We start from the raw sequence: 57,671 nt of genomic DNA, 5'->3' as shown, positions 1-57,671 counted from the left end.
TTGATGTGTCAGATTTGTCGATAGAAATAGAACAGGATAAATAACATGTTCTATCAATCTATAACATGTCTAATCTTGTTATTATTTAGTGTTTTTTGTAATGCAATCATTATTTCACCGACTGTATTTGAATTGAACACAGATAGAAATACAACATCACAGATCATAGTGACAAATAATTCAACAGAAAAAATGCCGCTAGAAGTAAGTATTCATCAGCTAGTATTTAAGAAAAATGGTCAATATGAAACCAAAGCATTAAATAGCGACGCACTTTTGGTTTTTCCACCAGCAGCAATGTTAGCACCGAACTCAAAGCAAGTATTTCGTATTCAATGGCTTGATCCTTCTGTACAAAAAACATCCTCTAGCTACTTTATACGCTTTACGCAAGCTCATTTAACGGGTGCTAATGGACAAAGTAGAGCTTTGCCTATGCAGCAGAGCGGAGTCAAAATTAAAGTGCATTATAACGCGCTGCTTCATGTGTACTCCAACAGCCAACAACCAGACGTCACCTTGGAAGTTTCTGATGCCGGACAATTGGTTATTCGTAATACTGGCGAACGCTTTACCTACTCTCGACTACTGTATTTTGAGCCGTTAACAGCGACAGAAAATTACTCGCTCCAACAACAAGTCGGTGACCAATTTTTGCCACCATTTTCTACCTTCACCCTGCGTTCACGGAAAGCAATCCCAGTAGGAAAATATCATGGAAGAGAGCAATGAGCGTCGGAGCAGTGCTGTTTGGCTCCTATTCATTTTATTAACGATTTTATGTATCGCTCAAATCAACATCAGTTGGGCACGCGAGGTTGTGCTTAATCCAACAGGTCGAGATATCGAGCTATCCTCTCTTTTAAAAATCAGTGACAGCGTCTTGGGTCAGGCACAAGTCACCATTACCGCTGATGACGAGATTCGCTTACCGAAAGACAGTACCATCGCCCTACTTTCGTCATCTGTCGCCGAGTCAGCCTTAGAGAAATTACGAGACGCCCATTCAGAGACCTTATCTCAAGAAGACTTTCGACGTGCCGGGCTTGGGCTTACCTTTGATTTATCCACCCTAGAATGCATCATTTCAGTTCCTAACGAATTGAGCGTCACGCGACAAATATCGTTAGCTGAAGACAATGAACATTTTAATTATTCTGAACCCAGCTTTTTCAGTGGTTATGTTAATGTCACCGCATCGGCGAATGAAACTCAGACCATAGCAGAGCAAAATGACCGACAAAGTATTTACAGTACAAGATTTGAATCGGGCTTAAACGCAGGTTCTGCAAACCTTGAATACGAAGCCACCTTTGAAAATGGCTCGTCTCAAGACTCAGATTATTACCGCCAAGGCACGCGCTTAAACTATGATTTTCCTTCACAAGGAACGCGCCTTGTATTGGGTGATATGTTTAACTCTGGCAAGAGCTTTCAAGATGGTACCGACATCCTCGGAATCGGCATCACACGTGACTTTACTTTAATTCCTACTCGAAACGTGCGCCCTAAAGCCAATCAGTCTTTTACATTGCAACGCACCTCGAATGTCGACGTTGTTATCGATGGCATTGTCGTTCAGAGGCTGACACTGGGCGCAGGCAGCTATAACTTGAGTGATATCCCTCTCGCACAAGGTACTAACGATGTCGAATTGGTGATCACCGACTCTTCTGGGCAAACCGAAAGAATTCAATTTTCTGTCGCAACGGGGAATGACCTTCTTAACAGCGGAGAGTTTGAGTACAGTTTAATGGCGGGCGTGCCGTCAGAGGTCAATAACAACGAGCTCGATTATCAAACCGATCAAAAATTGATACATGGTTATCTTGATGTTGGTGTATTGCCATGGCTTACGCTAGGCGTAAACGGTCAAAAACGTGAAGACCTGTACCAATATGGTGGGACGGCTTTAATTGCAAGCTCACTAGGTGTCACCGAATTGTCCGCCTCTCAAAGCCATCATCCCACTCTCGATTCTGGGCAAGCATTTCGCATCGCTTTCGATGCAGAATTTGATGATGACAACCCTTGGCAACCACAATTAAGTGTTTTCTATGAATACCAATCGGAAAACTTCGCGGGCGTAGAAAGCTACGACACTATCGACTCTCCTCTCAACCAAACCACTCACTATGCCTCGGCGTTTGGTGCGTTTTATATTAATGACGATTTACGTGCAGCCATGACGGTCAATTACCGCTCTGGCACTGAAGATACTGCGAATTATTGGTCAGTTAGCCCTAGCCTGTCCGGTTCGTTCTTCTCGACACCTGCGACATGGAGCGCAAGGGTCAACTATCAGAACAACGACGTCGGTTCAGATGAATGGAATACGTCTCTCACGTTAAGCTGGCCATTAAGCGATTCCACACGATTAGTCAGCCGCTACAACAGTGAGGTCGATCAAGCAGCACTAGACCTCACTTATCAAAATAATGTAGGTAATACTGGGGGCATGTCAGGCTATGCTTCTGTTGTTACCAGCCGAGACAGCGACGCTGACATTGACCTTGGCGTTAACTATTCTGCCAACCGCTTTCAAGTTATCGCTGACCACGCTACGCGTATGGAGAGTTTGAACGAAGATATAAGAAACCACAGTACGCGTGTAGAAGTCAGTAGTGCGATTGCCTTTGCTGGTTCCTCAATAACAGTTGGACGCCCAGTCCGTGAAGCGTTTGCAGTGGTGTCTAAGCACCCAAGCTTGGAAGAAAACAATGTTGATATCGATCCAACTCTAGACGGTGAAAACGCCCGCGTATATAGCCATAGCGCATCCAATGTATTGATACCGGACTTGGTTGCCTACAACCCTCAATTGATCAGTTATGACGTAGAGAACCTACCGCCCGGTTACGATTTAGGTGACGGGGCATTTTGGCTGAATCCTGGCTACAAACGCGGTTACCAACTCAAGATTGGCTCAGATTCTGTGTTAACCGTAATGGGAACATTACTCGATCGACATACTGGCAGCCCTATCCCACTCATTGCTGGCGTGGCGACTTATTTGGGTAGCGAAACCCAACAGCCCATCGAATTCTTTACTAATCGAAATGGCTTGTTTGCAATCTCCGGCTTACGCCCCGGTCAATACCAACTCACACTCGACACAAAAGAAAAACAGACTGTGGTGATCACTTTAGATGAACGCAGCAATGTTTTAATCAGATTAGGAGAGCTTTATGTGGATTAAACCTTTTATCACTCTAATATTGCTTGCTCCCCCAGCATTAGCGGGTTCTCTTTGCTCAATGAGTAACTTAAGTGTCGAACCTGCTTCTACGCAGGCACGCTATGATGTGTTTGCCTCTGGTGCATACACACTCATTTCGACATATCGACTGCGCGCGAATATTGAAGGCGAACAATGCCAAATTCCGGTCAAGTTAGAGATTGATGATGGTGACTCTTTTTTAAAAGGAGAAGCCAATGCCCAGCTAATTTTCGAATGGCAAGGCGGGAACGGTTACCAAAAAGGTAATCAATGGCATGTCGTCTTAACAGAGAATAACGCTGATATCACCTTTCAAATACGTTATCCGGCTCAACAATGGCTCGCCTCAGGTATTTATCAAGGCAAGCTCGAAGCAACAGTATTAACCGAACAACTGCTCAATAACGAATATGTTTTACCAGCTGTGACAAATATCGCAGTCACTGTTTTGCCGATGGCCAAAATACAGTTTTATGGTTTGACTCAACAGCATTACGAATTGGATATGGGGATACTCCAATCCAATAAAGTAGTTACATCCGCGCCCAAACTTTGGATTCAAAGTAACGCCGGATATAACTTGGTTTTTGAATCAACAAACCGAGGTGCGCTCCGACACAAATCTGCGGACACCCAATGGGACATTAGCTACGATATGTATCTGGATTCTAAGCAAATTAACCTAGATCAGGCGAGTGCTAGAGTCAGCGAAAATACGCCATCTAAGGGACACGCCAAAAACATGAAATTTATCATCGGCGATACGCTAAATAAACCGGGAGGTACCTACAACGATGTGCTCCAGATCTCAATTGAACCTAAGCTTTCGCAACAACCTTAGGCAGTCGCAAAGTTGAAACAGAGAAAAGTGGCGAGCACTATACCCCTAGACTAAGGTGATTACATTATCAATATTATTAGTACAAAACTATTATATAGGGGCTAGTTATGAATATGGGGACGCGTAGGAATGAATTAGAATCTAACATCCTTCTTATTGGTGAAAACTGTATTCAAAACCAGTTTATTCGCCGAGAGTTGGAAAAGAACCCCCAAAACAAACTTACCCGTAAAAGCATCCATTGCTTAGACGACGAAATTAACTTGTCCAGCTACAACGTTGTTCTGATTTCTAACTATTTATTGGAAGAAAGACCACTGTCTGACTACATCTCACTCAAAACAAAAAACACCGACTTAGTGGTTTATGACGTACCGAAAACGGGCTCTGATCTTCGGCTTTTTTCTTGTCTCAATCTCAAAGGCGTACTTTATGAAGATTCGCCAATAGAGCATTTAACTCGCTGTATCGATGCCGTCTTAAGTGGCGAATTATGGTTACCTCGAAAACTGATGGCAAAAATGCTGATTCATTTCAGACCTTATGCCATCAGCTCTCAAGAAATCAGCAACACATTAACGAAAAGAGAAAAACAAATCCTCGATCGTATTGTTCAGGGACAATCAAATTTAGAAATTGCTGACGCCCTGTTTGTTGCGGAGAGCACGGTAAAAACCCATGTTTACAAGCTTTACAAAAAACTCAACGTTAGCTGTCGCAAGGAAGCCATTCAAAAATTCAGCCGCCCTCTTAGGCAAGAAACTCAAGAACATTAGCCATCGCTGACTCTAGCTTTGTTTCTCAACGCTCCTTTTGGTTAGGTGTACAAGTGTCTGAATTTGTGCACAATAGACCTGCATTGGTTGTTAATAAATAGTAAATTAGCAACACTTCTCTATCGGCATTCTCTTGATGCGGCACTTTTTCTGCATCGGTGCTGAGAGATTCGAACAGTACGTTCAAGGACCCCGCTTGGGGCGTTTAAGGAAAGAACATAACAAAGAGTAGTCACATGAGCGCATTTCAAAAACTCGTCGAACATTCAAAAAAAGTCTCTAACTTTGGTCACTTAGCCTCCATCGTAGGGTGGGACCAAGCTGCCGTTATGCCATCAGGCGGTGCGGAAGCCCGTTCTAATGCAATGGCAGAACTTAATGTCCACATTCACTCTCTTATGACTCAACCTCATTTAGGTGATCTATTTGCACAAGCAGAAGAAGAGTCATTATCAACGCAAGATCAAGCCGTACTGCGTGAAATGAAACGCGATTGGCAGCAAGCGAATCTACTGCCTGAATCTTTAGTACAAGCGCAATCTCTCGCAGGTTCTAAGTGTGAACATGCGTGGCGTAGCCAACGTGGGAATGATGACTGGACTGGTTTCGAAAAAAACTGGGCAGAAGTCGTTAAACTGTCTCAAGAAGAAGCTCAAATTCGTGCAGAAGCTGCTGGCACATCACCTTACGATGCCATGCTGGAACTGTACGAACCAGGCACAACGTCCGCGTCTCTAGACGTGTTGTTCACGGACGTAAAAACATGGTTACCATCAATGATTGATGAAGCCATCGAGAAGCAAAAAGCCAACAACATCCTGCTTCCGAACGGTCATTACCCGGCTGAAAAACAAAAAGCATTGGGGCTGGAAGTCATGAAGCTGCTTCAATTTGACTTCGAACATGGTCGTCTTGATGAAAGTGTTCACCCATTCTGTGGTGGCGTTCCTACTGACGTTCGTATTACCACTCGCTATGACGAAAAAGAGTTCGTGCAATCATTGATGGGCATCGTACATGAAACAGGTCACGCGCGTTACGAGCAAGGTCTGCCAAAATCATTAGCAGGCACTACGGCTGGTGAAGCTCGTTCAATGGGCATCCACGAATCTCAATCTCTGTTCTTCGAGATGCAAGTGGGTCGCAGCCAAGCCTTTGTTGAACACCTTGCTCGTCTGGCTTCTAACCATTTCGAAGGTCCTGAGTTTGCTCAAGACAACTTGTCGAAAATCTACACTCACGTGGAGAAAGGTTTCATCCGTGTCGATGCTGATGAACTGACTTATCCTGCTCACGTTATCTTGCGTTACGAAATTGAACGCGATCTCATGAATGGAGTTATTAAGCACACTGACGTTCCAGAACTGTGGAATGAGAAGATGAAGGCTTACTTAGGTCTGTCAACAGAAGGTAACTTCAAGAATGGCTGTATGCAAGACATCCACTGGACGGACGGTGCCTTTGGTTACTTCCCTTCCTACACGCTCGGTGCAATGTATGCTGCTCAATTCATGGCTGCAATGAAGCAAACGGTTGATGTAGATGGAGCGATTCGCTCTGGAGATCTATCCCCAATCTTCACTTGGCTATCTGATAACATCTGGAGTAAAGGTAGCTTGTTGTCTACTGACGACTTGGTAAGCCAAGCTACAGGCGATGTATTAAACGCGAAACACTTTAAAGCACACTTAGAAAGCCGTTATCTTGGTAAGTAAGATTTGCTTTTGAAAAACCAAAAAGGCTGGTGAAATACCAGCCTTTTTATTAGTTTTAAATTTATCCCCAAATAACCTCGAGATGCTTGGTTCAACGAGAATGACTTGGGTATAAAACACAGTTAAATCGATCATTGAGCCTGTTGACGCTTCACTGTGCTTTTCAAGTTTTGCATGAAATTTCTAAAGTGCGGCATAAAGTCAATAAACAACGGATGTTTACGATCTTTCATCATCACGGGTCCCAGCAGGCGAAGCGCTACACCAACACGAGTCGCATCAGTTGGCTCTAATCCACTGCCCTGATTAAGCTTCTCAACAATGTTTAGCATGTCTTCACGATCTTGAACTTCAAAACTCAAGCTTCTTGCTTCACACCCTTCTTCAACATTTACTTCTTCAATGGTGATGCGGTAGCAGTTGTCTTTTCTCATCTCATTTCTCCAATCAAAATTCATCAGCTTGTTAAAAAGCGTTCAATCTTTGGTTTGATGGTCACGGATGTTATGGTCATCAACACCATTGCTAAGGATTCTGTTATTCAATTCTAGCTCTTGAAGTTGCTTTCAATTAAGTTGATAATGTCAACTATAGTTATTTAGTTGATAATGTCAACCACTTTCACTTGGAGTGTTACATGTCGAATCCAAAATCGCTGGATAATCTATTCCAACTCGTACACGCTTTGAAGCGTCAACTGCACGAGCAAATAGAGCAACTAGAACTCCCTATCGCACCTATGCATGTGCGCGTTATAAAAATCATCAGCAAGCAGTCACCTTGCACAGCAATGGATGTAGTGAACTTCTTAAATAGAGATAAAGCGCAGGTTACACGCTTAATTAAGACATTGATTGAAGAAGGCTTTATTGAGAAAACACCAAACCCAGACGATAAGCGCAGCCAATGTTTATTAACCACCGAGAAAGGCAATGATGTGTTAGCGAAGATCAAAACGGTCGACGCCAAGATCTTTCAAAAGATGACGCTAGATGTGTCGGACGACGACCTTGCCGCATTTCAGATTACTGCAGGTAAGTTAGCTGATAATTTAGCGAAAAAAGACAGCAAGTAAACTCACGTAGCCTCCAAACTTTTATGAGTATTAGCGGTTATTTTCCATGATCGTGATTGAATAAGAGAGCAACGCGTGCTGCTCTCTCCAATTAAGCTCTTATCCGGCTACGAATTTCTAATGTTTCTTGGTAAACATCTTCAAGGTGATACGGCTCAATTGCTTCATTAGAAATAAGCCACTCACCCAAGATCGAATCATCTTCCGTTTTTACGGCAATACAAGTGCCATCAACAAACATAATGTTGAGCCCATAGTCGTAGATAACAACTTCTGAAGAAGGGACAAACGCTTTATCAGCCAAATTTTCTTTTACTGCTTTACGGCTGCGTAATCGAATGACGTCGATACACTCGATCACTTTAGCTTCTTCGCAAAACCTCACGCCTTCAAGCTGTGTCAGCTTTACCTCTTGTGGATTCAGCTCATCGACAAACCTTGCTACTGGCAAATGAAAGTCATGACCTTGGGGGCTTGTGTGCCATTCGTTTGTCAGCTCAACAAAACCAGTAGGCATCTGAAAAAACAATGGAGATAAGCTTGTCACCGGATCTGATTCAAGGCACGTATTATCAAAACTTGTCATTAACTTGCATTCTAATCCTACAATGCGCTTTAGTGCGTGTATCGAAGCATCATCCATTTGATAGTCGAGTATTTCCATTACTTACCTCCTTACTTCATTGCTGACAGTTTTAATAACATAAACATCATCAAGAAGATGAACAAGCGACTTCTTCGATAACTTGATAGCTCAATTGCCCCTCTATCGTTTTACTTTCCATCAATGCGATGGAGTAAATTGGTATTGTTAGCGGTGAAATAAGGACCTCATCCAAAGGGGCTTGTTTTTCGACATGTCGAGCTAATGTAATGTGAGGGACGTACGTGCGTGACTCTGTCACAAACCCATGGTGCTCTAGAGTTTCTATTAATGCATTTTGTCGTTCTGCTATGGCGGGATTGTTCTTGATGCCTAGCCAAGCTAACTGTCTACCACTTTGATGGAACGTGCCGAGATGATCGACGACAATCTGATCGCAAGAAGGCGTGACTGTGTGGAGAATCTTTGTGAGTTGCTGAGTTTCCTCGTTGGTCGATTCACCAATAAACGCCAAAGTAATATGGAAGTTGTCTTTTCGGGTATAACGCCCTTCAATTCCCTTTTGCTTCAGCTTATCTTGAATCAGTTTGAGCTTTGACTTACTTGCATCGTCAAACGTCATTGCAAAAAACAATCTCATCATAAACGTCCTTAAAGCCAGAATATCCATATTGTGGCAAACAAGCCTATGGAAATGAATCAACAGATAAAAGAAAGCCCAGAACAAACGTCTGGGCTTGGTGTTCACATTGCGGGTGCAAGTTGAGGTTTATACAAACAGCATTCACCATCAGGGCGTGTCTTAAAACGACGGTGCAACCACATATATTGACTCGGGCATGCCATGATCGATTGTTCTACGATCTTGTTTACAAACACTGCCGCTTGGTCTGGGGCATTTTTCGGAAAACCTTCAACAGGAGCACGAAGGGTCAATGTATAATGACCATCGCTACCACGAACCATGGTAAATGGTACTATTGCGCAGTCTGTTGAATCGACGAGCAAGCTTGTTCCTGTCGTAGTGCATGCACGCTTTACTGCAAACAAAGGTGCAAACGTCGAGCGACGCGTACCATAGTCATGATCCGGTGCGTACCAAACGCGATGACCAGTATTGAGTGCTTCGAGCATGCCCTTAACATTTTTACGATCGATCAATGTACGATTCGAACGAGAGCGTCCCTTGTATTGAAAGTAGTCAAAACAGGGGTTGTTGTTTGGTCGGTAAACACCAGAACCAGATTTTTTGATGCCAAACGCACGAGCACCTAATTCTAGGTTCATTGAGTGAACCGCTAGCATTAATACGCCCTTCCCTTGTTTCTCAAGCGCTTCGATGTGCTCCATACCTTCAATTGTCACGTGTTTGTTCACGCGTTTATCCGACCAGAACCATGCCATCGCGGTTTCGAATAAGGCAATACCTGCGTTGTCGATGTTATCTTTTAAAATCGCATCACGCTCTTGTTCACTCATCGCTGGAAAACATAGTTCTAAATTACGTTTGATCGTGACTTGTCGCTTTTTCATTAATCGCATAGCAAGACGACCAATTCCGCTTCCTAGCGCGAGTTGAACACGAAATGGGAGGAGACTAAAAAGGTACATGATGCCGATAATGATCAATGTGCCCCAGTAGCGAGGAGCCAGAAATTCTGCCTTGAATTTTGGTGCAGTATGCTTATTCATGAATGTGTCATCAGACGAGTTCGCCTATAAAGTTCTAAAAACAATGATAGAGATTAAAATCATTGGCTGTGCTTATTACAAAAACTAAAGCGCGCGGATTCTAGGGCTCTTTAACACAACACACAATAAGAACTTTCCGATATTGCGGTCAGACCTATCAACTTGAACATAAAGGTCGTGATTTTCGTCGAATGGACACAAAAAAGCCGCCTTTCGTGGTTACAAAAGGCGACGAGTTAAGACTAGAGTTTTAAAACTTCGCTATCTAATACATTCTCTTTTACTAATTCAGACAGAATAGCTTTTGTTTTCTCTCTAAACAGATCTCTAAGTAGCCTTACCGTTGGCGTTATAGACTGTCGGCTTGGGCAAATTAACCATAGCTCCGTCGGCGTCGGTTTATATTCACTCATGACATTCATTACCTTGCCATCCAGTAAGTCCTGCGACATGTCTAAACAAGATTTAATGGCTAATCCTTTGCCTGAAACACACCAACGTCGAACTAAGTCTCCGTCATTCGAAGCTCGGTTTCCTTTAAGTTTCACTTTGTATTCAGCACTGCCATCAGAGAAACCCCAGACATCTTGCAACGTATCGCGCAACTGATAAAGCAACCCATTGTGCTCAGCTAAATCTTGCGGATGCTTCGGTGTTCCTGCGAGATTGAGATACTCGGGTGTAGCGCACAATAATCGAGGTACGTTACAGATTTTAAAACCATACATACTGGAATCGGTGGGCGCACCATAACGCAACGCCATATCAACCGAATCACGGTAAAAATCTATGTTGCTGTCACTGATGTTGCTTCGCAATGTGACTTTTGGGTAGCTATCCATGAATTCATCCAACCATGGCGTAACCAAATTGCGCCCTAAATCAGAAGAGAGCGCAATACGCACCTCTCCATCAATGATATCGAGATCCTCACGCATGTTCTGCTTTGCATGTTCTAACATCTCTAGCGCTTTTTCACATTGAGGAAGGTAACGTTCGCCGGCGCTGGACAAACGTAAATGGCGTGTAGTACGAACAAATAGCTCCGCACCTAAAGAAGCTTCAACCCTTTTCACTGCTGCACTGGCCGTTGCTGTTCTCATATCGAGGGCTGTAGCAGCCCCAGTGATACTCCGAAACTCAGCGACTTTGAGCACGACTTGCAGATCTTCAAGCAACATATTATCTAATCCTATTTGATAATTTTCTGTTGATTATAATGCTTTAGAAAAGATAAGCATGTTTGAAAAGTCACTTTTACTTAAGTCAGTTAACCTACTTGATCTACATTGCCCCTTCTGCCAAATAGAATTCTGATATACCCAAGTAACCTCGATATGCTAGGTTCAGCGAGACTGACTTGGTTTGTAGACGCGGCGGCGATTTAAAGGTTTAGTGGGTCTAAATCAAGAATCGGCAACAAAGTATACAAGCCAAGGCAGCTCGCCCTTTGGGAGCGTGTCATTGACCCGATTGCTGCGTCAAACAACTTGGAAAGAGCTGGCTATTACACTGCGTTGTTTTCCTTACTCTCGAATCAATGACAACGCTCTGAATCCTGCATCTTGAAGTTACTTGGGTATAGTCGTTTGTTTTTAAACACAAGCAGGTGTATAAACAGCGTGTAACCTTTCTATTGGAATAACCATGAACCTCGATACCTTGTTGGCTTTCGGCGGAATTGTTTTCTTTCTAGCGATAATTCCAGGTCCCAATGCCTTGTTGATACTGTTTACTGCACTGACGCAGAGCCGCCGCTTTGCCATTGCTAACATCCTTGGTGTGGCACTTGGCTTTATGATTCATGCGTTTGTATCCGCAAAAGGGTTGAGCTTGCTGCTTTCTCAATCGGCATTGGCGTTCAACATTCTTAAATGGATGGGCGTTGCGTATTTGGTTTGGTTGGGGATCAACAACCTAAAAAGCGGTCTTAAACTGGCTGACCAGAAGTTAAAGCTCGATCGTAAAGTTGAAGAACAAACTCTTAAACAAGCCTTTGTGAAAGGATTACTCACTAACCTTCTTAACCCGAAGATCGTGCTATTTTATCTGTCGATTTTCCCACAGTTTGTACAACCAGAACACATTCTTGAGCAGAGTATGATTCTAGGAGCACTACAAGCAGGTATCGTGGCAAGTTGGTATTTATTCGTAATTTTCTTCGCAACGAAATTGAAAGTGCTGCTTACTTCTTCGAAAACCAGCAAGTGGTTGAACTACGTTAGCGGTGCATTATTTATCTCTTTCGGCGTAGGATTAGCAAATACTCGGTTTTAGACACAACGAGTTTTTCTAAACGAACAAAAACACGCTCTTTGGCGTGTTTTCTATTTTATACCGTTTTAACTTACACCTAAGCCCCCTCGAAGTGCTTATTTAAAGAGCACGACTTGGTTCAACAGCGTACATTCGGTATCTTTTTATGTTAGCCAAATACCGCAGCCAACAATAAGATCACAACAAACAGTGCTGCGACTAAACCTAATAAATACGATAGTTTTCCGGTGCCACCTTTTGGTGCTTGATTACAACATCCCATCATTTTCTCCATCTTCTACAACTTGTTGGTCGTATCCAATCTAGACCTTCCCCCAAGGTGAGAGTCAAACATTGGCAAAAATCCGCTAAATTTCCATATTTTCGGTAATAAATAATTCGCTATAAACACATTTATTAATATGCATTTTTTAACTCAATTATGTGTTTTTTGACCAGAGCAAACGTTTAAATTGATTACGATTAAGCCACCGAGATTTCGGTTCATTTTTGGGTAAATACATACCATTTTTGGCTATATACCCATAGATTCTTACAGCCCTACAATACGCCGGTCTTACTTGTAGCACGCGGGTTCGCATCCAGAACTCGTGGCTCAATCATTAAAGGTATCGAATGAGCAATATCGCCAAATCCGCCGTCAAACTCAGTGTCTTTTCTGTCATCATGATTACGGTTACGTCCGTCGACAGTATTAGGAACATTCCGGGTGCCGCCTTATTTGGTAGTCACGCCATCTCTTTCTTTCTATTGGCTGGTCTTTGCTTCTTCGTTCCAACCGCATTAGTTTGTGCAGAATTGAGTACCACTTATCCGCAACAAGGCGGTGTGTATTTATGGGGTAAAGAGACGTTAGGTCCAAACTTTGGTTTTGCGACCGTGTGGTATCAGTATGCCGAGAACATTGTGTACTACCCACCGCTCATTTCATTCATCGTCGCGACTGGTGCGTACCCTTTCTTCCCTGAACTGGCACAAAACAACATCTTTATGTTGATCATGATTAACGTGATTTTCTGGGCTCTGACCTTGGTCAACATCTTTGGTTTGCGTTTGTCTTCGCTCATCACCAATGTGTTTGGCACTTTGGGGCTTATCTTCCCTATCCTACTGATCATCGGCTTGGGCGGCTACTGGGCTTATACCAACCCTAGTGAATCGCATATCTCCCTTCGTCATGCGTCTGACTGGCTACCGGATTTCTCGCAAGATGGTATTGGTGCAGGCTTTACGGCAGTTGTGCTTTCTCTAACAGGACTTGAGATAACCACGTCTTACGCAAGTGAAGTCGACAATCCGCAAAAGACTTACCCTAAGGCGCTGATTGCTTCAACTGTGTTGATTTTAGTCTCTTTGACTGCATGCTCACTTTCCATCTCTTCCGTAGTATCCAGCGATCATTCCAGCTTGAGCGAGGGCGTAATTCTGGCATTCAAAGCGTTCTTTGATGATTTGAACATGTCATTCATGCTGCCAGTTATCGCACTTGCCATTGTGTTTGGCAGCTTAGCGAGCCTAAACAACTGGATCATTGCACCAACCAAGAGCCTGCACGTCGCCGCAAAAGACCACTTCATGCCACTGACGCTATCAAAAGAAAATAAGAACCAAGCGCCGGTTCCACTTCTTTTGCTACAAGGTGCGATTGTGAGTGTGCTTTCTTTGGTGTTTATCTTGGTACCAAACGTGAACCAAGGCATGTGGCTATTGAATATTCTAATGACTCAGCTCTACATGGTGATGTACATCTGTATCTTCGTAAGCTTCTTGGTATCACGCCGTAAACATGCAGATATTGAACGTCCATTCCGCGTGCCTGGCGGCAAGTTCGGTATGATGTTAGTCGCAACACTTGGCTTGGTCAGTTGCTTAGTAACTATCTTCGTTTCATTCGATGTACCAGCAGGCATTAGCGCTCAAACTGGTGCTTACGCTTTGATTCTTGGCTTTATCGCCTTCAGCTTGCCAGCAATTGCAGCGGTGATGTACCGCAACCGTAAGCGTCGCCAACAAGGTCAATTGATTGAAGCGATGGCGAATTAATCTGATCAATGTTTCTTTAGATAGCAAAAAAGTGTTTCTTCAGATAACAAAAAGCCGCGAATGATTCGCGGCTTTTTATTGATAAACTTTTGGATTAGTGACCGACCGTCTTAGACAGCAAGTTCACAATCATTACGCCAGTAAGAATGAAACCAATACCGACGATAGCTGCAAGATCGAGCTTTTGTCCGTATAGGAAGTAGCCAACTGCAGCAACAAGAACAATCCCTGCCCCACTCCAAATTGCGTACACAAGACCAACAGGCATACTTTTCACAGTGACAGACAATAGGAAGAAAGCGATGCCATAACCGATAATAACCACGGTACTTGGCATCAACTTGGTAAATTGTTCAGTTTTAGGGATAGAAGAAGTTGCAATCACCTCACACACGATAGCAATAGACAACGCAACCAATGGAGGCATAGAAACAAGCATTTTGAACATAAGGCAATCAACGCTCAATTAACCTGAACTCGATGACATATCGAATCTCTGAGCGGCGCATTATAATCAAAATCCGTCAGCGCGCTATAAAAAGTGATGCAACTCACATTTACGCGGGTGTAATAATCACACTCAAAAGTCAGAATCTTCCAAATTGATGACGCAACCAGGTGCATCTTTTCGTGCTGTGATCAAAGCGTCTGGGTCTGCATAAACGATATTATTCAGTCCAAGCTTTTGCATATCATCAATATGGTACATCCACGCAGCATCGTCGATATCACACCCTGCTTTGTGTAATTTCTCGCGTTTATTCATATGACCAAACATGGTGATCTTAGGGTTAACATCAACCAAGGCAAAAAACGCGTCCTCATGTTGACGCCATAAGCTGAGCGACTGTTGCCATTGCTCAAGCTCTTTCTGATCAAAGCCATCGACATCCCATTCATCTTGCATGGCACCGCCAAACCAAAGTACATCAGAGCCTTTCATCACTAAGGTGCTCGGTGCTGCGGTTAATACATAATTCGCACAGGCAGACGCACATGTACCATTGACGATCAAATGGACTTGGTTGGTATAAACCCAGCGTCCAAGTTCCATAGCAGGACGATATTCACCAGAGTCACTGTCAATCATCATGGCAACCACACCATTTGGTTGAACATTTGCTAACTCGATAGCCTCTGTTACTTTCTCTGCTGTAATCTCACCGTTAAAGTAAAGAGTTCGTCCTTCCATATAAATCTCATTAGACAAACTGCATCCCGCTAATCCCGCGAGTGTGAGTGCGCTAAGCCACCTTTGCATATCCCTCTCCATGATCTTTGTTCCAAAACAGAAAGCCAACTTCAGATTAGTATTGGACAAGATGAATATAAGCGAGGGAGAAACTGGCACATTTTTGACCAACGTCAAAATATGCACACAGACACGCATGAAAAACTAAAAATACGCTAGCTAAAAAAGGAGATTAAGGGCTTTTGACGGTACCTTCTAACGAACTTGAGTGAGCGTAACACTCGGAACTTTGTGCCCGCTCATCGAAATACCACTATTAAATCTGCTCTAAATGGTTTGGAAAGCCTGCAAGGGAATGAATTTGAAATGATCGCACTAATAACCGCCATCAACACTATCGACGACATTGGCTTCATTACCAACATTGGCTTGACCGCCACTTAAGTGATGTTGTTGAGCAAGCTCAAAGTAAATATGCATATCGATAGGTTCTGGTGTATTCAACAACATTTTACCGACTTCGCGTTGGAAGTGCCCATAATTACCGAGCTCTTGCGTTAAGCCCAACTGCTCGTAACTCGCGAGACTAGTAAACATCCCATACGCATATTGATAGCGCGTCATATCTCGATGTTTCTCATGACCTAGCTCTAATAGCGCCTTATCAACTTCATCTGGTGAGTAGCTGTTCTTATCCCCAAACTCTCTAAGTAAAACATTAGGAACTTGATGTGCGATGCTCTGAATGGTCTCTTTTCTCTTAAAAATACCGAACATGATATCCTCCGCTGACGATGATTATCCAAACTGTGTACATAAGCACGAGTTGGTGAACCCTTTCGTGTTTTTAGTATTAGGGTTCAAAAATTATACTAACTCGATCTCATAATTGCCTTCAAACTCTACGCTCTGTGTTTCACAAAAATGTATTCAGAAATCTTGCAGCAATCACAGTTGGTAGTTTGTGTTTTCTTATCGACATGACCTGACAGCACTGAGCTAAATTTCATCAGCTGTCATGGAATATAGCGTGTCTTATTATTCGCCACTAGATGTATAAAGATGAGTTATCGATTTCTTGTCGTCGCTCAGATGTATACCCAAGTAACCTCGAGATGCTAGGTTTCGCGAGAATGACTTGGTTTGTAGATGCGGCAGCGATTTAAAGGTCTAGTGGGTCTAAATCAAGAATCGGCAACGAGTCACTTGGGTTTACAACGCAAGCTTCTGCTGAGATTGAGCCATATGAAAAGAAATCCCGTTCAAAGTCACATTTCATGTCGACATCCGCAAGCAATTACGTTAGCTTTAGAAGTATAGACGTCTAAAAAGTTAAGCTTAGGGAGAGAAAGCCGTGCCAATTAGAATTCCAGATCAATTACCCGCTAGTGATGTATTAAGGACAGAAAACATCTTTGTGATGAGCGAGAGTCGAGCGGCGAGTCAGGAAATCCGTCCATTGCGAGTGCTTATTCTCAATTTGATGCCAAAAAAGATTGAGACCGAAACGCAGTTTCTTCGCCTACTTTCCAATAGCCCTTTGCAAGTTAATGTTGAGCTACTTCGAATCGACAATCGTCCAAGCAAGAATACACCGACTGAACACCTTGATACCTTCTACCGCCAGTTTGAGATGGTAAAAGGTAAAAACTTCGATGGTCTTATCATCACGGGAGCGCCGCTAGGCTTGGTTCAGTTCGAGGACGTCATCTATTGGGACCACTTGAAAACCATTATGGAGTGGGCAAAAGACCACGTCACTTCGACTCTTTACGTGTGTTGGGCAGCGCAAGCTGGTTTGAAGCTTCTCTACAACTTGCCAAAGAAAACACGTAAAGAAAAACTGTCTGGTGTATATCACCATAACATTCACCACCAGTACCATCCTCTTTTACGAGGCTTCGATGATACATTTTTAGCGCCGCACTCTCGCTATGCAGATTTTTCACCGGAGTTTTTAGAAGAGCACACTGATCTTGATATTCTCGCGACATCTGATGTTGCTGGCGTTTATCTGGCAACAACCAAAGACAAACGTAATGTCTTTGTGACCGGTCATCCTGAATACGATTCCCATACTCTTCATAACGAGTACATTCGCGATCTGGGTGAAGGCATGGAACCTGCAATTCCAATCAATTACTACCCAAATAACAATCCAGATAATCCGCCATGCGCGAGTTGGCGTAGTCATGGTCACTTACTATTCTCTAACTGGCTTAACTACTGCGTTTACCAACAAACGCCTTACGATCTGGACCACTTCAGTGAAGATGCATTTACGAAAGACGATTAAGTCGCTGAATTAGAATGTGAACTAAGCCGCCAACTGGCGGCTTTTTTGTATCAGTTTGCTAACCTGATCGCATAGTAATTTTTCCTCATTAGGCTTTTGCACTGTAATTCATATCATGCTCTGTGGAACAGGGACGCAGGAAAAATAAATGAAAATCGTAAAGCTTGGTGCAGCAGTTCTCGTCATACAGATGGGATTGATGGGATGTGTGACCGTAAATGAAGACGGTAAAAGCCCTGTCGTTAAAGCAGATCCTGTCGCTATGGCTGAATCACGTATCGCTTTAGGTCTAGGTTACCTTGAAAGCGGAAGTATGATTCGTGCTCACGATAACCTTCAACAAGCTTTAACCCATGCACCTAGCTATTACCGTGCACAACTCTCGATGGCGCATTATTACGAAACTGTCGGAGAAGATGTCAAAGCGGAACAAATGTACAAACGCTCATTACGCCAAAACGCGAAGAACGGAAACGTACTCAATAACTACGGCACATTCCTTTGTAAACAAGGGGAGTACAAACAAGCCGACAAAATGTTTAATCGTGCAATTGAGCAGCCTTATTACTACCTTATCCCTGCAAGTTATGAGAACGCCGGTTTTTGTGCGCTTAAATCAGACGATGTAGAAAAGGCGAAATACTATTTCACTCGCGCAATCGATCATGACCCTCACCGTCCTAAGTCTATTCTTCAACTGGCTAAACTTGAAATCGATAGTGGCAACTACACCGATGCGCGAATTCGCTTAATGCGCTTTAACCAAATGTACGGTGTTAAAAAGCCTTCCCTTCGCCTCATGGTAGAACTCGAACGTGCAGCAGGAAACGAAGCGTTAGAAAAGAAATATCAGTACCAATTGGACAGAATGTCTTGATGGGTAGTGAACTCTATACTTCGCCCTGAGTCATTCATCCACCCGCCTCTCAGAATAACGATCTCCCTTTCATTCAGCAGCTTCTGTATCACACAGAAGCTCGTTGATTTTCCAACATAAACGAGTGTGATCGTCCCCACATTGCGATGATTCCCATTTGCGGTATGCAACCAGTTATTTATACATTCAAGCCTCAGTAAAAGGAATTTATATACAAGGTCAATGTTTATATCCAAGCGACCTCAAGATCCTTGGCTCAACGCGAATGACTTATGTATACAATTAACACAGATGTAAGGGAAACCATGTTTAAGTATAAAAACACAGCAGTATTGGCAGCTCTCCCTATTTTACTGTTACAGGGTTGTGGCGGTGGTGGAGACGGCACGACAACTGCCAGCAGCGCGGCTTGGACAGCAGGCGATTTTTCTCAATCAGCAAGTAGCTATGCCAATCAATGTAATAACGTAAGGACGGGGATTGATCCATACACAGGCAAAGCGTACCCGGACCAAGCTGGCTCAAGCATGTACGAAAAAATGTTCTTACGCGCTTTCAGCCACGAGACCTATCTATGGTATGACGAAATTCCAGATAATAATCCAAGCAACTATGCGTCTGTTTCCGATTACTTTAAGTCGCTAGTAACGCCAGCAAGAACCGCAACGGGTCAAAAGAAAGACCGTTTTCACTACATTCGTTCTTATGATGCTTTCATGAAATCTCAACAATCTGGTTTAGTGTCTGGGTTTGGCTTTAATTGGAAGTTCATTCAAGGGACAGAGCCACGAGATATTCGAATTGCCTACACCGAAGACAACTCTCCTGCCGCTCTAAAAGGTGTCGAGCGCGGCGACAAACTGATTAAGATTGATCACGTCGACGTGGTTAATTCACCACTTCAAACCGACGTTGATTACATCAACAACACCCTATTCTCTCCAAATAACAATCAAGACTACACCTTTACGTTTCTTGATAAGAACGGTGCTGTGAAAGTTGTCACCATCAAAGCGCAAGATGTAGCAACGTCTCCGGTTAAAAACGTTAAAGTATTCAACTACGGAGATAAAACGGTTGGCTATATGCAGTTCAACGCATTCGAAGCAACAGCTCAACAACCATTAATAAATGCGTTTAATCGCCTGTCTTCGTCGAATGTCGACGAAGTCGTGATGGATTTACGTTACAACGGCGGCGGTTTGATTTGGCAGTCGGCACAAGTCGGTTACATGCTATCGGGGGCGAATCAGAATCAAGTCTTTGGGCAATTGGTTTACAACGACAAAATCACAAAGTCAGGTCAAGGCGGTAAAGTTTACAATTTCGTTGATAAAGAAATTAACTGGGCGACAGGCAGATTAACAAGCAAATCTTTGCCGACATTAAGCGCCAAACGTGTTTATGTCCTAACCACCGACAACACAGCGTCTTCCAGCGAGCTTCTGATCAACGCACTTCGTGGTATCGATGTCGACGTAATTCAAATCGGAACAACGACCACTGGTAAACCTTACGGGTTTTCGCCTGAAGCAAACTGTGGCAGCGTTTACTACACTATTCAGTTTAAATCGATCAACGCAAAAGGCTTTGGTGATTTTGCAGATGGCTTCATCCCTACGGCAAAAAATCTTGTATCGTCTAATATTGGTATAGATGACAAAGTGGAAGGCTGTGTTGTGGCAGATGACATGAATGCACCGTTAGGCGATATCTCTGAAGGTATGCTTTCTGCTGCTCTCAACTATATGGCGACAGGTAACTGCCCTGCTGCGCCTTCAGTGGCTCCTGCTCCTAGAGCAATGCCAATGCTAGGTGGTACTCCACTTAATCAAGGGATTGATCCACTTCGACAAGAGGCTATTCATGTCAACATTAACTAAAACAATGACCTTGCTTACCGGAGCGGGTATGAGTGTGATGCTATTGGGTTGCTCATCATCAAGTAACAACGATGATATGGTGAACGCATTGAGCATCAAGACTTCTGGTGACACAGTATCGGAGATTCAGCGCGCAATAACTACGATTCAAGGCAATCAAGTTCCACCCAAGATCGCGTCAAATACGTTTGAAACCAACTCTCATCTTTTGATCGTATCTGGACAATTAATGGATGAGCAAGGTGTGTCATTGAACGGAGCTGAAACCGAGTTGCCTGATCAATATACGTTGCAACTACGAGGTGAAGATTGCGGAGTGTATTACGAGAAGAGCGATAAGTTTATTCCTCTGACCAACATACAGTGTCGACCAAATCCGATTCAGGACTAAGTAAAAAGCACGCTGTTACCTCATGTACGTACCAGCGTGCTTTTTTCGTTCTAAGCCTTCAAATACGTTGAAGCACTTCCCACTGTTTCGCTTATAAGAAATGGAAAGTCACGTTACCCGTGATACTACTTACGGTGTCACTGTCACCATTGATATCAACACCAAAAGCTTGATAGCTCGCCCCAACAGAGATGTTATCTAACAAGAAGTACTCTGCGCCGACACCATACATGTAAGACACACCATCGTCTTTATCTAGGTTGCTTAAGTTGCCATTGTATTCAACGTTAAAGGCGTTGATGCCACCTTTCGCGTAAACGTGCAGAGGACCAAAGTCGATACTTGGTTTTGCCGCAAGATAGAAGGATGAGAGATCCACATCACCACGGCTACCCGCTAAATTTAAATCTACCTTGCCATGGTTGAAGTAACCCACTTCGAGACCAATGAGCGGCAAGATGCCAGTACCCACATGTACGCCATAAGTCGTATCGTTTTCGCTGTCGATATCAGACTGACCGATTTGACCACCAGCATAAATCCAAGAGTCAGCAAACGCGGAAGATGAGCATAGCGCCAAAGCCAATAACGAGAGTTTTGTTTTCATAGTTATACCTTTCCTGTTCGATTCCAGAACGGAACATCACGTGATGCATAGTCAGGTAATTACTATATGCGAAAGATTGATGGTTTTAAGGTCAAGAAACGAATAATTTTTGTTCAATGTCTATTTGTGTGATTTACAGACAAAAAAACACCGGCATATTGCCGGTGTTTATCAAACCTTCGAAAGACTCGCCGATTATAGGAAGTGCAGTGTCGCGTTTAGAGAGAACGTACCGATGTCGTCTTTGCCCGCTGTGTAGTTCATGTAGCTTGCGCCAACAGACATAGGACCGAAAATGAAGTATTCCGCACCTACACCGTACATTAGATCTAGATCATCGTCATCTTTGCCGCCAGATACTTTCTTATCCCACTGGTGAATACCGCCTTTCGCGTAAACGTGCAGAGGACCGAAGTCGATGCTTGGTTTAAGCGCTGCATAGTATGAAGTCAGCTTAGTTTCTTGACCTGCAATCTTGAATTCACCGTGCTGAGTAATACCCGCTTCGATACCGATAATTGGCAGGATACCTGTACCTACGTGCACAGAGTAAGACGTGTCTGTTTCACCTTTGAAGTCAGACTGACCTACAGAAGCACCACCATAAATCCATGAATCTGCCATTGCTGCAGAAGAAGCACTTAGTAGTGCTACTGCCAATAGAGTTTTCTTCATCATCAACCTTTACTCTTTATTATTACCCACTTCTGCGTCACGCAGAGGTTGGTACTGCAAACATAAAGGAGGCGAACCATTGCCTCCCTTATGACTTAAAAACACTTGTGGGAAAATATCTGCAATTACTGTACCAATCGCGTCTGTCACTGGACAAACCATTGATTAGTCAGTAAACCCCACAAGAAAAACTGCCGCTATTGTACTGATCGATCAGCAAGCATCAATCGCATTTTTGACTCGTTTATCAGAAACCGGATACGGCGTGCCCAATTGTTGAGCAAAGAAGCTCACTCGAAGCTCTTCGATCATCCAACGGATCTCTTTCACGTTCTCTGGAATCACCATACCTTTCGGAATTTTGTTGAGCAGCTCTTTGTAGTCGCTCGTAACGGATTCCACTTTCAGCATGTGCAAACGGTCTTTGTTTGGATCGATCGGCAGCTTCTCCATACGACGCTCAATCGCACGCATGTAACGCAGAATATCTGGCAGGCGTTTCCAGCCACACTCTGTCGCGAAGCCTTTGAAGATCAATCCTTCGATTTGCGCTTTGATGTCCGATAGCGCGAACGCCATGGTGAAATCGATCTTGCCTTTCAACTTCTTATTGATGTTGAAAGCCGTCGTCAGGATAGTTTCCACTTGCTGTGCAATGTCCACCACCGTGTCACCCAGCTCAGCACGAACGTGTTCTTTCAGTGCGTCAAACTTCTCTGGCTCCCAAACCAAACCGCCCTGCTCTTCGATAAGCTTATCGACACCACACGCGATACAGTCATCAATCAGATCCAATACTTTACCGTAAGGGTTAAAGTACAGACCCAGCTTCGACTTATTCGGTAAGTTAGAGTGCAGGTATTTAATTGGCGACGGCACGTTCAACAAGATCAGACGACGCTGACCCGCTTGCATTGCCGTGACCTGTTCGTATTCGGTCTCGTACAGTTTGATTTCAACACTGTCTTTGGCATCCACAATCGCTGGGTACGCCTTAACGTCGTAACCACCGCGTTTTTGTTGGTACACCTTCGGCAGCTCACCAAAGCTCCACGTATGCAGACCTTGTTGCTCGATGTCGTCATCCGCTACTTTTGAAAGGGTTTCTTGAACTTTGTCTTTCAAGCTCTCTTTCAATTCGTGAAGGTCTTTATTTTCCTTCAACTTGCGATTTCTATGGTCAACCGCGCGGAAAGTCACCTTCAAGTGCTCCGGAATTTGATCCATATTCCAATCTTCGCGTAGAACTTCCACACCCGTCATTCGACGCAGCTCTTTCTCTAATGAGTCAAGCAGTGGCGCTTCAATCGGCGTTGCACGAGCTAAGAAAGCATCGGCGTAGTTTGGTGCAGGAACAAAGTTCTTACGCACTGTCTTCGGCAACGATTTAATCAAACTCACTACAAGCTCATGGCGTAAACCTGGGATCTGCCAGTCAAAACCCGCAGGCTCGACTTGGTTCAAGATCGGCAACGGCAAGTGAACTGTCACACCGTCGCTGTCATCGCCCGGCTCAAACTGGTAGCTCAGCTTAAGTTTCAGGTTGTTTTGATGCCAGAAGTTCGGGTAATCCAAATCGGTAACGTGGCTTGCATCGCCCTTGAACAGCATCTCTTTTTCAAAGTTCAGCAGTTCTTTGTTGTCTTTCGATGCTTTCTTCCACCACGTATCGAAGTGTTTGCCAGAGACCACTTCAGTGCCAATGCGTTGGTCGTAGAAATCAAACAGTTCATCGTCATCCACCAAGATGTCACGACGACGAGATTTGTGTTCAAGTTCTTCCACTTCTTGAAGAAGCTTACGGTTTTGCTTGAAGAACGCGTGTTTGGTTTCCCACTCACCTTCCACCAGCGCACTACGAATGAATAGCTCACGACTGACGGTTGGATCGATACTGCCGTAGTTCACCAAACGCTTCGGCACAATTGGCACGCCGTAAAGCATCACTTTCTCGTGTGCCATAACCGCAGCACGTTTCTTCGACCAGTGCGGCTCGCTGTAACTGCGCTTAATCAAGTGCTTCGCTAATGGTTCAATCCACTCAGGCTGAATCTTAGCAATGATGCGCCCCCAAAGTTTTGAGGTTTCCACCAACTCAGCAGACATGATCCACTTAGGCTGTTTCTTGAATAGACCTGATGCAGGGAAGATATGGAAACGAGCATTACGCGCGCCTTGGTATTCATTCTTCTCTTGGTCTTTCATACCAATGTGTGACAATAAACCGACTAGGATTGAACTGTGTACGCCATGGTATGACGCAGGCTCATCGTTCAGCTTGAATTCCATTTCACGCATCGACTGGTGAATTTGGAAGTACACATCTTGCCACTCACGCACGCGCAAGTAGTTCAAGTAATCTTGTTTACATTGCTTGCGGAACTGGTTGCCCGTCAGCGCTTTTTGCTGCTTCTGGATGTAGTTCCACAGGTTCACAAACGTCAGAAAATCTGAGTCTTCATGGAAGAAACGTTTGTGTTTGTCATCTGATGATTGCTGCTTGTCACTTGGACGCTCGCGCGGGTCTTGAATCGACAATGCCGCTGCGATGATCATCACTTCTTTCAATGCGCCTTGCTTTGGTGATTCCAATACCATACGTGCTAAACGTGGGTCGATAGGAAGGCGTGCAAGTTGACGACCAATGCTGGTTAGGCGTTTCTTCGATTCTTTCGCATCAGAATTGATTGCACCCAACTCTTCTAGAAGGCGAACACCGTCTTGAATGTTGCGTTTGTCAGGTGCTTCCACAAACGGGAAGGCTTGAATATCACCCAGACCAAGTGCCGTCATCTGCAAGATAACCGACGCTAGGTTGGTACGCAGGATCTCAGGATCAGTAAACTCCGGACGTGACTCAAAATCTTCCTCTGAGTACAGACGGATACAGATACCCTCTTCCACACGACCACAACGACCTTTACGTTGGTTCGCACTCGCCTGAGAAACTGGCTCGATTGGAAGACGCTGAACCTTAGTACGGTAACTGTATCGGCTGATACGCGCCGTACCTGGGTCGATAACGTACTTGATGCCCGGAACCGTCAACGAGGTTTCCGCTACGTTGGTTGCCAGTACAATGCGGCGACCAGCATGAGGTTGGAAAATCTTGTTCTGTTCACCCGCCGACAAACGCGCGTAAAGCGGCACAATCTCCGTGCTCTTTAGATTGCGTTTAGACAGTGCATCAGCGGTATCACGGATTTCACGCTCACCGTTCATGAAGATCAGGATGTCACCTAAGCCTTCATCGCACAGTTCGTCTACCGCTTCGAAGATACCTTCAAGTTGGTCACGATCATTATCGTCATCACCACTTAGTGGGCGGTAACGCGTTTCTACTGGGTAAGTACGACCTGACACCTCAATGATTGGTGCGTTGTTGAAGTGTTTTGAAAAACGCTCAGGGTCGATGGTTGCCGACGTGATGATCACTTTCAGATCAGGACGACGTGGTAGCAACTCTTTCAAGTAACCCAAGATGAAATCGATGTTCAGGCTGCGCTCGTGCGCTTCATCGATAATGATAGTGTCGTATTGGTTCAAGAAACGGTCATGCTGAATTTCAGCCAGCAAGATACCGTCCGTCATCAATTTGATTTGGGTATTTTCAGAGATCTGATCGTTGAATCGAACCTTGTAACCAACAAACTCACCAAGCTTGGTTTCCATCTCTTCGGCAATACGGTTTGCAACCGAACGCGCCGCAAGACGACGAGGCTGAGTATGACCAATCAGACCGAATTTACCGCGACCAAGCTCCGCACAGATTTTTGGTAGCTGAGTGGTTTTACCTGAACCAGTTTCACCCGCAACGATAACCACTTGGTTTTCTTCGATCGCTTTCGCAATATCGTCGCGTTTTTGGCTGACAGGCAGGATTTCAGGGTATTCAATCGTTGGTTTGTAGCTACTGCGTTGCTCCACAACCATCATGGATTTGGCGATGTCTAATGCGATTTCATCAAACACAGCGTTACGTGCTGCGTCTTTTTTGATTTTGCTTGCACCAGAGATTCGTTTACTCAAGCGGAAGCGGTCACGCATCATGCACTGGTTAAGTGCCTTGCGTAGTGACGCCGCGTTATTTACTTGAGCCTGAGGCGCAGCATTCTGAGAAGCTTGTGCTTGAGATGCGTTAGCCTGCTTCGCTTTGGCATTTTGCGCACCATTTGACGGTGTCACTTGCTCTTCAGCGGGATTCTTTTTTGGGGGCTGTGACGAAGTCAAAGCGTTTCCTATTCTTTTCATTACATAAAACTGCGCGGATTGTAGCACATAAGGGCTAGAACAAGATAACGGAAAGCAGCTTCAAGCAGTCATTCAATTTTTTCGAACAACTTAAGCGAATCCATCGGGTTTTGAGTCGCTGGGCATTGCCTATAATGCATCACATAGCCGAAAGCACTTATTAAAGGAAATCCATATGTCTCGTGTACTAGCTCTTAAATCAAGCATCCTTGGCGATTACTCTCAATCAAACAAACTGGTTGAAGACTTCATCAAAAATGTAGACCAAGATAAGCTAACTGTTCGTGACTTAGCTGCAAATCCACTGCCAGTTTTAGACTTTTCCGTTGCGACAGCACTACGTGCAACAGAAGATCTTTCGCAAGAGCAACAAGCGGTGGTTGACCTATCTGATACCCTAATTGAAGAAATCAAAGCAGCAGATACTTTGGTTATCGCAGCACCAATGTACAACTTTACGATTCCAACTCAGCTTAAAAACTGGATTGATTTGATTGCTCGTGCAGGCGTGACATTCAAATACACAGAAAATGGCGTTCAAGGTCTGATTGAAGGTAAGAAAGCAATCGTAGTCACCACTCGTGGCGGTCTTCATAAAGACTCCCCAACCGACAGCATGACTCCATACTTACGCACAGTATTGGGCTTTGTTGGTATCACAGATGTGGAGTTTGTTTACGCAGAAGCGCTAAACATGGGCGAAGACGCAGCAGCGAAAGGCATTTCAGACGCGCAAAGCCAATTGGCAACCTTGGCGTAAGATTGAATAGAATTGAGTACAAACAAAAAGGGATTGGTTCGCGCCAATCCCTTTTTTATCGTTTTAAGTCAAAGCTAATGATGCTGTTGTAGCAACTTTGCGCGCATTGTCCGCAACCTTTGCATTTGGCAGCGTCAATTTTAGGTTTGACATCATCTTGCCATTGCAAGGCATCATAATGGCAACTGTCCTCGCAACTGCCGCAATAACCGTATAAGTTTTCGCAGCTGTTCGAGATAGTGGCGATCAAGCCTGTAGACTCTGTTTGGTTAGAAAGCGCCAATGTAGGGCACGCAGATTTACACTCACCGCATAAATCGCATGCCGAGTAACTGATGTCTAACGCGGCAACACCATCGACCATTTCTATGATTTGGCTTGGACATGCAGAAGCGCACTTTCCGCATCCATCACAAAGCCGAGTGAGCATCGACTCTTCCACCGCATAAGGGGGTCTCGCTTTTACACGAGGCTCTTGAGCTTGCTCTACTGTTGCGCGACGGAACGAAAACAGACGTCGCTTGCTTAGATCAACCGATTCAGACTGGCGCATCCGAGTAATCTCTCTTTGCTGGCACAACGACTTGGTATTGCTCACTCAAGGACTGAAGTAATTCTTCAGTAAGGTTCGACAGTTTTGAGTAAGGCGTCAGTGTCACGGCTTTTTTGAAGCGTTTGTTGAAAAAACCAAACCACGTCATCAGGTGCTCGCGCAGCATTTCAGCCGCCAGTTTTTGTTGGTCAGTTTCAATCAACATGCCTAACACCATCAACATCAAGCCGATCTGGTCTTCTGGCTCACGTTGGTCAGACTCCAAAGCAAAACCACAACGCTGCAAGAAGTAACGATATTCAATGGTTGATTCACCAAACAACACCGCTTCTTTATCCAGATAAGCCGAACCCCAAGGTGGCGCTGGCATCTCACCAATACCGGCAAACATGCGATCGTGCTCCATTTGCAGAGCCTCTTCGCTCTCGTTTTGAAAGCTGCGCAGCATGTCATTGAGCGCTTCGACTGGCGTATCAGTATTGCTCAGCAACGTATCGAGATTTGCCGCCGGGTAATCTTTTGGCTGGTAGTAAAACAGTGCACCAAAAAGCTTAAGAACGATGCTGGTATCTTGTGGTTCAAGTTGAGAAATTTGCATGAAGTACCTTTGATGACTGGTGTTTTTATTCTTCGATTAAGTAAAACGGAAAAGAGGTGGGACGAACACTCGCCCCACTCTGCTAATTGTTATCAGTACAAATAATGGTTATTAGTACAAACCAGATGTAAAGTGCATGCCGTAGAACACGTTGCGACCCAGAATCTCTGCAACGAACAAGGCAACGAATGCCACGATAACCAGCAAGTTCTTCTGACGACCTTCTGCGGTAAACAACTCAGCGAATACCCAAAGAGCAGCAGCAACCACAAGCAACAGCACATGACCGGCAACATAGCCAGACAGCATGGTGATTTGATCCAAGCCACTGTGAATCGCCGTTGAGATACCTGCGAAGTGAATCGTCTGCATCACTGAAAACGCTAGGTTCAGCGCAATCAGGCTTACACCAGCCCACATTAGGCGACGATTGGTTTTCTCAGCCGTCACATCCAATACGTTGATCAGCGTGTAACCAAACATCAGACCCGAAGTCACGACCGTGAACCAAAACGCAACCGTTGTCATTGGTGAGTACCATGCTGGAACCGTTTCGATTTGGTAAACATTTGCCATCGCGAACATGAAAATCACGCCGACCGCGATAGACAACCAGTTCACGATTTTTCGAACGCCTTCGCTACCGATTTTTAGAATCGTCAGCAACCAGTACAAACCCGCTAGAGACAGAAAGCTTGCACCCGTTAAGATCTCGTTAGATAGCGCCGCACTACCAACACGGTTTAATGCGTTGAAGGCACGAAGTGGGCTACCCAAGTGAGTGGTTGAGAACAAGAAACCCAATCCCATTACAACCAAAATTGCGAAACGAGCGATGTTCATACGAGGTTCTGTCACACGTGGTGGCTTACCGAATTTCTCGAACGCATTAACCGTTAGGTGCGCGCCAACCGCTGTTTGAGCAAGAACCGTAAAGGCAACTAATGGTGCTTCGTATAACATTATTTCACCTCTCTTGGATTCTGTAGGAAACCAGTGCGGTCATTGGTTGGACGACCATTTGGATTTAGCTTCACGATCAGGTTCGGGCTCGTAATGCGAGAATCTGGCAATGGTGCGACATCCGCGTTTGAACCGTATTTCGCGCGTAGTTCATCAATTGGACCAAACTCAATCGCACGCAATGGACAGCTGTCCACACACACTGGCATTAAGCCTTCTGCGACACGTTCGTAACAACCATCACACTTAGTCATGTGACCTTTTTCTTCGCTGTATTGAGGTGCGCCGTATGGGCATGCCATGTGACAAGATTTACAGCCGATACACACGCTTTCATCGACAACAACAAAGCCGTCTTCTTCACGCTTGTGCATTGCACCTGATGGACAAACCTTGGTACACGCTGGGTTAGTACAGTGGTTACAAGAGATCGATAGGTAGTACGCGAACACGTTTTGACGGAACGCACCGTTTTCTTCCGTCCAGTTGCCGCCTACGTATTCGTAAACACGACGGAAGTTACGGTCGATACCCAGGTCTTTGTTGTCTTTACAAGAGAGCTGACATGTTTTGCAGCCAGTACATTTGCTTGAATCAATGTAAAAGCCATACTGCTTCGCTGTGCTCATTATTTAGCCCCCATTTTCTTAATTAGCGTCACTTCAACGAGGTTGGTATGGCTCGGGTTCGATTTTGCCAACGGGCTCGGACGTTGTGTTGTCAGCACGTTGATTGAACCCGCTTGGTCAACACCTTTTGCGTTTGGTGCGTACCATGCGCCCTCACCTAAGCCAACCACATGCGGCATGATGCGTGGGGTTACTTTTACGCGAACGTTCATTTCACCGAACTTGCTGCGCACGCTAACCAAGTCACCGTTATCGATGTTGCGTGACGCTGCATCAATCGGGTTAATCCAAAGTTCCTGTGGTGCCGCTGCTTTTAGGATGTCCACGTTACCGTACGTAGAGTGCGCACGAGCTTTGTAATGGAAACCCGTTAACTGAAGTGGGTACTCTTTACGATCTGGTGAATCCCAGCCGTTGAACGTCGATACGTATTCAGGCAATGGCTTGATGGACTCATCTTCATCCAACTCCCATTCTTCGTTGATCTTCGCTAACGTCTCTGAGTAGATTTCAATCTTGCCCGATGGCGATGGTAGTGGGTTCGCTTCTGGGTCACGACGGAAGTCTTCAAACGCCACATATGGGCGGTCGAATTGCTTCTTGTAGATGCCCTGCTTTCTCATCTCATCGTAAGACGGCAAGTTTGGATCGTTGTTTTGTTTAACGGTCTGAGCGTACATCCATTGCAGCCACTCTTCTTGAGTGCGACCTTCAGTAAACTCATCAAACACGCCCATGCGCTTCGCCACACCAGACATAATGTCGTAGATAGGTTTGCATTCGAAACGAGGCTTGATCGCTTGGCTTGCAAAGATGAAGTAAGGCATTGATGCAGCGGCACCATCCATACAGAAATCCGATTGCTCTGACGTTGTACAGTCTGGCAGTACGATATCGGCATACTTCGCAGAAGACGTCATGTGGTTGTCGATCACCACAATCATTTCACACGCTTTTTCATCTTGAAGAATTTCGTGTGTGCGGTTGATGTCTGAGTGTTGGTTAATCAGACAGTTACCTGCATAGTTCCAGATGAACTTGATGTTATTTTGGAGCTTTTGAACACCTTTAATGCCGTCAGTAAGATCGGTCATCTCAGTACCACGGAAAATCGCGTCTGTCCAAAGGAACATTGGGATAGAAGCGCTGATCGGGTTTGGCACTTTCGGGAAGCGTTGGAATGGGTAAGAATGGTTACCCTCACGAGCACCAGTACCACCACCTTGTAGACCAACCTGACCACGAAGCAGAGACAGCATCATGATCGCTTTACACGCTTGCTCACCATTTGCTGAGCGTTGTAGACCCCAGCCTTGGGTGATGTAAATGCGTTTTGCATCGCCGATTTCACGCGCAAGTTTCAAAATCACATCAGCAGGAATACCTGTGATTGGCTGTGCCCACTCTGGTGTTTTCTCGATACCATCTGGACCTGTGCCCATGATGTAATCTTTGTAGCTGCCGTTTTCTGGCGCTGACGCTGGCAGTGTTTTGCGGTCGTAACCCACACAGTAACGGTCAAGGAAGTCTTGGTCGACTTTATCTTCGCTAATCAATACATGTGCGATAGCAGCAATCAGTGCAGCGTCAGTACCATGCTTGATTGGTACCCATTGGTCTTCACGACCCGCGGCAGTATCGGTGTAACGAGGGTCGATACAGATCGTACGTGTGTGGCTGATGTTTTTTGCATCCACGTAGTTGTGAACCTGACCACCGCCCGACATACGAGTTTCTGCGGGGTTGTTACCAAACATCAGACAAAGATCTGCGTTTTGCACGTCGTCAATCGAGTTGTTGTCTACCCAAGTGCCGTAGAAGTACTCAGACATACATTCAATGTTCGCTGCTGAGTAGTCACCATAGTGGTTCAGGTAGCCACCACACAGGTTCATCATACGTGCAACCAACGTCGCGCTTGGATCCCAACTCTTAGTTACTGTACCACCCAAGGTACCCGTACCGTAGTTTAGGTAAACCGCGTCATTGCCGTAGTCTTTAATGATGCGTTTCAGGTTGTCACCAATGAGGTCAAAGGCTTCGTCCCAAGTGATACGTTTAAACTTACCTTCACCACGTTTACCAACGCGAAGAAGTGGGTATTTCAAACGGTCTGGCGAGTAAACACGGCGACGCATAGAGCGACCACGCAAACAAGCACGAACTTGATGGTTGTGGTTATACACATCATCGCCCGTGTTATCGGTTTCTACCCATTTGATTTCACCGTCGACCACGTGCATACGAAGCGGACAACGAGAACCACAGTTTACGGTACATGCCGACCAGACAATTTTTTCATTTGGTTTTGCTGGCGTTTCTTTGGCAACTGCTTTAGTTGCAAACGGGAGAGAAAGTGCGTTTCCTGCTAACGCTAAAGCGCCAAGTGCAGAACCACCCTTTAAAGCATCACGCCGAGTAATATTAAACTTACCATTTTGACTCATGGTTTTTTCCTAAATTACGTTTTTGAATTTGGTAGTGGCGCTTAATTAATGGCTATAAGTGGGGAAAGAACACTCATTAGAAATAAATGACATAGAGATTGTATTTTCAAAATAGGCATTCATTGAAAATATCTAATTTCATTTTGATTAATACACAAAGCAAATCAAAATAACATTTCTACAAAACCATCAATTAAGCCAGAACGCATAAGCCTTGAGCAACTAAGGCATGACGAGCTACCACTATCGATATCCTTGTAGATTTAATGGTTAATAAGTTTGACCCCCATCAATTTATAAAAACGATTAAACGTAATCTTATATTTCATTTCGAGCTTTTTTATTAATGGAATATTAATAGGTCAGAAGGGTGTCAATTCGATTAAATATAGAAATGATTTTTGAATTAAATAAATAAAAAATACAAATACAGAAGAATGGGAATAAGAATAGTTACCAATTGATAAAATTAAAAAAGCCTCATGTCAATATGAGGCTTTTGGTATTTATTTTGAGCTGAGATTAAAAATCGTACTGGAAGTAGATCGTATTGTAGTTACTCCCGCCTTTAATGCGACCAAACTGGGAAGCGTTCTCGAAGATCGCACTGCGGTGATGCAACGAGTAACCGACCCACATGTTCTCCCAATCTTTTTGGTTGAACAGGTCGCCAACGTTCACATCAACTGAAAAATCTAAATAGTTAAGTAAGTTACTTGGCGTATAACCCTTCTCTTCCATTTCTGTTGCTTCTATGTAAGTAATATTATCGATGTAAGACATACCTTCTGCCACACCAAATCGCCACTTCGTCGGCCAATTGAAGGTGTAGTAAGCCTTAATCGCAACAACATATTCGGTACTGGAGGATTGCACATCAGAAGACCAGTGATGAACAAGACCCGGCGTTAGGTAAATATCCAAAGGTAAGCCAAACAACTCATCCGTCAATGGGTGCCCGTAGAAGAAAGAGGTCATTTGGTTATTGTACTCATCTTTCTCGGCATTAAGTTTGAAGATGTCACCCATATTAGAAGGCGTAGCCCAACCGTGTGCGACTCTTAGATATGGGCGATTTCGTAAATCAGACTTACGTTCTTTGCCTTTATCGTTGAAGAAACCAAAGCCAACAAAGACTTCACCTTGGTAACGGTCTTCTACGATTTGGCTATGGTATGCTTCACTGTCTAGGCGAGTAACGCTAGTTTCCCCCAAGAGATACAAGTTAGAAATCACGTGGTAACGTGCTTTGATACCTAAGTTAGCATCAATACCCGCACCAATTTTCTCTCCCGTCGCGTCTTTGAATGAGTAGTACGAGCTATTGAAGTCGGCGTCTTTATAACGAATTGTAAAAGAGGGCTCTAATTCCCAATCGCCAAACTCATAGTTAGCAGCGATTCGGTAGTTAGAATGAAACTGGAATTCGTCATCCGCCATCACTTCAAATTCAGCACGCCAGTTTTCGTCAAAGTTGTAACGAATCTGACCACCAAAATCGACGCGATCCCCTTCGAAGGCATTTTGAATGGACTTCGGGATATCTACAAAGCGCAGGCGCATAATCGCACTTGCACGCCAATCGGAGTCACTCTCATCATACAAGAACACCCCACCTTCAATACCGTCAATGTAGAGATGCTCGTTTTCAAAGAACATCATCGGCACAAACGTGCTCACTGTTGAGTCGTCATTGGCAGTATAAAATGGAATTGAAGCAGTACGGTACATCGCTGCAATCCCCCACTCTTGCTCTGCGTTTTTTGACTCCGCTAAAGCAGCACCACTAAGCAATAAACCAGAACATGCCAGCGATACTGTTAATACGTGTTTCATAGTTCCTCTATGTCACTGTTATTTGAGAAGGTCTCGAATGAGAAAGAGTATATCTGACTTTACCCGCCTATCTGTGAAAATTTTGCTTTATACACCAAAGAGCAAGCCCTACCAGTTAACACTGGCAATAAGTTAACCTCCTACACACTGCACTTTTGGCTAAGTTGATTACTCTGCACACAATCAAACGGGAAACGGTCAAATTTCTCTCTTCTCTCGTCAATGAGATTTAGATTTTTGCCAGATTCGCCGATACAATAGAAAACCAATGATCAAAGCCGCAGTTAATCGTGAAAGCATCTGAACTCATCTCCATTATCAACAACTTGCCGGAAGGTAGCGACCCCGATATCGTGATGGGTGAAGAATGGCTACCAGAACGCTTGGAAAACACCACACTCGATGGTGATATGCTGTTTTTACACTTCGATAATGCACCGGAAGATGGTCAGGGTGAAGAAGAAGGTCGCGGCTTCGTTGAGCACGAAATTGACTTGATTCGAACTCGCCTACAACAAATTCTCGATGAAGACAGCGACAACGCTTCAAAAGCCGACGCAATGTTGGGTTTATTTCTAATGGGACATGAACTTAGCAGCTCACAAGTTATCGAAATACTCGAAGAAGACTCAGAACACTGATCCAGAATAGTAAGGTACCACTTTGCCAACATCGCTCAATACCAACGAACTTTCCTCCCTTCCTCTGGTTGTTGCCGGTCCAATTTTAAGAAAAGTTACCGCGACGGAAGTGAATATTTGGTTGGTGACCACGCAACCTCTCGAAGGTTTGGTTAAAATCAGCGATGCGAACACTGGTGAACAATACTATTCCAAGCCCGTATCAGTAGAACATCTATTGCAAGTAGGCAAACGTGCTTGGGTTTGCATGCTGACGTTACAAGGCGAATTTCCTACCCATAAAGCATTGCGTTATCAACTCCATACTCAATCCGGTTTATTGACCGAATTGATGCCCCACTTGGTCTACGGTGAAGACACAGATTCAGTGCAAGGTGTCGAGTTCCTAATCAGTGAAAAAGCCGATTATGTTCTGCATGGCTCTTGTCGCAACCCACATCATTTTAGTAAAGACACTCTGGTCCAAGCTGACGCAAAAGTTGCTAGCCAACCGATAGAAGACCGCCCTGATATGCTCATCATGAGCGGCGACCAAATCTATGCCGATCATGTCGCAGGTCCGATGCTTGATGCCATTGAACAATTGGTCAAATTATTAGGCTTGCCTGATGAAGAGTTCGACCAAGCGCCAATTAAAAACACGCAAGAGCTTTATCAAAGCCCAGATTGTTTTTATGGCAGGGATAACATTCTTCCCCACTATGTTGACGATGGAAGCATACTCACCAAGCTCTTCCCGCATCGTGGCACACCTATTTTTAGCTCACGCGAATGTGAAAACCACCTCATCAGCTTTGCCGAGCTTTTTGCGATGTACCTACTCGTTTGGTCTCCAGTACCTTGGACATTAGTCAATCGTGAACGTTTATTGGATAGAAAATTCACGACCGGCGGAAAAGCGTTAGAGCCGAAATGGCAACAACATTGGCGCGATGAGAAGATTCACATCGATGCATTTGTCGCAGGGTTAGATAAAGCTCAGCGTTTGCTAGCTCACGTACCGACCTACATGATCTTTGATGACCATGACGTCACCGACGATTGGAACCTAACGGTTGGCTGGGAAAAAGCAGCGACTGAAAATCTCTTCTCGCGCCGAATCATCGGCAACAGTCTGATCGCTTATTGGTTGTGCCAAGGTTGGGGTAACGCGCCAGAAAAATTTAACGCCCCTTTTATGGAGCACGCTCGTCGTTACTTTGAAGAACTGACTTCAGAGTACCAAGATGACTTCATCCAATACCTATATCGATTCGAAGATTGGCATTACACCATCCACACGTCACCGAAAGTAGTTGTTTTGGATACACGTACTCGCCGCTGGCGTTCAGAATCACGCATGAATAAACCATCGGGTTTGATGGATTGGGAAGCCTTGATTGAGTTCCAACAAGAGCTGATGCATCAAGACAAAGTGATCATCGTCTCTGCCGCACCCATGTTTGGAGTGAAGTTTATTGAAACATTGCAACGCATCATGACCAGTTTTGGTCAGCCGTTGCTGATTGACGCAGAAAACTGGATGGCGCATCCAGGCAGTGCGAATACCTTGATAAGTATTTTCACTCACACCAAAACCCCGACTAACTTTGTCATTCTGTCTGGTGATGTGCACTACTCTTTCGCTTATGACATCAAATTGCGTTTTCGTCGCAATAGTCCAAATATCTATCAAATCACGTGTAGTGGGATTAAGAACCAGTTCCCAGCGCAACTGCTGACAGCGTGTGATGCCATGGACCGTTTGCTTTATAGCCCCCGTTCACCGCTAAACTTCTTCACCAAACGTAAGCGTTTGAAGATTTTTAAGCGTGCGCCAAGTAACCACAATTTTTACCGATTAGTGAACCAAAGTGCAATTGGCGAGCTGAGATTGGATGACGACGGAAAGCCATGCAATATCAGTATTTTAACTGGTGAAGGTGATTCAATACATTTCCCGCCTACAAAGGTTGAGGAATAAATCCGCTTTTTGGCGGTCAAATACTGTATTGATCAAAAATGTCATCTCAATCGTATGAGATCTTGATCAAATTCAATCAAGACCTTGAGATTTGCTCAAACCATTACCATCTTAAATAAATAGATAACAGCTTGGTGCTCAACATGTTTAATTCGCTTACTTCATTATTTAAACAACTTATAGAAGGCTCGGACCTTAGCCAATCCAACACACTGTCACCCAATATGGCGATAGCATGTTTGCTTTGTGAAGTAGCTGGTGCGGACCATCAAATCGATGAAAGAGAACAAGCAACCAAACGCTCTTTGATCATGAAATTGCTTTCCCTAACAGAAGAAGAGACCGACACACTACTGAATCAGGCTCAAAACAGATCGAGTGAGTCGACTTCCCTTTATGACTTTACGTCTCAACTGCGTGAGCTTTCACAAGAAACCCGCTATGAACTGATCAAGAGTATGTGGGAAGTGGCGTACGCTGACGGTGAAATTGACCCATTGGAAGATGCCGTAATTCGCAAAACAGCGGAGCTACTCTATGTAGACCACAGCGATTTTATTCGAGCGAAATTGCAATCTCAGTGAAGCACAGTCTCCATAAACAGTAAGAACCAATAAAAAACGCGCTACATGAGCGCGTTTTTTGTGTCTCTAGTCTGGATTAGGTCGAATCAAACATCGTCATCTCCGCAAGAGACTAGCCAACATTGTTGTTATTTAAAACTAACTTAGTACTGGCTTATGACGAGCAGACTGAAATCCAATGAAAGATTTATGAAAACAGAAACTTATAGCATGGTCAGTGCTAGTTTCGCCAAGTTGTAAGCGTCAACATAGCCCGAGTGCTGGCGACCTTCCCACTCAATGCCTTTTGCTTCTTGCGCCGCTTTATGACCAATGCGCTTATCTTTAAGACGGTTTTGGATTCGGTACAACGTCGCTAAGTTGATGAACTCGGTAAATGGCGCGTCAATGCCCTTTTGTTGGCATTCTTCAAGCAAGATAAGATCATCGCGCCCCCATGAAGCATAGATCTTATTACGACCACCAAAGTTCTTTAGCATCGACTTAAGCACTTCTTCTAATGGTCGACCTTGCTTTTCAATCTTACGTGGTGTGATGCCAGTTAACTCTGCACAAAACAGGGACACTTCATCATGCTCAGGTTTCACGTAGTATTGCGCGCGCTTAACGATTTCACCTTTCGACAAATCTATTTCCGCCAAACCAACTTCAATGATCTCGCCTGTACGACCCACGCCGTTTTCATTCCAGCAGCACATTTCTAAATCGAAGCAGACGATACGGTTATGGTTCATAGTTTGTCTTGATTCCTAACGTAAATTTGAAAGCGTGAGATTCTACCGTAACGAATCTCAAAACTCGAATTTGCTCGCTGAATTAATCGCCGATCGATACAGAGTTTCGACCATTTTTCTTACTTTGGTAAAGTTGCACGTCCATTTTATGGAATAAGCTCTCAGGATCTTCGTCGTTATGTACCGCAGCGCCAATGCTCAAAGAACAAATGATTGGTGTACTTTCATATTCAAATGGCGAGCTTGCGACAATACCGCGTAACTTCTCCAGATAGGCGGCTAGTTCTTCCTTGTCCGTCACTCTAGATAAAATGCAGAACTCATCGCCACCTGCTCGGTAGAAACGATCACCATCGAGCAAGTTAGCATTCACAAGCTTGGTTACGTGCAATAACGCTTCATCTCCGGCTAAATGACCGTACTTATCGTTAATCACTTTAAAGCGGTCAATATCGAAACCCACTAAAGAAAACTCAACGCCACTATTAATGTAGTGCAGTAAGTTATCGTTAAATACGCGTCGGTTAAGCAATTGGGTCAATGGATCCAACTCTGCCATGCGTTTTAGCTCAACCGTTTTGTTATCAAGCATCACCGCAAGACGTTCTTTTTCACGTGATTGAAGATTGACGATATAGCTGATCAAGATAGCAATGACTAAACCCGCAATACCGGTTCCATAAAGGACAGAACGCTCCCACGCCGAAACAGATTCAGACAGCTTAAACTCAACACGCCATTCGCGATTTGGCAGTTGAATCGTGCGACTAATAACTTTGCCGTGCAGCTCATCCCAGTTTGAGCTTTTAAACAATAGAGGGTCGTCGTAAGCATCAAAGCCCTTGTCTTCAACTTTTACAGACATATCCAATTCCGTCGCGGTTTTGGTAATCAATTGATCAAAATAGACAGTACTGCGCACTACCCCAACAACGACACCAAGTAGCTCGTGTTTGTCATAGCTAAATACCGGGTGGTAAACCAACAGACCACTTTTCTCCAATGACTTGTCGTATCCGTCTTGAAGCAAGCGGACTTTGTCTGAAATGTTGGCTCGATCGTGGGTAATAATGTCATCTAGGATCAGTTCGAAACGCAAACGTGAAGAATAAAAGCCAAGCAAAGACAAGTTAGTTTCAGTTCTTGGATAAATATCAGTCGCTATGTATGCAGGAGCTTGGTCTTTCAAGATGTAACCAAACGTCTTCTCACCATCTTTCGGTACTGTAAAGATGTCAAAATCAGGGAAAATTTGACGAGTTTTCGCCAAATAGACGTCGAGCTCACTTGGTTCAACACGTTGCATCCATTGCAAGCCAACCAAGCTCTGTGAACTTTCGACGACTTGTTTTGCGTAGTAAGGAAATTGTGTCCAGTATGACTTATCAACGGAATGGAAAAAGTTTGCACCAGCGCCGATGAACTCAAGATCGTTTTCTACTGCCAGTTTAAGAGATTACGCTTGGCGATCTGCCAGGGTATCGAAAATGGTCATGGTGTAACGCTGTTGTATTTTATAAGCGACACCAACCATGCCCGCAGTGACAATAACGACTGCAATAAAAGCTACAATAGAAGCAGAGTACCGTTTGAAAATGCTCTGTTGAGCCGTGCTATATGTCATTTACTGTTCCACGTTTTTTGCGTGTCATGCTTCGATAATGATGGAAATACTGCGCCACATGTGGGTAAACATCAAGCAACAACGTTTGAGTCCCCATCTAATCGTTGATTTTTCATGCTAATCATGCGGTATATTCACGAATTATTACAGTCTTAAGCCTTGAATATGCTACCATCCACCATCATTTTAATGTCTAAACTTGGTGCAGGTCGCAAAGCCGATCTCTTTAGTAAACATGTGTGAGCCAATACTAAGCGCCAATAAATCAATAGAAAGAGAAAAATGTCATGAACATTGATTTGAACCTAATTCCTCAAACGTTCGATATGCTTCACGCAGGTCTAGCGGCTTCGAGCGTTTTGCTTCTTCTGATCGCAGTATCTCGTAAATCTAAAGTGATTGAGAAAGTGGTAGAAAAACCAGTCGAGAAAATCGTCGAGGTTGAGAAACCAGTTGAGAAGATCGTTGAAGTAGAAAAAGTAGTGGAAGTTGAGAAAGTCGTAGAGCGTGTTGTAGAAGTTGAATCAAAACTTGCGACAGCGTCAACGGACTCTGCAATGCAGCTGCTTTCTATCATGCAGCAAGAAGCTCGTCTGATTGACTTCCTAAAAGAAGACCTAACGTCATTCTCTGATGAAGAAGTTGGCGCAGCTGCTCGCGTAATCCACACTGGCGGTCAGAAAGTGCTGAACGACTACTTGACGCTAGCACACGTTCGCAACGAAGACGAAGAAACTCGCATTACGGTTGAAGAAGGCTTCAACCCACAAGAAATCCGCCTAACTGGCAACGTTACAGGCAGCGCGCCATTCAACGGCACGCTAGTTCATAAAGGCTGGAAAGCAACATCAATGACGTTGCCAAAACTAGCGGAGAACTACGATGCATCTGTGATCGCTCCAGCTGAGGTTGAGCTGTAATGGAACACATGAACCAAGAAAACCATTCTCAAGAAGCGTCTGTTGAAACTCAACAGACGCCTAAATTCAGTGTTGGTATCGACTTAGGTACAACACACTGTGTCATGTCTTTTGTTGATACACACGATGAAAACGCTCGCGTTGAAGTAATGCCTATCCCGCAGCTTACTGCGCCTGGCACGGTAGAGACTCGCAGCCAATTAGGCTCTTTCCTTTACCAGCCACACGAGCACGAAATGAACCCGCAATCACGCGTTCTTCCGTGGTCTAGCGAGCCAAAAGCTCTGGTTGGTGCTATTGCACGTAACCTAGGTTCAAAAACACCAATTCGTCTTGTTGCAAGTGCGAAATCTTGGCTTTGCCACGCTGGTGTGAACCGTCGTGATGCATTCCTGCCAGCAGGTAGCCCAGAAGAAGTGGAAAAAGTATCCCCTCTTCGCGCGACAGAGCTTTACCTAGAGCACCTAAAAGACGCTTGGAATCACACCAACCCAAATCACAACCTTGCTGATCAAGACGTGACTATTACGGTTCCTGCTTCTTTCGATCCTGCTGCTCGCGATCTAACAGCAGAAGCAGCTCGCAACGTTGGTTTTGTGCACCTAACGCTTCTAGAAGAGCCACAAGCTGCACTTTACAACTGGATCGATAACAGCAACGACAAATGGCGCGACGAAGTTGAAGTTGGCGACATCGTACTTGTAGTAGATATCGGTGGTGGTACGACTGACCTTTCTTTGGTTGAAGTAACTGAAGACGACGGCAACCTAACTCTGAACCGCATCGCGGTAGGTGAACATATCCTACTTGGCGGTGACAACATGGACCTTGCACTTGCGTACCGCTTGAAGATGAAGCTAGCGCAAGAAGGCAAAGAGCTACAGCCATGGCAGGTTCAGGCAATGACGCACGCATGTCGTGACGCGAAAGAAGCGCTATTGAACGACAGCGAGCTTCAGTCAGTGCCAATCGTAGTACCAAGCCGTGGCTCTAAACTGCTTGGCGCAACGCTGAAAACAGAACTGACTCAAGAAGAAGTACAACAAACACTAGTTGACGGCTTCTTCCCTCAAGTTGCGATTACTGACCACCCTGTTCAACGTAACCGTGGTGCACTAACGCAAATGGGTCTGCCTTACGCACAAGATGCAGGCATTACTCGTCACATTGCAGCGTTCTTGTCTAAGCAAGCCAATGCTCTTTCTGCGTCAGGAAATGGCGGCGAAGCAGCGGCTCAAGATTTCAACCCATTCGCTAACATGCCTGGTATGCCAGGTGCGGATGCCGCGCAATCGGCTGACTTCATCAAGCCAACCGCAATCCTATTCAACGGTGGTGTTCTGAAATCGAAACTTCTAGCAACTCGTCTAGAAGACACGATCAACGAATGGCTAATTGAAGCAGATGCAGAAATGGCAAAACGCCTAACAGGTGTGGATCTAGACCTTGCGGTTGCTAGCGGTGCGGCTTACTACGGCTCTGTACGTCGTGGTCAAGGCGTTCGCATCCGTGGTGGTATTGCTTCGGCGTACTACGTGGGTATCGAAAGTGCAATGCCAGCGATTCCGGGTATGGCGCCTCCAATGGAAGCACTTTGTGTTGCGCCATTTGGTATGGAAGAAGGTTCAAGCGTTGACGTACCAAGCCAAGAGTTTGGTTTGATCATCGGTCAGCCAGTTAACTTCCAATTCTTCGGCTCAACGGTTCGTCGTGATGACCTAGCGGGTACCCACCTAGACTACTGGGCACCAGAAGAGCTTGAAGAGCTTCCAGAAATCCAAGTAACGCTGCCAGTATCTGAAGGTCGCCGTGAAGGTGAAGTGGTTCCGGTAACCCTAGCCTCTCGCGTGACAGAGCTTGGTACGCTTTACTTAGAAGCCATTGCCGCTGATAACGGTCAAAAATGGCATGTTGAGTTCGATGTGCGCGAAGACGCGAAAAGCAACTCAAACGAAGAAGAATAAATAGAAATCAAACGGCATCCAATCGGGTGCCGTTTTTAAATACACGAAGGTTTGTATGGCATCTCCTCGTTTTCTTGTTGGTATTGACCTTGGCACCACAAACACTGTGGTGGCGTACTGTGAAATCACCGACAACCTTGAACAATCCGAAGTATCCCTATTCGACATCGACCAATTGATTGGTCCGGGTGAAGTGGTTCGTAAGCCACTGCTGCCCTCTTTCCGCTACCACCCTGCGATTGGTCAAATATCCCCTTCTGACCTGACACTTCCTTGGGAAAACGAACCTGTATCTGGCGACATTAGTAATGTGATCGTGGGTGAATGGGCTCGTGAATTAGGCGCAAAGGTAGAAGGACGTCAGGTATCCAGTGCTAAAAGCTGGCTATCACACCAAGCAGTGGATCGCAGTTCAGACATTCTTCCTTGGGCTGGCGCGCATGACGTGGGCAAAGTCTCTCCCGTCATTGCCAGCGCAAGCTACCTCAACCACATTCGTCAAGCATGGAACTACCGTCACCCTAGCAATAAGCTAGAAGACCAAGATGTGGTTGTGACCGTTCCTGCATCGTTCGATGAAACCGCTCGTAAGCTTACGCTTGAAGCCGCTGAGTTGGCAGGTTTGAAAAAAATCGTCCTGCTCGAAGAGCCACAAGCGGTATGTTACGACTGGTATGCTCGCCACCAGCAAACCGCAGCCGATGAGCTCAAAGAGCTGCCACTGATTCTGGTGTGCGATGTGGGCGGTGGTACTACCGACTTAAGCTTGATTGAAGCAAGTTTCTCTTCACAAAATGAGCTAGCCCTTGATCGTATTGGCGTTGGCGAACACTTGATGCTTGGTGGTGACAACCTCGACTTAGCATTAGCGCACCTTGCAGAGAGTCGCTTCAATCAAAGTAAGAAGCTTACTGCAGCAAGCCTGACTAAGCTGATTCAGCAAACTCGCAAGGCGAAAGAAAACCTACTTTCAGCGAGTGCACCTGAAGAAGTAAAAATCACCATGCTGGGCAGCGGCTCGAAGCTTCTTGGCGGAACAAAGAGTATTGGACTTAGCAAACAAGAAGTGCACCAAATAGCTTTAGATGGCTTCTTCCCGCTTTCTGATTTCAGTGAAGTGCCAGACAAACGCCGCAGCGCCGTTGTTGAGTTTGGTCTTCCATACGTCGCTGACCCAGCAGTGAGCAAACACGTTGCCGAGTTCTTAACTCAGCATCAACAAGTGTCTCGTGCCGCTCTTGGTATCGAAGACGACAAACAAAATGCCATTCCAGTCGGTTTGCTACTCAACGGTGGTGTGTTCAACAGTGAGCTTGTGACTGAGCGTGTCACTACCCTACTGTCCGATTGGCGCGGCGCTCCGGTTACGGTATTAGATAACCCACATCCAGATTGGTCTGTTGCATTAGGTGCTGTTGCGTTTGGTAAAGCACGTCGTGGTGCACAGCTAAAAATTGGTGGTGGTGCAGCGCGTTCTTACTTCTTGCACCTTCAAGAGAAGAACAAGATGGGCAAAGCGCTCTGTTTGCTTGCAAAAGGGGAAGAAGAAGGTCACGAGATCCGCTTAAGTGGTCGTCGTTTCTCGCTTACCCTAGGTGAACCTGTTCGCTTTAACCTGCTGACTTCTACCCACGACACCTTAACCAATAACACCGCTATTCAAAACGGCGTCATGGTTGACGTTGACCCCGACTTGTTTGCTCCTCTGCCACCTTATATCACCACCCTTGAAGGTGAAGGCGCCGAACTGCAAGCCAATCAGAAAGAGCGCGTAGAAGTACAACTGGCGTGTCAGTTGACCGAAGTCGGCACGCTTAAGATGGAATGTGTCAGCGCAGAAGATGACAGCAAACGTTGGGAGCTGGAATTCGAAGTTCGTAACAAGCAAACCGATGACAGCGAGCAAGTTAAGCTTCACCCTAAACTGAACGAATGTAAGGAGCTGATCGCTCGCCTTTACAGCGGTAACAAGAAAAGCGCAGAAAGCAAAGAGATCAAAACCTTAGCCAAAGATCTTGAGAAGAAACTTGGCAAACGTGACGAGTGGGATTTCACGACCCTACGTCAACTGTTTGATACCTTTGCTCAAGGTCGTAAGCGTCGCCGCCGCTCTGAACAGCACGAGAAAAACTGGCTTCGTTTGGCGGGCTTTGCGTTGCGTCCGGGCTTTGGCGATCCAACCGATACATGGCGCATTGAGCAAGTTTGGGGTCTCTACCAACAAAACATTCAATTCAAGAACCATCAAGGTTGGACCGACTGGTGGGTATTCTGGCGTCGCATCGCAGGTGGTTTAAGCCAAGAGCAGCAAGAGACTATCTTGGCGGACATCGCGAAATACCTACACCCTGGCGCGATGAAAAACCCACAATCTGCCAAAGCGGCGCAAGATATGGGTTATGAATCCATGGTTCGATTAGCGGCATCGCTTGAACACCTAGAAGTCGAAGACAAAGTTCTATTGGCAACGTGGTTCTTGAGCAAAGCCATCAACCATAACCAGTTCGAACAAGCGCACTGGTGGGCAATGGGTCGTTTGGCATCGCGTACGCCTTTGTATGGCAGCCAGCATAACGTCATTCCTCGTGAACAAGCGGAACAATGGTTACCTAAGCTGTTGGAACAGAACTGGCAGAAAGAGCCAATGATCGCTTTCGCAGCCGTAATGATTTGTCGTAAGACGGGCGACCGCCTATTTGATATCTCAGACGACTACCGTGAACAAGTTCTCACCAAGCTGAAGCAAAGCAAGGTGCCTGAATCTTGGGTATCACTGGTTGAAGAAGTCAAAGAGCTATCTGAGAGCGAATCGAAGCGTATCTTTGGTGATGCACTCCCAAGCGGTCTGACGCTGGTAAACAACTAAGCTCCCATGCTTATAAACGCAACAAAGCCCTTCATGAGAAGGGCTTTGTTTTGTCTGATTCTACTTGCTGACTTAGTTCATTTCCGTATTGATCACCACGTCACGCGTTTCATTATCCATATCACTGATGCCAACAACTGAGATTTCACGGTCAGATAAATTCTCAATCATGCTGTCTTCTAACCCACCGTCCGTCATCCACGCATAGAATTTTTCTGCAATACGATCCGAACCTTCTCCGACAAACGTTAATGTGACCTTCTTCATTTGTGACACTCCATCAATTTACGATTCAGCCACTTAAGCGTAGTATGTTTCGCAAATATCGACATAAACTAGGACTAACTTCTTTTATGAGTATCGAAAAATTTGACGCGATTTATCAGCGCGCTGCTGAGCGTAAAGGTGGTGAAGATCAACTTGAAGCGCTTTTGTCTCATCCACTAAGCAAAGAAGAATTGGCAGCGATTCCCGATGACCGTTGGCTGGCCGCTTTTTCGATGAAGGTATTCCAAAGTGGGATTTCGTGGAGCGTGGTTCGCAACAAGTGGCCGAACTTCGAAGAAGTATTCTTCGGATTTAAGATTGAGCCCTTGTTAATGCTGTCAGACGAGCAATGGGAAACCAAAGCAACCGACAAACGCATCATTCGCCATCTCACTAAAGTCATGTCGATCCCTGCTAATGCTCGTATGATCCACGAAGCAAAAATCGAATACGGCTCGTTTGGCAAAATGGTTGCCGATTGGCCGCAAGAGAACATCACCGACCTATGGGCATATTTGAAGAAACACGGTAATCGCCTAGGTGGAAATACCGGTCCTTACACACTTCGCCAAATGGGCGTTGATACCTTTATCTTGTCTAGCGACGTCGAGGCTTACCTGCGTAATTGCAAGATCATTGAAGGTGGCAAAGACACTAAAAAGTCGCTCGACGCCACCAACAAAGCGTTTGTGCAATGGCAACAAGAAAGTGGTAGAAGCCTGTCTGAAATCAGCCAAGTTATTGCGTTCAGCACCGGCGATAATCGCATTTAATCCAGATTAAACCCAAAATACAAACGGCGCACTGATCATTGGATTTAGTGCGCCGTTTTTATGTTCATTGGTTCAAGTACAGACTTACTTTGAAGCCAGTGATTCCCACTCAGTCAGTAGCTGCATAATGCGGTGAGAGTCTTCCCATGTTGCACAAGGGTTTTCTAACGAGGTACACCCCTCCTCAACCGCTTGGCGAATAGTGCGCACTTGATAGAAGAAAGCGTCCCCAGCTGCCGGTACAAACACTTCACGCTTCGACGTCTCGTAAATTTCCACACTAAACTGGTTATCTTGCGTTGGTAGCCATGGGTTCGAGTCTAACGTAATACAGCCTTTGCTACCCAGAATGGTGAATTGGTGTTTCAATCCGTGATCTTCGGCGGTATGCACGCTCGCCGTTTGTTGCTCACCGAATTGCATCATCAAGCTCGATTCACAGATATTCCCATCGTTACCTCGTCGACCAATCGCCGTCATAGAGCGGTTTCCAAAGGCTTGTTCACCCAACATGGTTTTCACCACCAAGTGCACCAGTGATATTGGGTAGCAACCTAAATTATACAAAGCACCTTTGCTGTCTGGATTAACAAACTGCGCAATCGACGCAATATAAGAAGTATGGATGGAGCGAAGTTCACCGATCTCTCCCGATTTAAGCACCGAAAGTAACTCGCTGATCAACGGGTGATGCAAGTACATCAAGCCTTCAGCAAAGAATACCTTGTGCGATTCGACTGCCTTTAGAGCCAGCTCAGTTTTTTCCATATCTACCGAAAGTGACTTCTCACAAAGAATCGCTTTACCCTGCTCTGCCGCTTTGACGATAAAGTCATGATGAAGGTGATTTGGCAGTGCGATGTAAATAATGTCGACTTGTTCATCGGCAATCAACGCATCGTAATCGGTGAAGGTATTCTCGATGCCATATTGCTCAGCAAATGCATTCAAGTTCCGTTCCGAACGTCCAGCAACTGCGTAGAGCTTACTCTTGTCATCGCCTTGGATTGCCTCTGCCATGACACCTGAGATAAAGCTTGTGCCTAAAATGCCCCATTTCATGTTCACGTCTCCTATTGCGCTTGAGTTTCGAATGCTTGGACTAACTCTGCCATTTCAGCTGCAATGAACGCTTGTGTATGCGGCATAGCAAAATGCGCTTCAATCGCGGCGCGGTTTTCATATCGCTCCCAAAGAATCACACGCAGTGGGTCTTTCGAATCGTAGGTCGCATTCGCTTGCAAACACCCAGCTTCGCTCTGCATATCAAGGCAAAATTGTTCAATGGTCTCAACCACTTGTTGTCTTGGCTTATCGGCATTCATTTTCAGTTCGGCGGTAACAAAAATCGTCTTGCTCATGATGGATCTCTTTCTCCACTCTTAATCATACGTCCACTGTAATTAACCTCATATGATTGATAAACTCTGCTTTAGTTATTTCTTTATCAACTCTGGGTGTGTAATGGATAAATTAACAAGCATGAAGGTTTTCGCTTACGTGGTCGAACATGGCAGCTTTCGTAACGCCGCACACCACTTTGATATTTCACCGACCATGGTTGGCAAACACATGAGCTTTCTTGAGCAAAGCTTAGGTACGCAGCTGATTCATCGCACCACGCGCAAACAGTCCTTGACCGAAGCTGGCAGACTCTACTATCAAGAGTGCCACCGCATTATTGAAGACATAACCAACGCAGAGAACCTAATCCAGACGCTGATCAACCGCCCAACTGGAACAGTAAAAGTTAACTGCCCAGTTACCTATGGTAAAAAGGTGATTGCGCCCATCGTGGCTGACTTCTTAGCTGAATTTCCCGAACTGAACGTTGAGTTAATGTTGGATAACAGTTTGATTGACCCATATCGAAGCGAAGCAGACGTGATTATTCGTATTGGTGAGTTGGTCGATTCATCGTTAGTTGCAAGAAAACTCGGGGAATACGACATGACTTACTGCGCCTCACCCTCTTATCTTAAGCTGCATGCCCCTATCCAATCGCTTGATGACCTTGAACATCATCATTGTTTGGGATTTCAGTACCACCAAGGGGAAAGCCAACAGGTGGTGAACATGCCATCTAATACCTTTGGAAACAGCAACACCCGATTAACGTCTAATAATGGTGATGTGCTTAAGTTTGCCGCGTTAAAAGGCTCTGGTGTTCTTCTACAACCAAAGATTTTAGTTGAACAAGAAATCCAGTCTGGCGCGTTGGTAGAAATTCTCCATTCACACATTCCCAAGCCAAAGCCGATCCACCTGCTTTACCGTTCAAAACAGCTTTCCCTTAAAAATCGCACCTTCGTCGATTTTGTTCTTTCTCATGTGAGCCAATAATACAAACAGACAAAACGGCTGTAATTTAACCAAGCAATTAGTTTTTATTGTCGATATGACAAATATTATTTCTCATTAATTATCTTTATTTTTCATACTGTTAGCACAGAACACTCATTTGATGAACATAATTTATTGATTCCCATCAATTGCATTGCCCTGACAAAGTGACTAGGATTGCCGCCTTTCCTGAGTGAACTATCAAAATAACATCGAGAATTTAATCTAATTTCTCTCCAAGTTCGTGCGTAATCACGACATTTGCACTCATTTCAAACTGCATAAGCACATTCCTTTGCTTATGAAAACGACATTGATTTCTCAACACTTTTGGTCACGTATGTGACTTTTTTCGTTGGGAGCGATTTTTCAATCAAGGTTGGTCACAAGGACGCTACCCCTTGACTGCATTTACTGGAGGATAAAATGCCTAAAGGTCTAATGCTGACTGACTTAGCCATTGCTGGCTTACTATTGATTTTGGCAAAAGTCATTCGCGTTCACACGCCACTACTACAACGTATGTACATTCCATCGGCGGTTCTCGCGGGATTATTCGGTCTGATTTTTGGACCAGCCCTGCTAAACATACTGCCGTGGACCGATACATTTACCGCTAACGCAAGCCTATTAACTGCTGCACTTTTTTCTGCGTTAGGTCTGGCAACTGATGTCCCATCACCTAAGACCGTCGCACAGCGCGCTGGCTCATTGTGGGCATTCAACCAAATCGCTTCTGTTTCACAGTGGTTATTTGCAGCAATGTTTGGTCTCGCGATCACTACCTTCTTCTGGCCAGAGATTAATCCAGCCTTTGGCGTAACAATGTCTGCAGGCTTTATGGGCGGTCACGGTTCAGCTTCTGTTGTTGGCGAAATATTCACGGGGCTTGGTTGGGAAGATGGCTTCACACTAGGTTTAACCTTCGCAACCGTGGGTATCTTCATTTCGATTTCTGTCGGCATGCTCATGCTGCAATTCGCATTGAAGATGGGTTGGATTCGTAGCTTTACGACATTCGATAGCATGGACGAACACGAACGCAAAGGCCTTGTTAAACCTGATGATCAAGAACCGGTAATGAAAGACACTATGTCTTCCCTGTCGGTTGATTCTTTTGCGATTCACGCCGCATTGGTGGTTGTAGTAACGGCGTTCTCCTATGTTGCTGCTAACTATTTATCTTCCTTCCACGATAAGGTGCAGATCCCAACGTTTGTAACCGGGTTCCTTGGCGGTATGTTGGTTCGAATTGTCGCAAAGCAGACCAAAGCGTCACGTTACCTTTGTGATGGCGCGTTCAAACATGCAGCGGGCATCAGCACCGACTATTTGATTATCTTCGGTATCTCTGCAATCAAAATTACCGTCTTGGCCCAATACTTAATGCCTATGGTAGTACTAGCTCTTGGCGGCGTATGTTTCACACTTTGGTTAATCTTTTGGGTGGCTCCACGCATCATGGGAGACGATTGGTTTGAAAAAGGCATCTTCTCTTGGGGTTGGCTGACGGGTACGGTTGCAATGGGTATTGCCCTACTGCGTATTGTCGATCCAAAGATGCGTAGCAAGGTACTTGATGATTACGCCATCGCTTATGTCCCAGGCTCAATCACTGACATCTTCATCATATCTTTGATGCCAATCGCGATGTATAACGGCATGCACTGGCAAGCGCTTGGCGTTGGTCTAGCTTACATAGCCGTAGTTCTTTTCATTTGGCGTTTTGTTTTCAAACAAGGCTCACAGACCGCAACGAATCCATCATAACGACCTGATTTACCGAGCCTCATTTTAGCTGAAATGGGGCTTTTTCTTACTGATATCTCAATAACTTTTTATGTAAAAACAAACACACTTCAAGTTAAAAAAATGAGCAATTTGTTTTATATATAAGAACATGACTACTCATCGCATAACTTCATTCTTTTTCAATACCTTTCCAGCCATAATTTTGTTCCAGAATAGCAGTCTATAAAAGCAAATTCGGAGGTTGGCTGTGCGTAATTCCAAAGGTTTTACTCTGATAGAATTGGTGATTTGTATCGTCATTCTGGGAATAGTAAGTGTTGTGGCGTTTCCAAAATTTTTAGACATCCAAAAAGACGCCCGTATTGCGGTCTTGCATGGCGCAAGAGAAGCTTTGATGACCGCAAACAATCAAGTTTATGCGAAAGCAGTCATGCAATCTCAAGAACAAGTCGATGGTGGAGAGGTCAAGAATATTGACTTGGATAGCGATGGTGTTAAGGATTTAATTGGCTATTACGGATACATAAAGAACGTAATACCTGCACAAGAACTCGCTGGTTTTGACCCTCAATTGACTATCAATCGATGGTATGGCGTGGATGATGAAAATGAACCTTACTTCTTGATTGGCTTTGCTAATAAGCCCGTAGATATCTCTCATCTTTGTTATGTTGAGGTTTACTACCCGAAAACATCAGGTGGTCAAATAAAATACGGAATTCAAACTAGAGACTGCTAAAACCACTCGGAATGAGCTTCAAGAGTATCACTTTTGAAGCTTTTATCCCCTAACAACCCAAAACCCTTCAAAACTCCAATTTAACAATAAATTCACATTATCTCGTTACATCCACACCTTTCAGCGATACATAAGGCAGCAAACCACACTGTTCCTTCCAAATCGACACATTGTATTGTTTTTCATTTCGCTCAAAAATTCCGCTTGTAAACTCATTAATTCGCTCAATAATAGTTCTATAACAAATTCAATAATTTAAGCAGGAGGCGAAATGAGAATATTCTGGCAGCTGCGTTGGTACTTCCAACTCAAATGGAAACAATATGTGGGGTCAATCCTATTGTTTGCCGTCATTTCAGCCCTTCAGCTTGTTCCCCCTAAAGCAGTCGGCATTATTGTCGATGGTGTGGTTGATAACACGCTAGAAACCAGCACCTTACTGATGTGGTTAACCGGTCTTATTGCGTTATTTTTTGCGATATATGGCTGTCGAATTCTATGGCGTATCTGGTTATTTGGCGCGAGTTGGGAATTAGGCACTATTTTACGTAACCGACTCTACCGCCATATATCCACGCAACCTCCTCGATTCTTCGAAAGATACAAAACTGGCGACCTGATGGCTCGTGGTACCAATGACGTGCGCAACGTCGTGATGACAGCCGGTGAAGGCGTATTAACCGCGGCAGATTCGGTGATTACGGGTATTGCTGTTTTCATTATTATGGTGACACAAATCAGTTGGAAGCTGACGTTAATGGCTCTTTTACCGATGCCATTCCTCGCGATCATCATCTTTTTCATTGTTCGCATTCTGCATAAACGTTTTAAGATCGCACAAGAAGCTTTCTCCACAATGTCAGACATGACTCAAGAATCATTGAATGGCGTACGTATGCTGCGTGCTTTTGGGTTAGAAAACCAAGAGCAAAAGCGTTTTGAAGATGTCGTCGATGATACTGGCGAGAAGAATATCGCGGTAGCTCGCGTTGACGCACGTTTTGACCCAGCAATCCAATTGACCATTGGCATGTCTTTCTTCCTAAGCGTGGCATCAGGTGCGTATTTAGTTGACCAAGGTGATATTACACTTGGGGATTTGACCGCATTTACCATGTACTTAGGTCTTATGATTTGGCCGATGCTGGCATTCGCGTTCTTGTTCAATATTCTGGAACGAGGCTCTGCTGCGTGGAATCGCCTACAAGAAATATTTGATGAGAAGCCAGAAATCATCAGTGGCGATACAGCATTAGGCACGGCTCCATTACCTTTGCAGATCAAGATTAATGAGTTCCACTGGTCAAAAGATCTGCCCGCTGCGCTCACCGATGTTCACATCACTTTGGAGCCTGGAAAAATGCTCGGCATTGCAGGTCCTGTCGGTAGTGGCAAATCAACCTTGCTAACCCTACTGCTTCGTCAACATGACATGGACAACGGTACGATTCAATTTGGTGATATCAAAATCAAAAACGCACTCTTACCAGAATGGCGAAACCGCTTTGCCGTGGTCAATCAAAGCCCGTTCTTGTTCTCTAAATCTATCTTCGACAACATCGCTCTAGGTAACCCTGACGCATCAAAAGAAGACGTTTATCGTGCAGCGAAACTGGCTTGTATCCACGACGATATTGAGAAGTTTCCTGAAGGCTATCAAACAGAAGTGGGCGAAAAAGGCATTACCCTCTCTGGAGGTCAGAAACAACGTATCGCTATTGCTCGCGCCATGTTGCTCCATGCACAAGTGCTGGTCTTAGATGACGCTCTATCTGCCGTTGATGGGCGTACAGAGCATCAAATACTAAAGAACCTAGAGACGCATTACCGTGAACAGGCGTTAATCGTCATCGCTCATCGCCTCACTGCGTTAGAGGCAGCCGAAGAGATTGTCGTACTCAACCACGGTCACATCGCAGAACGTGGTCAACATCGCTCGCTTCTTGAGCGGCAAGGTTGGTACGCAGAGATGTACCAATATCAAAAACTAGAACAAGCAATGGAGGACGAATAATGAAGCAATCAACAACGTTTAAACGGTTATTGTCTTACCCATTGTCGCAACCAAAGCCGATGTTAAAAGGCTTAGCACTGCTGTTTATAGCCGCGTTAGCCAGCGCGGGTGGACCTTGGCTCGTTCAATACTTTATTGATGAACACATCGCGAAAGGTGATTATTCACGAGATATTTTGATTTCATTGGCAGCGGGCTACATCGCATTACAGCTTATTTCAGCGACGTTTCAATATTTCCAATCGCTGCAGTTCAGCATTGTGGCGACCAACACAATAAAAACGATTCGCAAACAAGTTTTCGCTGGCGTCATCAAGCAACCCTTGTCCGAGTTTGATTACACTCCTGCTGGTAAGTTGGTTTCAAGAATCACCAACGACACGGAATCGCTGCAACAGTTTTACGAACTGCTAATCGCGACGGTAGTGAAGAACGCGGTGATGATCTTGGTAATGCTTGGGGTTATGTTTTACATGAGCTGGAAACTGACGATCGTGGTGTTAGTGCTCCTACCTATCGTTATCGGCTTCATGTACCTGTTCAAAAAACTAAGTACCGAAAGCTACCGCAACATGCGTGATTTACTGACAGACATTAACGCCAACTTGAGTGAGTCTATTCAAGGCATGAGTGTAGTGCAGTTGATGCAGCAAGAAGAACGATTCAACAAGCAATTCAACGGGCTCACCGCAGATCATTTAGTCGCATCAAAGAAAGTTATTCGTTTGAACGGCTTCCTACTGCGTCCGCTCATGGATTTACTCGCGGGTCTTGCACTGCTCTCACTCGTTGCTATCTTTGGTTTTAATGGCGTAGAAATGATTGGTGTCGGCGTTCTTTATGCCTTCATAAGCTACTTAGCGCGCGTAACTGAACCTTTGATTGAAATGACTCAGCAGTTGGCATTACTTCAGCAAGCATTAGTATCGAGTGAGCGAGTGTTCGAGTTGATGGATGCGAAAGAACAAACCTATGGTGACGATCACCGCCCACTCCAAACGGGTGCAATCGAATTGAGCAACCTCACTTTCAGCTACGATGGCAAACAAGACGTGTTGAAAGACATTTCTCTCAAAGCTGCTCACCAAGACTTTATCGCTCTTGTTGGTCATACCGGCAGTGGTAAAAGTACTCTCGCATCACTACTGATGGGCTTTTATCCAACGAACATCGGTGAGTTACGCATCGATGGTCGCCCATTAAAGTCCCTAGGAAAAGACGTACTTCGTAAAGACGTTGCCATGGTTCAACAAGACCCGCATATCTTACCTGCTAGCGTAAAAGAAAATATTTCTTTAGGTAGAGCGGTCGAAGATACTCAAGTTTGGGATGCACTAGAAAAGGTAGGATTGGCAGAACAAATTCGTCGTTATCCGAATGGTCTAGACACACAACTTGGACAAGGCGAAACGAATCTTTCTGCAGGTCAAAAGCAGTTGCTTGCGCTGGCGCGTGTTTTGGTGGCTAAACCAAAAATCCTTATCTTGGATGAGGCAACCGCGAACATCGATTCGGGTACTGAAGCTCTGATTCAAAAAAGCTTAGAAGTTCTGCGCCAAGATATGACGCTTGTCGTCATTGCGCACCGATTATCGACTATTTTAGATGCCGATCAGATTATCGTTTTGCATCATGGCGATTTGGTTGAAAGTGGCACGCACAAAGCGCTGTTAAAACACAATGGACGATACGCGCAGATGTACCAGCTTCAGCAAGCAAATCGACATATTCAGCAACTTGAAGAGGAAGATGACAAACAGTTTGAGGAAGCTGTTTAAACAGTCTACAGACCCAGACATTAAGCCCGTTGGTCATACTGCGGGCTTTTGTTTATCCCCAATACCGGCGAACCGACTCGATGTCTCGTTCCCCGGTTTCCACCACCTTCATTTCTAATATTCTTAGACTATACCCAAGTAACCTCGAGTTGCTAGGTTCAGCGAGAATGACTTGGTTTGTAGACGCGGCGACGATTTAAAGATCTAGTCACTCTAAATCAAGAATCGGCAACAAAGTATACAAGCCAAGACAGCTCGCCCTTCGGGAGCGTGTCATTGCCCCGCTTTTTCAATTAAACCAATGGCTGTGTCAAACAACTTGGAAAGAGCTGGCTATTTCGCTGCGTTGTTTTCCTTGACCTCGAATCAATGACAACGCTCTGAATCCTACATCTTGAAGTCACTTGGGTATATAACCCGTTATCCATTCTTATTTTAAAACTATTTACTTTGTATTTTTATGTATTTATTTGTACGTAAACACATACAAAAAAACACCGTTCAATAATGAATTATCTATAAATTCCTTGGTCACATATTACCGAAAACATTATTTAGAATGATAGGAATTGGATGGATGAGTTTCAAAGCGAATATTAAGTTTATAGCGCTTGCTACTGCTGGTTTTTCAATAAGTTCACAAGCTGCACTATATCAAGTAGTGCAAGTCGTTCCCGATAACACTAATTTATCTTCATTTGGTTCCGCGATTCAAAGTGGAGACATTAATGATCCAATTACTGGACAACCTTACTCACTCGGTTGCTTTGAAAAAGAAGCGAATTGTGATGCCAGTAAATTCAAAATAGCACTCGATGTTCGCTCAACGGCTATGCTAGAGGGGAAACCTATTGATGTATCTGAACTGAGAGAAGAAGTACCTTTTGCAATGGATTCTAGCTTTGCATATCGAGGTAGTGAATCTGGTTTTAAACGATACTGTGACAACGAAAAAAAATACAAGATTTGTTCAGCGTGGGCGAGCACACTCTGGCAAGCATGGTCATTGGGTCACAATGAAGCATCTGAGCCAACAGTAACCGCATACGTAGAAGGTGACCACAACACAGCCTTCCCTCTCTTTAACCCAAATACCAAAAACAGCGTGGTTAATGCTTTAACAAAAGACGCAAAGTCAATTGGGACGGTGGCGACTGGATTAGACTCTAAAGACACCATTTCACCAGTTAAACCAAACTTTACTACTGCAGGCGATCAAGCAGCCATAGTCGCAACCCGTGCATGGGCGACAGATGGCACTATCACTGTTGGCAGCGTGGCGAGAAAATCAGGATCGAACCACAGTTCTAAAGCTGCAATATGGGATGACAAAGGAAATGCGCTAGAACTCGAATGGCAAAGCAAACGACTCAAAGGCGGCAAAAGACTTGCCCAAGGTAGCATGCGAGACTTTGTTACTGATGGTAGTACTGTCTATGGCGTCGGCTACAACTCGTATCAGAAAGACAACTACATGGACGCCACCGTTTTTGTTGGCGACCTAAATAAAAAAGAAGATTGGGTCAACAAACCCGTGGACGGGGCACAGCAACGAATTAAAAACAAAACACTGCATAGCAATTCAAGGTTAACCGGCGTTAACTCTAACTTCGTTGCGATTGGTGAAGCGAAACGTTCAGGGCAGTATTTAATGCCAACAGGTTCCGCGCCCAACCGTTTATTCGTCGTCAATGATGTAAGAGCAAAAACATTGAGAGCCAACTATTTGCAATCCGGGATCTTCTTTGACGGTGCGAGTGGAAAAATGGGTGCAATCAATACATACAATGAAATTGTCGGCAGAGTGGATGCAGAAAAGGTACGCGCATCGAAAGGCAAACCACGTAGACAACGAGCGTTTATCTTGCCTTATGCAAAAAATAGTAAAGTCAGTGAAAGAGCAAAAACGCTGTTTGATGGAAAAGCGTGGTATTTGGATGATTTAACAAACGGTTCAGATTCAAGCGATACTTCGTCCACCTCTTACTCCCAAGAAAATAACCGATTCAGAATTATCGATGCGAGCGACATTAATGATGCGGGCGTTATTTCTGCAACAGCGCTGAAGTGTCATTCTGGATATAAAACCACCGCCAATAATGCGACGTGTTCAGATAAGGAAGAAGTCGTTGCGGTTAAATTAATTCCAATTAAAGGAAAAACAGCGAAGAATATTGTACCTAGGGATGTTGAAAAAACACCAACGAAACGTAATGGCGCGGGTTTGGGGCTATTTACCGCATTCGGGTTGATTATTCTTTCAATTACGAGAAACGTTAAGACAAGAAAAATAAACATTAAATAGGAAAATATTGGAGCAAGTTAAAAACACATCGTAGATGACAATGGTGACTCCCCTGTTTCTGAACAACCAATTAAAACAGAAATGGGGGCGTTCATGAGCTTAAAACTCTATTTGAAGTTCAGAACAGGCAAGGCTAATGAGATTTACGCCCTAGCTTTGAGCTTTTGATGAAGACTCGAAACTGACGTCCCTTTCCTTTTACA

General features: G+C 44.7%; 49 protein-coding genes and 1 pseudogene (1 of these 50 cut by a window edge). 27 read left to right on the top strand and 23 right to left on the bottom strand.

The genetic code is table 11. The features are described 5' to 3' along the window. The 6 genes from OH463_RS03300 to OH463_RS03275 all read left to right on the top strand — a co-directional run. Window positions 1-44, top strand: the final stretch of a protein-coding gene (locus tag OH463_RS03300) for a molecular chaperone (protein ID WP_269990504.1). 661 nt of this gene lie to the left of the window's left edge; only the last 44 of its 705 coding nucleotides appear in the window; its start codon lies off the left edge, out of view; the stop codon is at window positions 42-44. Window position 45: 1 nt separating this feature from the next. After that, window positions 46-732, top strand: a complete 687-nt coding sequence (locus OH463_RS03295) for a fimbria/pilus periplasmic chaperone (protein WP_269990503.1) — start codon at window positions 46-48, stop codon at window positions 730-732. Continuing rightward, window positions 716-3,199 (top strand): fimbria/pilus outer membrane usher protein, encoded by a 2,484-nt coding sequence (locus OH463_RS03290; RefSeq protein ID WP_269990501.1) that lies wholly within the window; start codon window positions 716-718, stop codon window positions 3,197-3,199. The genes OH463_RS03295 and OH463_RS03290 overlap by 17 nt, the downstream gene beginning before the upstream one ends. Beyond that, window positions 3,189-4,061: a hypothetical protein gene (locus tag OH463_RS03285; protein WP_005451884.1), complete on the top strand. Its 873-nt coding sequence runs from the start codon at window positions 3,189-3,191 to the stop codon at window positions 4,059-4,061. Before OH463_RS03290 ends, OH463_RS03285 begins: the two co-directional genes overlap by 11 nt. 107 nt (window positions 4,062-4,168) lie before the next feature. Next, window positions 4,169-4,837 (top strand): response regulator transcription factor, encoded by a 669-nt coding sequence (locus OH463_RS03280; protein ID WP_017188108.1) that lies wholly within the window; start codon window positions 4,169-4,171, stop codon window positions 4,835-4,837. A 236-nt stretch (window positions 4,838-5,073) separates the two neighbouring features. Beyond that, window positions 5,074-6,552, top strand: coding sequence for a carboxypeptidase M32 (locus OH463_RS03275; protein ID WP_005451882.1), 1,479 nt, complete (start codon window positions 5,074-5,076; stop codon window positions 6,550-6,552). A 131-nt stretch (window positions 6,553-6,683) separates the two neighbouring features. On the opposite strand, the gene OH463_RS03270 is transcribed toward OH463_RS03275, so the two are convergent. Next, window positions 6,684-6,986, bottom strand: a complete 303-nt coding sequence (locus OH463_RS03270; protein ID WP_005451880.1) for a DUF3861 domain-containing protein — start codon at window positions 6,984-6,986, stop codon at window positions 6,684-6,686. Window positions 6,987-7,189: 203 nt separating this feature from the next. Here OH463_RS03270 and OH463_RS03265 point away from each other — a divergent pair, with 203 nt between their 5' ends. Further along, entirely contained in the window at window positions 7,190-7,627 is a 438-nt protein-coding gene (locus OH463_RS03265; RefSeq protein WP_017188109.1) for a MarR family winged helix-turn-helix transcriptional regulator, read from the top strand. Between the two features lie 91 nt (window positions 7,628-7,718). Here OH463_RS03265 and OH463_RS03260 read toward each other — a convergent pair whose 3' ends face one another. From OH463_RS03260 to OH463_RS03245, 4 genes are all read right to left on the bottom strand, one after another. Continuing rightward, entirely contained in the window at window positions 7,719-8,291 is a 573-nt protein-coding gene (locus OH463_RS03260; protein WP_017188110.1) for a hypothetical protein, read from the bottom strand. Window positions 8,292-8,340: 49 nt separating this feature from the next. Next, window positions 8,341-8,871 (bottom strand): RNA 2',3'-cyclic phosphodiesterase, encoded by a 531-nt coding sequence (thpR, locus tag OH463_RS03255; RefSeq protein WP_017188111.1) that lies wholly within the window; start codon window positions 8,869-8,871, stop codon window positions 8,341-8,343. A 104-nt stretch (window positions 8,872-8,975) separates the two neighbouring features. Continuing rightward, window positions 8,976-9,923, bottom strand: a complete 948-nt coding sequence (locus tag OH463_RS03250) for an LpxL/LpxP family Kdo(2)-lipid IV(A) lauroyl/palmitoleoyl acyltransferase (RefSeq protein WP_005451876.1) — start codon at window positions 9,921-9,923, stop codon at window positions 8,976-8,978. Window positions 9,924-10,165: 242 nt separating this feature from the next. Further along, window positions 10,166-11,104, bottom strand: coding sequence for a LysR family transcriptional regulator (locus OH463_RS03245; RefSeq protein WP_269990497.1), 939 nt, complete (start codon window positions 11,102-11,104; stop codon window positions 10,166-10,168). Between the two features lie 466 nt (window positions 11,105-11,570). Here OH463_RS03245 and OH463_RS03240 point away from each other — a divergent pair, with 466 nt between their 5' ends. After that, a complete protein-coding gene (locus OH463_RS03240) occupies window positions 11,571-12,200 on the top strand; it encodes a LysE family translocator (protein WP_009698046.1) in 630 nt (209 codons plus the stop codon). Window positions 12,201-12,348: 148 nt separating this feature from the next. On the opposite strand, the gene OH463_RS03235 is transcribed toward OH463_RS03240, so the two are convergent. Then, the gene (locus tag OH463_RS03235; protein ID WP_255211851.1) at window positions 12,349-12,474 is read right to left on the bottom strand and encodes a hypothetical protein; all 126 of its coding nucleotides are present in this window, start codon (window positions 12,472-12,474) and stop codon (window positions 12,349-12,351) included. Window positions 12,475-12,815: 341 nt separating this feature from the next. Here OH463_RS03235 and OH463_RS03230 point away from each other — a divergent pair, with 341 nt between their 5' ends. After that, window positions 12,816-14,243, top strand: coding sequence for an APC family permease (locus OH463_RS03230; RefSeq protein WP_005451870.1), 1,428 nt, complete (start codon window positions 12,816-12,818; stop codon window positions 14,241-14,243). 94 nt (window positions 14,244-14,337) lie between these two features. On the opposite strand, the gene OH463_RS03225 is transcribed toward OH463_RS03230, so the two are convergent. The 3 genes from OH463_RS03225 to OH463_RS03215 form a co-directional block, all read right to left on the bottom strand. Further along, window positions 14,338-14,670, bottom strand: a complete 333-nt coding sequence (locus OH463_RS03225; protein ID WP_005451868.1) for a DMT family transporter — start codon at window positions 14,668-14,670, stop codon at window positions 14,338-14,340. A 153-nt stretch (window positions 14,671-14,823) separates the two neighbouring features. Continuing rightward, window positions 14,824-15,504: a hypothetical protein gene (locus OH463_RS03220; RefSeq protein WP_223295804.1), complete on the bottom strand. Its 681-nt coding sequence runs from the start codon at window positions 15,502-15,504 to the stop codon at window positions 14,824-14,826. Between the two features lie 306 nt (window positions 15,505-15,810). Beyond that, the gene (locus OH463_RS03215) at window positions 15,811-16,212 is read right to left on the bottom strand and encodes a hypothetical protein (protein WP_009698050.1); all 402 of its coding nucleotides are present in this window, start codon (window positions 16,210-16,212) and stop codon (window positions 15,811-15,813) included. Window positions 16,213-16,789: 577 nt separating this feature from the next. On the opposite strand from OH463_RS03215, the gene metA reads away from it, so the two are divergent. The 4 genes from metA (at window position 16,790) to OH463_RS03195 (ending at window position 20,882) form a co-directional block, all read left to right on the top strand. Next, on the top strand, window positions 16,790-17,731 hold the full coding sequence (gene metA, locus OH463_RS03210; RefSeq protein ID WP_005451864.1) for a homoserine O-acetyltransferase MetA: 942 nt from the start codon (window positions 16,790-16,792) through the stop codon (window positions 17,729-17,731). Window positions 17,732-17,879: 148 nt separating this feature from the next. After that, window positions 17,880-18,608, top strand: a complete 729-nt coding sequence (gene pilW, locus OH463_RS03205; RefSeq protein ID WP_009698053.1) for a type IV pilus biogenesis/stability protein PilW — start codon at window positions 17,880-17,882, stop codon at window positions 18,606-18,608. Window positions 18,609-18,913: 305 nt separating this feature from the next. Next, window positions 18,914-20,491, top strand: coding sequence for a S41 family peptidase (locus OH463_RS03200; RefSeq protein ID WP_005451862.1), 1,578 nt, complete (start codon window positions 18,914-18,916; stop codon window positions 20,489-20,491). After that, complete coding sequence (locus tag OH463_RS03195) at window positions 20,475-20,882, top strand: hypothetical protein (RefSeq protein WP_009698055.1); 408 nt, start codon at window positions 20,475-20,477, stop codon at window positions 20,880-20,882. The genes OH463_RS03200 and OH463_RS03195 overlap by 17 nt, the downstream gene beginning before the upstream one ends. Window positions 20,883-20,973: 91 nt before the next feature. On the opposite strand, the gene OH463_RS03190 is transcribed toward OH463_RS03195, so the two are convergent. The 3 genes from OH463_RS03190 to hrpA form a co-directional block, all read right to left on the bottom strand. Next, a complete protein-coding gene (locus OH463_RS03190) occupies window positions 20,974-21,489 on the bottom strand; it encodes an outer membrane beta-barrel protein (RefSeq protein WP_009698056.1) in 516 nt (171 codons plus the stop codon). 195 nt (window positions 21,490-21,684) lie between these two features. Beyond that, window positions 21,685-22,164, bottom strand: coding sequence for an outer membrane beta-barrel protein (locus OH463_RS03185; protein WP_005451857.1), 480 nt, complete (start codon window positions 22,162-22,164; stop codon window positions 21,685-21,687). A 213-nt stretch (window positions 22,165-22,377) separates the two neighbouring features. Beyond that, window positions 22,378-26,415 (bottom strand): ATP-dependent RNA helicase HrpA, encoded by a 4,038-nt coding sequence (gene hrpA, locus OH463_RS03180; protein ID WP_422455871.1) that lies wholly within the window; start codon window positions 26,413-26,415, stop codon window positions 22,378-22,380. 175 nt (window positions 26,416-26,590) lie between these two features. Here hrpA and OH463_RS03175 point away from each other — a divergent pair, with 175 nt between their 5' ends. Continuing rightward, a complete protein-coding gene (locus OH463_RS03175; RefSeq protein WP_005433839.1) occupies window positions 26,591-27,175 on the top strand; it encodes an FMN-dependent NADH-azoreductase in 585 nt (194 codons plus the stop codon). Between the two features lie 55 nt (window positions 27,176-27,230). Here the strand turns inward: OH463_RS03175 and OH463_RS03170 are convergent, their stop codons facing one another. From OH463_RS03170 to OH463_RS03145, 6 genes are all read right to left on the bottom strand, one after another. Beyond that, window positions 27,231-27,728: a 4Fe-4S binding protein gene (locus tag OH463_RS03170; RefSeq protein WP_269990490.1), complete on the bottom strand. Its 498-nt coding sequence runs from the start codon at window positions 27,726-27,728 to the stop codon at window positions 27,231-27,233. After that, on the bottom strand, window positions 27,715-28,326 hold the full coding sequence (locus OH463_RS03165; protein ID WP_269990488.1) for a TorD/DmsD family molecular chaperone: 612 nt from the start codon (window positions 28,324-28,326) through the stop codon (window positions 27,715-27,717). Before OH463_RS03165 ends, OH463_RS03170 begins: the two co-directional genes overlap by 14 nt. A 111-nt stretch (window positions 28,327-28,437) precedes the next feature. Further along, a complete protein-coding gene (locus OH463_RS03160) occupies window positions 28,438-29,289 on the bottom strand; it encodes a dimethyl sulfoxide reductase anchor subunit family protein (protein WP_023585783.1) in 852 nt (283 codons plus the stop codon). Then, window positions 29,289-29,918 (bottom strand): DMSO/selenate family reductase complex B subunit, encoded by a 630-nt coding sequence (locus OH463_RS03155; RefSeq protein WP_005433785.1) that lies wholly within the window; start codon window positions 29,916-29,918, stop codon window positions 29,289-29,291. The genes OH463_RS03160 and OH463_RS03155 overlap by 1 nt, the downstream gene beginning before the upstream one ends. Next, window positions 29,918-32,365 carry a DmsA/YnfE/YnfF family dimethyl sulfoxide reductase gene (locus OH463_RS03150; protein WP_269990485.1) on the bottom strand — a complete coding sequence of 816 codons (2,448 nt, stop codon included), beginning with the start codon at window positions 32,363-32,365 and terminating at the stop codon, window positions 29,918-29,920. The genes OH463_RS03155 and OH463_RS03150 overlap by 1 nt, the downstream gene beginning before the upstream one ends. Before the next feature lie 522 nt (window positions 32,366-32,887). Further along, the gene (locus tag OH463_RS03145) at window positions 32,888-34,201 is read right to left on the bottom strand and encodes a MipA/OmpV family protein (RefSeq protein ID WP_005451842.1); all 1,314 of its coding nucleotides are present in this window, start codon (window positions 34,199-34,201) and stop codon (window positions 32,888-32,890) included. Between the two features lie 290 nt (window positions 34,202-34,491). Between OH463_RS03145 and OH463_RS03140 the strand changes: the two genes are divergently transcribed. The 3 genes from OH463_RS03140 to OH463_RS03130 all read left to right on the top strand — a co-directional run bounded on the left by OH463_RS03140 (window position 34,492) and on the right by OH463_RS03130 (window position 37,389). Beyond that, window positions 34,492-34,842: a hypothetical protein gene (locus tag OH463_RS03140; RefSeq protein ID WP_005451841.1), complete on the top strand. Its 351-nt coding sequence runs from the start codon at window positions 34,492-34,494 to the stop codon at window positions 34,840-34,842. A 22-nt stretch (window positions 34,843-34,864) separates the two neighbouring features. Further along, window positions 34,865-36,805: an alkaline phosphatase D family protein gene (locus OH463_RS03135; protein ID WP_269990484.1), complete on the top strand. Its 1,941-nt coding sequence runs from the start codon at window positions 34,865-34,867 to the stop codon at window positions 36,803-36,805. 143 nt (window positions 36,806-36,948) lie between these two features. After that, the gene (locus OH463_RS03130; RefSeq protein ID WP_005451837.1) at window positions 36,949-37,389 is read left to right on the top strand and encodes a tellurite resistance TerB family protein; all 441 of its coding nucleotides are present in this window, start codon (window positions 36,949-36,951) and stop codon (window positions 37,387-37,389) included. Window positions 37,390-37,592: 203 nt separating this feature from the next. Here OH463_RS03130 and OH463_RS03125 read toward each other — a convergent pair whose 3' ends face one another. Together OH463_RS03125 and OH463_RS03120 are read right to left on the bottom strand one after the other, a co-directional pair. Continuing rightward, entirely contained in the window at window positions 37,593-38,123 is a 531-nt protein-coding gene (locus OH463_RS03125; protein WP_005451835.1) for a 3'-5' exonuclease, read from the bottom strand. Window positions 38,124-38,205: 82 nt separating this feature from the next. Continuing rightward, window positions 38,206-39,747 (bottom strand): annotated as a pseudogene (locus OH463_RS03120) (sensor domain-containing diguanylate cyclase). A 287-nt stretch (window positions 39,748-40,034) separates the two neighbouring features. Between OH463_RS03120 and OH463_RS03115 the strand changes: the two are divergent. The 3 genes from OH463_RS03115 to OH463_RS03105 are packed head-to-tail and all read left to right on the top strand — an operon-like array spanning window position 40,035 to window position 45,497. After that, window positions 40,035-40,667: a DUF2760 domain-containing protein gene (locus tag OH463_RS03115; RefSeq protein WP_269990483.1), complete on the top strand. Its 633-nt coding sequence runs from the start codon at window positions 40,035-40,037 to the stop codon at window positions 40,665-40,667. Continuing rightward, window positions 40,667-42,631 (top strand): Hsp70 family protein, encoded by a 1,965-nt coding sequence (locus OH463_RS03110; protein ID WP_269990482.1) that lies wholly within the window; start codon window positions 40,667-40,669, stop codon window positions 42,629-42,631. Before OH463_RS03115 ends, OH463_RS03110 begins: the two co-directional genes overlap by 1 nt. Before the next feature lie 55 nt (window positions 42,632-42,686). After that, a complete protein-coding gene (locus OH463_RS03105; protein ID WP_269990481.1) occupies window positions 42,687-45,497 on the top strand; it encodes an Hsp70 family protein in 2,811 nt (936 codons plus the stop codon). 72 nt (window positions 45,498-45,569) lie between these two features. On the opposite strand, the gene OH463_RS03100 is transcribed toward OH463_RS03105, so the two are convergent. Beyond that, the gene (locus tag OH463_RS03100) at window positions 45,570-45,764 is read right to left on the bottom strand and encodes a hypothetical protein (RefSeq protein WP_005377692.1); all 195 of its coding nucleotides are present in this window, start codon (window positions 45,762-45,764) and stop codon (window positions 45,570-45,572) included. A gap of 86 nt (window positions 45,765-45,850) precedes the next feature. Between OH463_RS03100 and OH463_RS03095 the strand changes: the two genes are divergently transcribed. Further along, window positions 45,851-46,537 (top strand): DNA-3-methyladenine glycosylase I, encoded by a 687-nt coding sequence (locus OH463_RS03095; protein ID WP_005451824.1) that lies wholly within the window; start codon window positions 45,851-45,853, stop codon window positions 46,535-46,537. An 84-nt stretch (window positions 46,538-46,621) separates the two neighbouring features. Here the strand turns inward: OH463_RS03095 and OH463_RS03090 are convergent, their stop codons facing one another. Both OH463_RS03090 and OH463_RS03085 read right to left on the bottom strand, forming a co-directional pair. After that, window positions 46,622-47,599, bottom strand: coding sequence for a Gfo/Idh/MocA family protein (locus OH463_RS03090; RefSeq protein ID WP_009698078.1), 978 nt, complete (start codon window positions 47,597-47,599; stop codon window positions 46,622-46,624). Between the two features lie 11 nt (window positions 47,600-47,610). Beyond that, the gene (locus OH463_RS03085; RefSeq protein ID WP_009698079.1) at window positions 47,611-47,898 is read right to left on the bottom strand and encodes a putative quinol monooxygenase; all 288 of its coding nucleotides are present in this window, start codon (window positions 47,896-47,898) and stop codon (window positions 47,611-47,613) included. A gap of 103 nt (window positions 47,899-48,001) precedes the next feature. Between OH463_RS03085 and OH463_RS03080 the strand changes: the two genes are divergently transcribed. From OH463_RS03080 to OH463_RS03055, 6 genes are all read left to right on the top strand, one after another. Then, window positions 48,002-48,880, top strand: coding sequence for a LysR family transcriptional regulator (locus OH463_RS03080; RefSeq protein WP_029789841.1), 879 nt, complete (start codon window positions 48,002-48,004; stop codon window positions 48,878-48,880). A gap of 426 nt (window positions 48,881-49,306) precedes the next feature. Then, a complete protein-coding gene (locus tag OH463_RS03075) occupies window positions 49,307-50,650 on the top strand; it encodes a sodium/glutamate symporter (protein WP_047513657.1) in 1,344 nt (447 codons plus the stop codon). A gap of 229 nt (window positions 50,651-50,879) precedes the next feature. Next, the gene (locus OH463_RS03070; protein WP_005451816.1) at window positions 50,880-51,371 is read left to right on the top strand and encodes a type II secretion system protein; all 492 of its coding nucleotides are present in this window, start codon (window positions 50,880-50,882) and stop codon (window positions 51,369-51,371) included. Between the two features lie 271 nt (window positions 51,372-51,642). Next, window positions 51,643-53,385, top strand: a complete 1,743-nt coding sequence (locus OH463_RS03065; RefSeq protein ID WP_269990478.1) for an ABC transporter transmembrane domain-containing protein — start codon at window positions 51,643-51,645, stop codon at window positions 53,383-53,385. Continuing rightward, window positions 53,385-55,163 (top strand): ABC transporter transmembrane domain-containing protein, encoded by a 1,779-nt coding sequence (locus OH463_RS03060; RefSeq protein WP_005444422.1) that lies wholly within the window; start codon window positions 53,385-53,387, stop codon window positions 55,161-55,163. Before OH463_RS03065 ends, OH463_RS03060 begins: the two co-directional genes overlap by 1 nt. A gap of 577 nt (window positions 55,164-55,740) precedes the next feature. Further along, window positions 55,741-57,468: a DUF3466 family protein gene (locus OH463_RS03055; protein WP_047513655.1), complete on the top strand. Its 1,728-nt coding sequence runs from the start codon at window positions 55,741-55,743 to the stop codon at window positions 57,466-57,468. Window positions 57,469-57,671: the final 203 nt, after the last annotated feature.

The organism is Vibrio sp. NFR (assembly GCF_027587095.1).
GTDB lineage: Bacteria > Pseudomonadota > Gammaproteobacteria > Enterobacterales > Vibrionaceae > Vibrio > Vibrio harveyi.
This window is presented reverse-complemented; position numbering and strand designations above follow the sequence as displayed.

Excerpts from the sequence above, each read along its gene's own strand:
- OH463_RS03295 (WP_269990503.1), top strand. The coding sequence starts at position 46 with ATGTTCTATCAATCTATAACATGTCTAATCTTGTTATTATTTAGTGTT.
- OH463_RS03290 (WP_269990501.1), top strand. The coding sequence starts at position 716 with ATGGAAGAGAGCAATGAGCGTCGGAGCAGTGCTGTTTGGCTCCTATTC.
- OH463_RS03285 (WP_005451884.1), top strand. The coding sequence starts at position 3,189 with ATGTGGATTAAACCTTTTATCACTCTAATATTGCTTGCTCCCCCAGCA.
- OH463_RS03280 (WP_017188108.1), top strand. The coding sequence starts at position 4,169 with ATGAATATGGGGACGCGTAGGAATGAATTAGAATCTAACATCCTTCTT.
- OH463_RS03275 (WP_005451882.1), top strand. The coding sequence starts at position 5,074 with ATGAGCGCATTTCAAAAACTCGTCGAACATTCAAAAAAAGTCTCTAAC.
- OH463_RS03270 (WP_005451880.1), bottom strand. The coding sequence starts at position 6,986 with ATGAGAAAAGACAACTGCTACCGCATCACCATTGAAGAAGTAAATGTT.
- OH463_RS03265 (WP_017188109.1), top strand. The coding sequence starts at position 7,190 with ATGTCGAATCCAAAATCGCTGGATAATCTATTCCAACTCGTACACGCT.
- OH463_RS03260 (WP_017188110.1), bottom strand. The coding sequence starts at position 8,291 with ATGGAAATACTCGACTATCAAATGGATGATGCTTCGATACACGCACTA.
- thpR (WP_017188111.1), bottom strand. The coding sequence starts at position 8,871 with ATGAGATTGTTTTTTGCAATGACGTTTGACGATGCAAGTAAGTCAAAG.
- OH463_RS03250 (WP_005451876.1), bottom strand. The coding sequence starts at position 9,923 with ATGAATAAGCATACTGCACCAAAATTCAAGGCAGAATTTCTGGCTCCT.
- OH463_RS03245 (WP_269990497.1), bottom strand. The coding sequence starts at position 11,104 with ATGTTGCTTGAAGATCTGCAAGTCGTGCTCAAAGTCGCTGAGTTTCGG.
- OH463_RS03240 (WP_009698046.1), top strand. The coding sequence starts at position 11,571 with ATGAACCTCGATACCTTGTTGGCTTTCGGCGGAATTGTTTTCTTTCTA.
- OH463_RS03235 (WP_255211851.1), bottom strand. The coding sequence starts at position 12,474 with ATGGAGAAAATGATGGGATGTTGTAATCAAGCACCAAAAGGTGGCACC.
- OH463_RS03230 (WP_005451870.1), top strand. The coding sequence starts at position 12,816 with ATGAGCAATATCGCCAAATCCGCCGTCAAACTCAGTGTCTTTTCTGTC.
- OH463_RS03225 (WP_005451868.1), bottom strand. The coding sequence starts at position 14,670 with ATGCCTCCATTGGTTGCGTTGTCTATTGCTATCGTGTGTGAGGTGATT.
- OH463_RS03220 (WP_223295804.1), bottom strand. The coding sequence starts at position 15,504 with ATGCAAAGGTGGCTTAGCGCACTCACACTCGCGGGATTAGCGGGATGC.
- OH463_RS03215 (WP_009698050.1), bottom strand. The coding sequence starts at position 16,212 with ATGTTCGGTATTTTTAAGAGAAAAGAGACCATTCAGAGCATCGCACAT.
- pilW (WP_009698053.1), top strand. The coding sequence starts at position 17,880 with ATGAAAATCGTAAAGCTTGGTGCAGCAGTTCTCGTCATACAGATGGGA.
- OH463_RS03200 (WP_005451862.1), top strand. The coding sequence starts at position 18,914 with ATGTTTAAGTATAAAAACACAGCAGTATTGGCAGCTCTCCCTATTTTA.
- OH463_RS03195 (WP_009698055.1), top strand. The coding sequence starts at position 20,475 with ATGTCAACATTAACTAAAACAATGACCTTGCTTACCGGAGCGGGTATG.
- OH463_RS03190 (WP_009698056.1), bottom strand. The coding sequence starts at position 21,489 with ATGAAAACAAAACTCTCGTTATTGGCTTTGGCGCTATGCTCATCTTCC.
- OH463_RS03185 (WP_005451857.1), bottom strand. The coding sequence starts at position 22,164 with ATGAAGAAAACTCTATTGGCAGTAGCACTACTAAGTGCTTCTTCTGCA.
- hrpA (WP_422455871.1), bottom strand. The coding sequence starts at position 26,415 with ATGAAAAGAATAGGAAACGCTTTGACTTCGTCACAGCCCCCAAAAAAG.
- OH463_RS03175 (WP_005433839.1), top strand. The coding sequence starts at position 26,591 with ATGTCTCGTGTACTAGCTCTTAAATCAAGCATCCTTGGCGATTACTCT.
- OH463_RS03170 (WP_269990490.1), bottom strand. The coding sequence starts at position 27,728 with ATGCGCCAGTCTGAATCGGTTGATCTAAGCAAGCGACGTCTGTTTTCG.
- OH463_RS03165 (WP_269990488.1), bottom strand. The coding sequence starts at position 28,326 with ATGCAAATTTCTCAACTTGAACCACAAGATACCAGCATCGTTCTTAAG.
- OH463_RS03160 (WP_023585783.1), bottom strand. The coding sequence starts at position 29,289 with ATGTTATACGAAGCACCATTAGTTGCCTTTACGGTTCTTGCTCAAACA.
- OH463_RS03155 (WP_005433785.1), bottom strand. The coding sequence starts at position 29,918 with ATGAGCACAGCGAAGCAGTATGGCTTTTACATTGATTCAAGCAAATGT.
- OH463_RS03150 (WP_269990485.1), bottom strand. The coding sequence starts at position 32,365 with ATGAGTCAAAATGGTAAGTTTAATATTACTCGGCGTGATGCTTTAAAG.
- OH463_RS03145 (WP_005451842.1), bottom strand. The coding sequence starts at position 34,201 with ATGAAACACGTATTAACAGTATCGCTGGCATGTTCTGGTTTATTGCTT.
- OH463_RS03130 (WP_005451837.1), top strand. The coding sequence starts at position 36,949 with ATGTTTAATTCGCTTACTTCATTATTTAAACAACTTATAGAAGGCTCG.
- OH463_RS03125 (WP_005451835.1), bottom strand. The coding sequence starts at position 38,123 with ATGAACCATAACCGTATCGTCTGCTTCGATTTAGAAATGTGCTGCTGG.
- OH463_RS03115 (WP_269990483.1), top strand. The coding sequence starts at position 40,035 with ATGAACATTGATTTGAACCTAATTCCTCAAACGTTCGATATGCTTCAC.
- OH463_RS03110 (WP_269990482.1), top strand. The coding sequence starts at position 40,667 with ATGGAACACATGAACCAAGAAAACCATTCTCAAGAAGCGTCTGTTGAA.
- OH463_RS03105 (WP_269990481.1), top strand. The coding sequence starts at position 42,687 with ATGGCATCTCCTCGTTTTCTTGTTGGTATTGACCTTGGCACCACAAAC.
- OH463_RS03100 (WP_005377692.1), bottom strand. The coding sequence starts at position 45,764 with ATGAAGAAGGTCACATTAACGTTTGTCGGAGAAGGTTCGGATCGTATT.
- OH463_RS03095 (WP_005451824.1), top strand. The coding sequence starts at position 45,851 with ATGAGTATCGAAAAATTTGACGCGATTTATCAGCGCGCTGCTGAGCGT.
- OH463_RS03090 (WP_009698078.1), bottom strand. The coding sequence starts at position 47,599 with ATGAAATGGGGCATTTTAGGCACAAGCTTTATCTCAGGTGTCATGGCA.
- OH463_RS03085 (WP_009698079.1), bottom strand. The coding sequence starts at position 47,898 with ATGAGCAAGACGATTTTTGTTACCGCCGAACTGAAAATGAATGCCGAT.
- OH463_RS03080 (WP_029789841.1), top strand. The coding sequence starts at position 48,002 with ATGGATAAATTAACAAGCATGAAGGTTTTCGCTTACGTGGTCGAACAT.
- OH463_RS03075 (WP_047513657.1), top strand. The coding sequence starts at position 49,307 with ATGCCTAAAGGTCTAATGCTGACTGACTTAGCCATTGCTGGCTTACTA.
- OH463_RS03065 (WP_269990478.1), top strand. The coding sequence starts at position 51,643 with ATGAGAATATTCTGGCAGCTGCGTTGGTACTTCCAACTCAAATGGAAA.
- OH463_RS03060 (WP_005444422.1), top strand. The coding sequence starts at position 53,385 with ATGAAGCAATCAACAACGTTTAAACGGTTATTGTCTTACCCATTGTCG.
- OH463_RS03055 (WP_047513655.1), top strand. The coding sequence starts at position 55,741 with ATGAGTTTCAAAGCGAATATTAAGTTTATAGCGCTTGCTACTGCTGGT.